Origin of the sequence: Acidovorax sp. PRC11 (assembly GCF_031844105.1) — a bacterium.
GTDB lineage: Bacteria > Pseudomonadota > Gammaproteobacteria > Burkholderiales > Burkholderiaceae_C > Paracidovorax.
Genome location: NZ_JAUZUQ010000012.1, coordinates 111,704 through 167,734, shown reverse-complemented (window position 1 = coordinate 167,734; position 56,031 = coordinate 111,704). Strand labels below are relative to the sequence as shown.

Genomic DNA, 56,031 nt, shown 5'->3' with positions numbered 1-56,031 from the left:
AAGATGTTCGACTCGAGCGCTTCGAAGAGCTGGGCATGTCTACGGCGGACCTGGCTGTGCGCCAGCTCATCACGCTGACGACCCAGCTGATCGGTTTCCCGCGGCATCTCTCCCAGCATACGGGCGGCTTCGTGCTGACGCGCGATCGGCTGTGCAGGATGGTCCCTATCGAAAACGCCTCCATGGCCGACAGGACCGTGATCGAGTGGGACAAGGATGACCTCGACGCTGCAGGCCTCCTCAAGGTCGATGTGCTCGCATTGGGCATGCTGTCGGCGATCCGGCGCGCGCTCGACATGATCGGGCTGCGTCGCGGCTATGTGTTCGGCATGCAGGACATTCCTGCCGAAGACAGCGACACCTACGACATGATCTGCAAGGCCGACACGATCGGCGTCTTCCAGATCGAGAGTCGGGCCCAGATGAGCATGCTGCCGCGGCTGCGGCCACGCTGTTTCTACGACCTCGTGATCGAGGTCGCCATCGTGCGGCCTGGGCCGATACAGGGCGGCATGGTGCATCCGTACCTCAACCGGCGACAGGGCAAGGAGCCCGTGACATATCCTAGCGAGGCGCTCAAGACCGCGTTGGGGCGGACCTTGGGCGTGCCCGTGTTCCAGGAGCAGGTCATGCAGATCTCGATCCTCGCCGCGGGTTTCAGCGCGGGCGAGGCGGACGGTCTCCGCCGGGCAATGGCGGCTTGGAAGCGCAAAGGGGGCCTGGGCAAGTACTACAGCAAGATCGTCGACGGCATGACGGCGCGCGGGTATGAGAAGGCCTTCGCCGAACAGATCTTCGAGCAGATCAAGGGGTTCTCGGAATACGGGTTCCCCGAGAGCCACGCTGCCAGCTTCGCGTTGCTCGTCTATGCGTCCTGCTGGATCAAACGGCACGAGCCTGCGGCGTTTCTCGCTGCGCTACTCAATAGCCAGCCGATGGGCTTCTACTCCGCAAGCCAACTGGTGCAAGACGCCCGCCGACACGGTGTGGAGGTGCGCCCGGTCGACGTGATGTACAGCAACGCGGAGACCTCGCTGGAGGACCTTCCAGACACCCCTGCTGTGCGACTGGGCCTGCACATGATTCGTGGCCTGCAGGCAGCCAGCGCACAGCGCATCATGGATGCGCGCGGCGACGGGCCGTTCGATAGCGCCGAGGAGCTGGCGCAGCGCGCTCGGTTGGCGCAGCCCGAGATGAAGCTGCTTGCAGCTGCCGGGGCGTTGGCCACGCTCTCGGGGCATCGCAGGCAGCAGGTGTGGGATGCCGCGGCGCTTCACGCCGCTCCTGAACTGCTGCGAGAGGCTCCTGTCGATGAAGACTACCTGGAACTACCCGCCGCACCGGAAGGCGAGGATGTCGTGTGGGACTACGCGTCCATCGGTCTCACCTTGCGTAGCCACCCAATGGCCCTGCTGCGCAGGCGTCTCGACAAATACAAGCTCAAGACCTCGGAGGAGCTGCGCCGCACACCGCATGGCCGCGTGGTGCGGACCGCCGGCATCGTGACCCTGCGGCAGCAGCCGGAGACGGCCAAAGGGACCATCTTTGTGTCGCTGGAAGACGAGCATGGCGCCACCCAGGTCATCGTCTGGCGCGGCGTGCGCGAGGCCCAGCGCCAGGTGCTGCTGGAGTCCCGTCTCTTGGCCGTCAAAGGCCGCTGGCAACACGAAGGAGAGGTGTGCAATCTGGTTGCGGATCGGCTCGCGGACTTGTCGCCGCTGCTCGGGCGATTGGCCACAGAGAGCAGGGATTTCAAGTGAGAACGTGATGCAAGGGCACTTGTTCGGAGACGATTCCATCCAGTCGTCCATCAACGGTCTGGTCTACCAGGAAGGGTTTCTAAGCACGCAGGAGGAGCGGGAGCTCATCGACGTGATTCGGTCGCTGCCGCTGCATGCGGCCAGATACAAGCAGTACCTAGCACGCCGTAGGGTGGCAAGCTTTGGCGGGTCGTACGACTTCGATGCCAACCGGCTTCTCCCTGGCGTTCCTCTGGACCTACGGCTGCATCCATTGCGCGAGAAGGTGGCCCGGTGGATCGGGCACCCGCCCGAAGATCTCGTGCATGCGCTCGTCGCCGAGTACGCACCAGGAACGCCTCTGGGTTGGCATCGGGACGTCCCGCACTTCGAAACCATCGTGGGCGTTTCGCTCGGCGGCTGCGCGACCTTGAAGTTTCACCCCTATCCCGACGAGCCGGCGGCACGGAAGGTCGTGCAGTTGGAGGTGGCGCCGCGATCCATCTACAAGATGGCGTCCGAAGCGCGGTGGGAGTGGCAGCACAGCGTTGCGCTGACGGCCCAGCTCCGGTGGTCAATCACCTTCCGTACGCGCGTCGCAAAAAGCTCCTCCAGAACTTCAGCCGCTCCTCAAGCTAGTCCTTTGTTCGTGGGAAATGAGCGGGATGCAATCAGCGAGATGAGCGATGGCAAAGTGGTCCAATCGCAACTTCAGCATCACCACACAGCGAAGTGACTTCTCTTCATTCTTGGCACTATAAATTTCGAGCATCTGTGGCCCTGGCGCTATGCCTTGGCATCGCATGCAGCCCGGCAATTGCTCGTGCGCCGCGCTACGAGAGTGCTGCGGCCATCACACCGCAACCCACCAGTTTCGCGCAGTGCCCGGAGTTCTTCGCCAATGGTCAGCCCCCTCACATCACATCGCAGCCCCAGCTCCGAGAACTGTGCTACGAAGCCTTCGCTGTGCTCCATAGCGGCGAGAGCAAAACACCTCTGTACGTGGCTCAACGCCTCACGCGTCAAATCATTGACGACGCCGATGAGAAACGAGCTAAGCGGTTCTTCTCCGACGCTCGTCTTCCTCGCGGCGAACGGGCAGAGTTGGAGGACTACAAAGGCTCTGGCTATAGCCGCGGGCACATGGCGCCTGCGGGTGACATGCCCACCCCGACCGCCATGGCGCAAAGCTTCAGTTTGGCCAACATGGTTCCCCAAAATCCGCAACAAAACGGAGGGGCCTGGAACAAGATTGAGCAGGACACAAGGCGCTACGTTCGCCGTGCTCGGGGGGACGTGTACGTCATCACCGGGCCGGTTTTCACGGCAGAGAGCCCGAGAATAGGCGCAAGCGGCGTGCGGGTGCCAACGTATCTGTTCAAGCTCGTCTATGACGCTTCAACCCAACGCGCATGGGCTCATTGGCAGCAGAACCGTGAGGGAGAGAAAGTGAGTCCGCCTATCAGCTACCAAGAACTGGTGAAGCGGACAGGCATAGAGTTTCTGCCAAGGGTCACCGTGCACGACTGACAACCAGGCCAAGCGCAGACTGGGACTACGCGCAGCTGGCGTGGCAGGGCTAGCAACGCGTCGGTACGAAGTAGTCGATCAGCTGACTTGACCGTTTATTTCCTCCAACCCTTCAAAGCAGCTTTGGCCCGGTGACGGGTTCGTTGAGAAAACTGCTTTCCAGGAAGCGTTTCCAGGGCAGCGGCTACATCAGCGTCAACTGGAGCGCCTTGCTCTATCCATCGCAGGGCTAGTTCGACCCAGTGCTCAGTAGGCCAACACAACCCGGCGAGAAGAACAGTCTTTGCGCTGACCGAGCCGGCGCAGAATTCACTGAACTGTCGTTCAAGAGAAATGACAATGCCAGGGGACATGTCGGCTGCCTGACACCCGTGCGAGCTTGATGCATCTACCCTCGCTGCTGCGGGTGCTGTACTTGCAGACTGTGCCACCATCCATCACCCATGAACTTGCTTGGTTATCGCTGCTCACGACGGGCTGCGGCTGCCGCCATCTCAGCGAGGAATGGCCCTTGCTGAGGTACTTCGATGACGGGTTTCTCAACCAAAAACTGGTCACGATCTTTGCCGGCAATCCAAGCTGGCGGCTTGCCCCTGCCGGTCCAGGTAGCACCAGTCTGTGGATGCCGATACTTAGCAGTGACCTTCTTCGCAGCGGGACGCCAAGGGAACACCTGCTGAGCGGTGAATCCGAACTCTGAAATCATGGTGTGGATCTGCGCCAAGGCTTCGGAGGCAGCATGTTTTTTCTGCCGCGCGATTTCGGCGTCTAATGCCTGCTGCTCAGCAAGCAAACTCTGCAAACTCTTCATGGGTTTCAGCGGCCGATTAAAGACTCGATCTTACTGGCTTCATCAGCGCTGCCCGGCAAGCATTGCTCTTCGTCCGGCACCGACTGGATGCCGTCCTTCACGATCACTACTGAGCAGTGCTTCGCCGCCACATTGCGTGAAAATGACCTCATGACGACCATGTCAGCAGGCCCCCTCACCCCGTACATTCCGGCCTCCACTCCTCGCAGCGCAGATGTGATCCTCTACCTAGACCTCGACGGAGTGGTCCACCATGAGAAAGTGCTTTGGCATCCCCGCAGGGGCATCTACATGAGCCCGTACCAAGCGCCAGGCCATGTGCTGTTTGAGTGGCTTCCCATTCTGGAGGAGGAACTGGCCTCACACCCCTCCGTTGCGCTGGTGCTCAGCAGCACTTGGTGCATACGCCCGGGCTATGCCAAGACGCTCCAACACCTGCCCGAGAAATTGCGCTCGCGATTCATCGGCGGCACGTATCACAAGCGCGTTCATGGGGCCGATCCATGGAACTTGGCGTCATTCCGCAGCACCCCACGAGGTATGCAGGTCCTGGCAGACGTGCAACGGAGGAAGCCGCGATGCTGGATCGCGCTGGACGATGACGTAGAAGACTGGCCCCAGCTCGCCATTGACAACTTAGTAGCCTGCGAGGGCAACACCGGACTTTCGGACCCGGAAGTCCAGCGTGAACTGCGACGGAAGCTGAGGCAGAGCGCGGCAGCATGATAGGTAGGTCGAGCCCTGAGCAATTTGGTCTGGCGGCGGCCATTGAGATCTGCTTCAGGGGCATCCATTGGCGGAGGATGACGAAGCAGGCCGCACCGAGCAGCGCGACGCCCGCTACGCCAGAAATCCGCGTCGCAATCTGCGGATCTTCATGCTCACGTAAACCCATGATTTTTATGGACTAATTGGCTAATCATGAGGTATTTTTGCGGCTAAAGCTGCGGCTATCGTGGCGCTCCTAGACTCATCGATTGTGCGCTGCACGAACTTGGTTAGGGCGGGGATGTCGTTCTCTGGAGCCATAAAAACCCGTTACAGAAGTTCATGCAACCGCGTGACCAGTTGCTCGCCAGCGACTGCTGTGAGCCCCTTCTTACCATCTACCAAAAACAGCGACCTGCAAAACGGCCTATAGAGCCACGAACGATCGTCCACAGCCAGCCAGGGCAAGTGGATAGCTTGATGGGCCCACAGCCATGCACGGCACTCCGCCTCGCGCTCGTAGCCGACCAGCGTATCGGGCACGTCCGTTAGTTCGCAGTACCTGGGCGTGGCCCCGTCAATTCTGGCTGCCACATCTGGCGAGAAGCGCTGCCGAAGCTGCTCCAGCGGGTACTGCAGCCGCCAAGTACTGGTAACTACCAGCTTGTACTCGGGGAATCGGCGCACCGCACCTTCCAGCCACGGCAAGCAACAAAAGTGCTTCGACTCATGGCAATGCTCTGGATGCAGAACTCCATCGAAATCCAAAAAGAGCACGAACATAGCGGGGGCAATCTAAGACAGCTGAGGATGACAGCAGAGTCTCACTATAGCAATGAGACCATTTAGTCGTGGTCTTTTAAGTCCTGCCGGGCGGAAATCGGGGCAATGTCCTCCCGGAAGAACGCCAACCCCCAAGCCAACTTTGGCCGTGCGCTGCAGCAATTGCGTGCCGCACGAGGCGTCACTCAAGAGGACATGCTGTTTGCAACCAGCAGACGGCACATCAGCCGGGTTGAGCAGGGGCACCAAGTGCCGGGCATTCGTGTCATTGAAAGTTTGGCCGAGAACCTGCAAGTCCACCCTCTGACGCTAATCACCGCCGCGTACTGCCCGGCCCTGGACTCAGCCTCGATCAGCGAGCTCCTTAAGATCGTGAAAGCCGAGTTTCGTACCTTGAGCTCTGGTCAGGCCGGGCACCGAGACTCAAAGGGCTCGGAGACGTTTTGAACGAGCAGCCTTAGCCCCTGCATCAGTTCTGCGCCTATGCAGCCATCCTGACGATGAAGCATGCGGTTCACGATTTCCCGATCCACCGTAACGCTGAGCAGAGTCATGACCTGATGCAAGGTGTCCATTGCCACATCCAGGCCCTCGCCTGAGCGCTTCGCTCCTGCCTTCGATAGCAAGAGCAAGCTGATCGGCAACGCAGCACTGCCAGGCCCGCGCGCCGTGTCCCAACCCTGGCCAGCCAACAAGTCGCGCAGTTGATCGGAGACCAGCAGAAGCTGCTGATCTTCCAGCGCGTCCGGTAAGACGGATTGCCATCCACGCAGGTCGATGAGGCTTGCCAATTCTGGTTCACCGAATTTTCCAAGGGTCGCTTTTTCCACACGCAGCATGATCGTTCGTTCAAGTTAACATGAGACCGATTGGTCCCATGGGAGCCGGGAGCGTGAAGATACCGCAGCAATCGGATCTGTCTAACACTTGTCCAGCTCCCGTCCACCAATGGAAAGCTTCTGGTTGCCTGGATGCGCTCGCATGGCAACCGACCCGTTGCCCTCTATGCACCTTTGAAGAATCGTTTGGATCTCACCCGTTTGGCTGAACTTGATCGGCAGTTCTGCGAGTTTGCAAGACTGCAGGGAAGCGCTGCACCTAGATGTGGCTGGGCGAAGACCATTCGTCTTGCCCTAGGCATGAGTTCTCAAGCACTAGCCAGCCGCCTAGGTATGACGGCGCAGGGCGTCCGAAAACTAGAGCAGGCAGAGGCGAGCGGAACTATTTCCCTTAACACACTCTCCAGGCTCGCCCGAGGGCTGGACTGCGACGTGCATTACATACTGGTTCCGAGGGTAAGCCTGATCGAACAGGTACTTCGGCGAACACACGCGATCACCGGCATTGTCGAGCCAGAGACGTCCAAGGTCGCTGAAATAATCAAGGATCCAGAAGCGCTACAGTCGTTGTCAAGACTACTATCTCAAGTCAACAAGAGAGGACTTTGGTAAGCCTAGCAAGCCTAGAAAATGAAGTGGGATGAAGCCGTCGGTGCGTCAATAGCAAGCAAGCTCAAGGAGCCCGCCACCATCAATGGCTGAACTGCTCACATGTCAGGCAGCGTATTCGAAGCAACCAAGATACACGGACATGCGGGACGCTCGGACGTCATCACGGTCCGTCTTGAGGTTGGAGCGTTCATGCGCACGGCGCCGGAGGCTAGCCTCGAAGCAGAAGATTGGTCTTGCAAACTCGGCAAGAAACTGTGATCGTAACCTCGTCAAGGGGATGTCCGTGCCAACCTGGAAGTGGAAGTTCCCGACGTCCGCTCCTCGCGCCTTCGTGCAAGGCCGGCAACCGTACTTGCGGCCTTCGCGCGATAACTCTGCCCTGTCCGTTCTTCTATAGTTGCCGGACGCTCAGGCTTCAGGGGATAGGTGGTCAGCGCAGCTCACTCGCCTTGATGGGGAAATGCTCAAGCAACGAGCTCTTGCAGGAAGTCGGTAAGCGCCTCTTTAGGGGCATCTTTCTCCGAGACGATCATCTCGATGCCCCAGTGTCTAAGAACCTCTTCGGCAATTGGGTTTGGACGATTCGCGAAGATGTAGGACTTCGGTCTAGCGGAAGCCAACGTCGAGCGATTCCACATCTCGGTCAGCTTGTAGAACAGCAACCGGATGTTGAGGTCGTTGAGGCTGTATCCGAGGAAGAGGACCGAATTGCCCAACACATCGTTGCGCAACTTGATGTCCAGCGGCGTGTCGAAGTTCAGCCTCTGAAAGTAACTGGTTTCGTCCAGGACGATAGATTCGTCTGCATCGAAGTCGCCATGGAACTTGATGATCTGGCGATGCTCGTCTCTGACGGAAACCAAATCGGCCACGCTGGCTATCTTGTCGTATCTGACATCGTACGCATCGTGGGCGTACTCAAGCCAACGGTCATAGTTAGTCGTATAGATCCGGGAGAAATTGCCTTCGGTTATCAGTCGATGGATGTCGGATGTCTTGATGTCGGTCGAGGACTTGTGCCACTCGCGGTCCATCCAACTGCGCAGCGCGCCCAGGCTGCCCTTCTTCCTCTTGTAGAACTCTGCGAGCGCCAGATGATTGCCGTAGGTCGAGAAGATTCGTGGGTCGTAGCCCAACTCATTGGCGATGTGCCCGATCAGCTCACTCCAACTGGGCAGGCCAAGATTCGCGGATACGCCAGCGCCTACGAACAACATCAGCTTGCCCGCACGATGCGCTTCCAGCAGTTCGGCTTTCATTTCACGTCTTTCGCAGCTATGAGGTGGTGGGCGAACTTATCCAGCGCCTTGCGACGCATGGAGATGGAGTCCTTGGCAGCACCCATCTCGGCAAACGTCTGCGTGCCCCCATCTGGCACGAACACGCAATCCCACTGGAAGTCCTTCGGGCCTGCAGGCATGCGAGGCACAGTACCTTCGATAGCGCCCTCGAACAGGTGCAACCGTCGACCGTCACAGTACCCTAGGACCGTTTTGGCCGTGACTTTTGCGTCGCCGAGCCCCTCCACGAGATTTGCGAAGCGATCGGCCTCCAGTTTGTCCCAGAAGATCTGTGTCAACCCTGCAGGAAGGCCATTGAGGCCACTCAAGTACAAGCCCGTATGCTCAACAAACAGTGGGCGACCGATGGACTCGAACGCCTTGATCAGCTTGTCCCGCACCAAGGCCTCTACGTCCTCGGTCTGCAGTTCCTCGATCTTCTTGGAGACCGCCACGATGTCCACGCCTGCGGGGGCGAGGATCCGTTGCACTTCAGCGACCTTGTTGGGGTTGCCGGATAGAAAGCGAATTTTCAATTGAACCCCTTCATGAACGAGTAGCGTTTAGCCACCTCGTACTGCCGTAGCATGTCGCCGATAGACAGCCCCTCGGCCATCGCCGCGGCTTGGTCATCGGAAAGGCCGCGCTGGTGGATTGCGGGGTTGTCAGAGCAAATCACGAACGGTACGCCGTGACGGCGAAACTCTTGAAGTGGATGCGCTTCGTTCCGTGGCACTGCGCCCGTGAGCCGATTGCTAATGGGGCAGACCTCAACACAAATCCCCTTGGCAGACAGCAAGTCCAGCAGCTCCTGATCCCTCCCGGCCGCCGTCCCATGGCCGATCCGATCTGCGTGAAACAACTCCACGGCAGACCGAACGTTCTCGGCACGCCCCGTTTCACCGGCATGGATGGTGATGCCAAGACCGAACCGGTCCTTGGCTTCGCGGAAGAGCGCGGGTAGTTCAAGGGGATAGGCTGTCTCTTCATCTCCCGCGAGATCGAGCCCAACAACGTCCTTGGGCTCGTCAAGGTCCTTGTAGGCCTGCAACAGCGTGGCCAGATTCGATGCAGCGTAGTCTCCTCGCGTGACTGTCAGAATCAAGCCCCGTCGGATACCGTGATGCCGCGCGGCTTCCCCGGTAGATTCGATCAGACGCTCCAATGCATCTGCAGGCGAGCAGCTCTGGAGACCGGTGAGGTACAGGACGCTGCTGCGGAGCTCGACGAATCGTACGCTGTTCTCCGCCAAGCTCGCAGCGACAGCGTGCGCAAGGCGACCAAGGTTCTGGCGCTTCTTGGGGAAAAGCCGTAGTACCTGCCAAGGCGTCAGGTAGTCCGCAAGAGACTGGCATGGCGCCGGCCGGACCATGTCTCTTGCGAAGTCGAACCCTGAGGGCAACACCGTCGCCTCGTCGGCCATGATCTCCCGAATTGTTGGCGCCGGAATGGCGCCGTTCAGGTGCACATGGAGTTCCCCCCGATCGTGCACGAATGCGGTCGAGTGTGCTTCGTCTGCGCCATCCGGGATGCCGGGCTCTCCCTGCATGCCTGGCAAATCAAGCTGCCGTAGATCCACTCGCCCTCCCTGAATGTAGATGTCGGGTATTTACGCCCGCTTTGAAGAATGCTGGAATGCTAGCGTTTTATCTGACCGCGGCCCTTAGAGCAGACCCGCAGCATCGACGAACACGCCACCATCGTGGAAGCCATGCGTTCAAGGCACCTTTAGCTGGATGAGAAGGCCTTGATAGTGACGTCTGGTCAAAGTCGCATGTTCAAGGCTGGTGCGGTATCCTCATGCTGCAGAGGGAGGCGGCCATCAGGACCACACTGAGTCCGCCCAGTTGAGGGTGTAAGTCAAACTTGGCATGACATGCACCCAAGAATCGATTTGGGGGACTGATGTCTTACGGCGCAGAAGAATTTTTGGCCTTGATGCACAACTGGATGAAAGATGCACGCTTCCACCACTTGGTGCGCTATGGGCAGGAACGTCATTGGCTATCCGCAACAGGTCTGCGCGAGACTAACCATAGCGACATCCTGGCGTGGCTACTTGATCCTTCTGAAGGGCATGGTTTGGGCGATTTCTTCCTTCGCCGGCTGCTTGTGGAAGCGACCACGGCTGATGACAACGCGAAGGAGGTCAATCACCTGATTGACCGTGGGTTGTGGCCGCCACTCGTTGAACTCTTCGCAGACGGATTGCACGGATTCCAGGTTGGGCGAGAGGTGCCTTGTGGTGATGTCACCATCGCAAACCGAGTAGAGAAAGGCTACTTGGATCTACTGCTTATCGATTGCAAACGGAAGCTCGCAGTGTTGATCGAGCGAAAGGCCAGTCGCTTGGCGCACGAGCAGCAGCTAAAAAAATACGAGGCTTGGCTGGAAGTTAATCTCAAAAAATACCAGGTCCTCCGTGTCGTTTCGGACACAGGATTGATAGATCAAGCAATTGCGCGCGAGCGTAGCTGGTTGGTGGTGGACGACGATTGGCTACTCGACGGCTTGCGTGCCGCCATCAAGCAGAACCGCGCGTCCGACATAGTGTGTCGCCGTTTGGCGGACTATCTAGCCACTGTGCAATGGAGCGAAGACTCTGATTGTTTTTATTCGGGCATCGAATCCGATCTCGATTTGTTTGCAGCTGAGCACAGCAAGGAGATCAAAGATCTGCGCAAGATGCACCTCCTAGACATTCCAGTTCGCCGATTGAATGTCCGAAGCCTGATGGGAACGCTAATCCCCAATTTATCTCGCAGGAAGATTCATGGGGCGAGGAAACTTGCCATCGAGCAGGCCGGCGAGCTAGCGTCGCGCTACTCCGCAGTGATCGAGGCAGTGCTCGATCGCAACCTCTATAGCACCCTAGAAGCAGATGTGGAAAAGAACCATCCAGGAGAGTTTGCTTTCTGGCATCGTCGACTCCGTTCTGGTGAGCAGGAGATGTGGATTACATCCAAGATCTACGAGGAGCGGAAACAATGGCCGCTGGTCCTGGAAGTCCAGCAGGTCGAGACAACAAATGATGAGCTGGCAGATAGACCAGAACCAATCGCAAAGACTCGCATTCGACTGAAGTTGCATAGCAACGCTTTCGAAAGTGATGACACCGAGCTTGACGCGCCCACTGCCGTTTTACAGGTCTTCAATCGCCAGAAGACTAGCCATGAAAACGTTACTCTGCGACGGGCCATGCTGAAGAAAGAAACACTTGTCGCGAAGGATCTCGCAGAGTGGCTCGAGGACCTTAAACGCGTGACAAAAGCAGCAACTGCTGGACTTACTATCATGGGCAGAGGATGAACTTTGTCGCCAGAGGCCATAAGCCCCAGCTCCTGTCCAATAGAAACTGGTAAGACACCATACTCGGTGCCATCCGTATACGGTCAGGCCAAAACGGCGGTCCATCAACGCAAGTCAAGCATTGATTGGATTAATTTGGAAATGCGGCGCCAGGGAGGCTGTTCGTGACTAACGCAAGACGTGAGTACAGTGAAGCTGAAACGGTGGCCCTGCTTTCTCAGGTGGGCGGGAGATGCCCCCTCTGTGACAAACCCTTGTTCTATAAAAAGGGAAAGCGTCAGTTTAAAGCCTATGAGCTGGCCCACATCTACCCGTTGAATCCTCGCCCCGAAGAACTCGTGGTACTGGCAAATGTGCCTAGGCTGAGTACTGACGTTAATGATCCCGACAACTTGATTCCGCTATGCGAGAGTAGTCATGCAGAGTTCGACAAACCCAGGACGGAGGCGGAATACCTGCGATTGCACAATATCAAGCGAGAAGCCTTGCGTGAAGAGCGTCAACGCTCGCTCGCATCTCAGTACCCGCTGGAGAATCAGATTAGCGATGTCGTGGCACTTCTGCACAGCGCAAGCATTGAGAGCGACTTGGGCGTTGAACTCGCGCTAACGGCAAAATCGTTGGACGAAAAGTTCGATACAACGATGCCACCGCCAACCAAGCGCAAGGTTAGAAACGCTGTCGGAGACTATTTTCGCTACATCCAAGCCGCCTTCCTGGAGCTTGAGCGTAACGATCCAGGCTGCACCGAGTTGATTTTCATCCAGGTCAAATCCTTCTATGTGATGCAAAAACGAGAAGGGCTTCCTCAGGGCCATGTATTTGCCAACTTGGTCGCCTGGATACATGCACGCACTCAAGCTCAAACCCTGGAATCTGCTGAAGCCGTAGCATCATTTTTTATTCAGAACTGCGAGGTCTTCGAATGATCACGCCAAATAAAGTAGTCCCCCTATCTGCCTCAGTCCTAGGAAATCTGCAGCATCTGCTGAAAATGGGTCCGGATGACACGACTGTGGCAGCGATTTTTAAGGAGTCAGGCGACAAATTCGAGAGCATCGATCAATTCTTGCTCGCCATGGACGTCCTTTACATTCTTGACCGCCTCTCGGTCGATTTCACGACAGGGAAGGTTTCTTATGCTGCGTGAAATCCGTTGCGAGAAGTTCCGCACTGGAATCGTCACGTTCCACCCTGGCCTTAACGCAGTACTGGGCGATGACAACGCAACCAATTCTATTGGCAAGTCCACCCTTCTGATGCTGGTGGATTTTGTGTTTGGCGGATCAACGCTGCTGGACTGGAATGACGACATCGTTAGCGAGCTAGGCCCGCATCACTATGATTTTGCGTTTGAGTTCGACGGCGAACTCCATCGATTCCGGCGTGAGACGGCAACTCCCGAGACCGTGTATGTTTGCAACGCGGTATACGAGGTCGATGATGCGATTTCGCTACAAGAGTTCACAGCTTTCTTGAAGCAGGCATACGGGCTTGAGCAGGCGGGACAGACATTCCGGTCCGCTGTCGGCCTCCACATGCGCGTGTGGGGGAAGGAAAACCTGATTCCTGATGCGCCCTTGCACGTGTCCCCGAAGCAGCGATCAAAGGACTGCATCGACAATCTCATAAAGACTTTCAACAAGTTCGAACCGATTCAAGAGCGAGATGAAGCTGCCCGCGTCGCGGATACAAACTGGAAACTTATCAAGGCGGCAGCTGCTGGTCACCTGATTCCCAAGGTAAACAAGACCGGATACACGCAAGCAAAGGTACAGATTTCAAATCTGGAGCGTGAACTCGACGAGGTGCGCCGAAATCTAGCTAGCTATGCGACTAGCCTGAGTGCAGTGATCAACAAAGAGATCTTGGAACTCAAAGAGAGAAAGGATGATTTGCTAGAACGTCGTTTGGTTGTGGCGGGACGACTCCAGCGCGTCGAACGAAATCTCGGTGGGCGTCGCTCCCTGCGCGGCAGCAACTTCCGAGACCTCCAAAGATTTTTTCCCGAGATCAATGTAGAGCGCCTAGCCGAGGTGGAGTCTTTCCACGACGGCGTCGCCCGGATTCTTACTGAGCAGCTGAAGGAGTCTAAGCAGCAGTTGTTAGATGAGCTGAGGCTTATCGATGAGAGCATTTCCAGTATTGAAGCTCAGATGGCGGCGGCGCTAGGATCGGTGGAGCAGCCAGAGTCGTTGGTAGATCACGTTTACAAGATTGCGTTGTCCTTGCAAGAGGCCAAAGCAAGCCGGGACGGGTTCGAACTCGAGCAAGCAAATGTTGAGAAAGTGCGATTAGCGAAAGAGGCGCTCACGGAAGAAAAGCAGCGGATTCTGACTGAAATCGAGACAATCGTGAACGACGGCATGCGAGAAATCGTTCGTGACGTTGCTGGTGAGCATCGGAAAAGCCCCCGGCTGTCTCTCCGCGATACGAGTTACAACTTCGAGGTGTTCGAGGATACGGGCACTGGCACAGCCTTCTTCGGCTTGGTGCTCTTCGATCTTGCCGTGTTCCGTGAGACCAACCTTCCAGCCATTGCTCACGATTCAGTGCTCTTCAAGAACATCTCCAACGACTCGGTAGGCCACCTCATTTCACTGTACGCGGAATCAGAGAAGCAATCGTTCATCGCGCTGGACGAAATCAAAAAGTACGGCGAGGGTGCCGCCGCAACTTTGGTCAAACAAAGCGTCATTCAGCTTAGCGATCAAGCCGTGCTCTATATTAAGGACTGGCGCCCGAGCCGGCCGACTATGCCGCCCCTAGACGGCGAATAGATGGCCGATGCACTTAGATCGAGCAAGCGGTTCGGCTGTCCGGGGAAGTCGGCCCGTGCAGCGTGCTCATCGCAGTCAGCAGCGCTGAGGGCATGGATTCCGTGGTGTATTCCCGCGAGATGCACAATGCATGGCGTGCCAAATAAAATGACTTTATCAGCTTAATCAGGTGACCACCTCCCCCGTACAACTGGCACGATCGCCGAAACAGATCGAACTCAGAACTCTCCACCTCGACGCTGATAAGCGATTTGTCTTGTGGTGGTACGGCGCAATTTGCCGTTCCATGCACAAAAATCATGTACCTCGAGTTGTTGTGTGGTTCCGTCAATTACACAACGATGGCACGTTGGGCAACTTTTTTTCGAGCAATGTTGCCCTGACAAGTCTGGGACAACTACGGATAGGCTCTGTATGGGAGGCCAAGCGGTCAAGGTTCCAGGTCCAATACGGCAGGCGGGAGTTCGACGTGAGCTTCCGAGAGGAAGATTGGACTCATGCATGCAGTAGCGCCCAGCATCGAAGCGAGACCGGAGCCGAGCTGATTCCTCAAAGCGCATACCCGCTTCGATTCGGCGCAGGAGACCGCAGCAAGCTTCTTAGGATGAAAAGCAACCAAGGCACGCTCTTGATACCGTGTCTTGAGTTCCTACGGTGCTATGGTCGCGATCAGGAGATCAATCGAGTCTTGACCACATACGGATGGGGCGAAGTAGTCCATCGGCTGCGGCTCGATGAACCCGTCCCTTCCATCGCTGGTTTTCGTGTAGTCGACTTGCCGTGGTTTGCGACCGATGCCGATGCCCATCTTCTGGCACACCTGAGATATGAAGCCTTCACACATCGAAAGGTGCGAGGTATCCACGCTGAAATCGAGAATGATCTAGGCCCCCCTGGTTCCAGGAATCGGTTCGCGTTCCCGGCCATTGGGCCGTGGTTCACAGGTCCCGCCAGGATCGAGGTCGAAGGGCTGGAGATCTCATCAGGGTCATTCCTGGGGCTGCGTATCACTGGATATACGGTTCCATTGAAGCCGAGCATCCACATCTTGCGCACTGAATTTCCTGCAACTGGTAACGAGGACTATTCTGGCAATCCGCACCCTGCGCGACATAGTCGGGATATCGAAGAAGACGAGATAACACCAATCGGCGACGACCTCACACCGGAACATGGCACCGAAATGCTTGTGATCGCCGATCCCTCCATTCGGCTGCTCGAAGCTGCACCGGTCACGAAGCTCACCACCGACAAATCGATAGCGCGAGGGGCTCCTGGTCCGGCTGCTATAGCAGCTGAGGTGAGTGCGCCAGGCGAGGTGGGAGGTCCAGGGAAGGGGATTGGCCTTGCGCGTTTCGTCTCCGACATTGAACTGGAGCAAAAGGGGGCACTGCGAGACCTATGGAATGGGCTGCAGCACCTTCAATCGCAACACCCTGAGATTTTGACCGTTCTGAATTGGTTCAGTTTCGAGGGCACGACGTCTCCAAGTACCACTCAAGAATTCAAGCTTCTGAGCTTGGGGTTTCCAGAGGATGTGAAGGGCGGAAAATCGCTCAGTGCACGTGCGTCGAAGTGGGTGTACATGTACCCCGACGAGCCGACAAAGCCACGTGGCGTTTTAGTCGTCGAGGTCGGCTCACCCCTGGCCAACGGCTACGTGTTCGAGGTGCAGCGACGTATCATGTCCAAGCACTCTGACAAGGGTGCCAAGGAGGAGCCGTATTGCGGACTGACTATAAAGGCCCCCGCCGGAAAGTCCCCAGCCGACTGGATTCCAGAGGTGCTTTTTCAGATCGCAGAGGCCGAGGGGATCATGAAAACGGCACTTGCAAACTTGCCCTCGCTTGATGGCCAGGACTACCGGAGGTCCTTCTCCAGCTCGGACGAAGTAGCTGGCCAGTCGACAGCAACCAATGCACTGAGTAAGTTGGGTATCACGTTTCCCAAACGCACCCGCGAAGGTACCCAATCGCAACGGGAAAAGTAGGCGTTCGCTGCCATAGCGCGGCGACTGGGCTGCAAGTAAAGCAGGTAGGACTTAATCGATTGCCTGCACACTCGTAGACGCACCTGGCGGCTTCGGGAGCCAGTACTTTTCGCCCTCGACCACCAGTTCGTAGCCGGTGTCCATTTCCTCCAGCGCCCCGCATTTCAGAAGACTCTTGGCCTGAGCGCGTGATCGCTCATGGAAGTAGGCCAGGGCCATGTGAAGCCAACGGTGTTCAAAATCTGCAGGCCGCGGCTGCTCTTTTGCAAGGGCAGCAAGCTGCTTTCCTAGAGCATCCCGCGGCTTGATGCGTCGATAGCTAGCCCCCTGCAAGGCGCTCAGCTCTACGCCGTGCTTGGACCTCAGGAACCCCAGAAAAGCAGAAAGGGCTGCCCTTTGTCCAGGCGTTACCTCTAGCAGCTTCTCCACGGCACGGTGGTCGGGCATCCGCTGCCATCCTGCGTCCGCGTGCTCCAAAAGCGACCGAGCGGGACGCAACGACAATCGCATCGACTTAGGTTTTATCTGTCCGGCACTGACCTTGGCCTGAAGGACGGAATAGAACTCATCCAACAGCCGGCGCGCCAGCGTTCCCGGCAGTACGCTCGCAACAAGTGCCTGAGATCTCCCCAGTTCTGCCGCAGCTTCTTTTTCTTCCGCGTTGATCGTCACCGCGCCGCAGTTTTGCACCCACCGCACAGGTAGCGCGAACTTTCTTAGTCCAGCAGTGCCAAACACGCGCAGCATCAACGACGCGCTCCATGGATCTTTTTTCGCATGCTTGTCCAGCACTTCGAAGAATTTCACGTGCCGGGGAAGTGCTCGAACAAGGCGCGGAAGTTGAGTCTCAGCCATCGCCCAGCTGACATAGCTCTGAAAGGCTTCGCGAACCCTGGTGCTGGACAACAGTTCGCGCAGCTGCGCACCGACCGCCTCGCATCGCCCCTTCCAGTAGCAACCTTCGCAGCGGCTACCACGCCCCGCAGGCATGGGAGAGGCACACGTTTCGCACTTTGTCATTCCCATCTCATCACACTTGGCACATACCCTCGTGCCGTCTGGTCGATCCTTGCAAACACGATGTCGCCTACAAAGCGAACAGGTTCGATGGTGGGCTGTCGCGCAGCGTTGGCAAACCAGTTTCCTGCCCCCGGCAGACCCAACGTGCTGCGGCCGTCGTGTAGCCTGATGACACAGGGCGCACGTGAGGGCTTCCCTGAAGTACGGATAGCAAGAATTGCAGACTGGCCCCTCATCAGTAACCATTCCCAGTTCACGCCCAGCCCTCGCACATCTGATGCACGGAGCGTTAGCCAAACAGCTGCGGCACTTGGGGTCATTCGCGTCCACCAGGAGGCGACTGAACATTCCACATCCCGAACAAAGCCGGCGCTTAAAGCAGCGCGCATAGCACGTAGTGCAGTACTGTCTGCCGGCTTCTACACGGTGGGCCTTTGAGATGATGCGACCGCACTCATCACAGCATCGGTCCGCTGACGCCGCTCCACTCACCACAATCTGCTCCTGCGGAGCCAACGAGCCCAAACCTCTCGTACCCGCTCTCTGGCGAGTGGGTAAGTCCGTGGTGACTTGGCGCGGCGGTTCTTCACCTTTGTCGATTGCGCAGAACGAGGTGCGCGCCGACGGCCCTGAGAACGAACTACGAGCAGTGCTTCATCGTCCAAAAGACCTGCCAGAACCCTCAAGCGAGCCTCACGCTCCATCGGCCCCTGCAACTCAAACCACAGGCCGATCTGGCGATTCCCCATCGCTGCGGCGCTTCGGGCATCAACTTGGCATAAGTCCTTTGCAAGCAGACTCCTAGCACGTCGGAACCACTCCGTCCGCGAGATTTCTTCGCCACCCCAGGCCGCCATTCCCGTTCCAAAGATGTCGCTTGCTCGCCGCTGAAAACTCAACGCTTGGACGTCCACTGGCTCACATTTAGAGCGGCGAAGATCGAAGCCACATTCCACGCAGTGAGCGAGATCGCCAGTGGCCGCCGTACTGCGATGCGGCTCGGAGATTGCATGACACCGATCACAACGGTCCACGAGTCGGACGCCATGGCGCTCGCATCCCACTACCCATGCAAATCGCCATTCCAAGCGGTAGTAAGGCTGGACATCGCCAGCCAGGCACTTTGGACAGAAAGGCAACCCCGCTCGCCTTAGGCGATTGCGGTTTCCCTGAGTAGTGATCCATGGCCACATCGGTCCATTGAGGTTAATGCTTCCATGCAATCTGTTGCCAGCCGCCAGCAGCGTGCAGGCGTGTACGGATTCAGCAGGCAAATTGAACCAGATCGCAGCAGCCTGAGCATGCTCGGGACTGACTTGCCTATCCGCATCAACTGTCCAGATACGCCAATCGGGCCAGATGGCGCCCGTAAGGACCAAGGGCTCACAGCCGCTGTGCACTGCCACTCTTGCAAGCCATGACGTCAGCAGTTCCTGCTCGAAAGGGCCAGGCCGGACGTCTGCAGACGTCATTCCGCCAGCTCCCGATGTCCCTTGGTCGGCTTGAGCCATTGATGGGCCTGCACGATGTCCATGGTGATCTGCTCCGTCCCCTTCGTGATGGCACTCATGGTGCATTCGACAAGTAGCCGGTGCAGGTCGCCAAGGTTTCCATCGCAAATGGTGTGCAATGCGGTTGCAAGCTCAGGCTCTGCTAGGTTGGATCGGCGCTTCAGGGGAAGCACGCACTCAAAGCCCGCGACGAGTGTCTGAAAATCCTTGTTTAGCTCCCATTTGGGGAGTGAGATCACGTCGAAACGGCTCGCATGTTGAGGATCGGTGTGAAGTACTCGAACTGCATCCCTGGTTCCAACACCGACCACCGGAATGCACAGCTCATTGCACAGCATCTTGATGGCATTCATCAACAGTCGCTGCTTCACCGCTGGGCCGATCAGTAGCGAGTGCAGCTCTTCGATGATCAGCACCTTGGCCTTACATCGCCTGAGCTTGTTTATCGCGTCATGGCGCAATACCGTAGCGGTAGCATTTGCCCGAACGGGGGACCAGAACTGGCTCAGAATCGAGATGTAGAGGCCCTTTTCGTCGGCACCGGGTGGTGACTCCGCAATGACTATAGGGCGCACGGCTTCAGACTCTTCGTCGACGTAACCCGTGCCGCACAGGGTTTCGAAGCGGCGGATGATGGTGCTCTTGCCATTGTTCGAGTCGCCAACCAACAGGAGGTTTGGCATGCGAGGACGCTTGGGCTTGTTCATCAAGCCGACCAGCGTGTCCATGACGAACTTCGCATGCGAGTAACCCACCCAGCGCGGCTCATCCAGAAAAGCGATGCGCTGCGCGTCCGAGAGTTCGCACACATAGCGAAACTGCTCATGCACATGAAGGTATTGCGTTGGCGCTGGAGGCGAAGTGGAAGCTGTCATGCGATGTCATCCGTCGCAGAAACCGAAGTTGCAAGACCTGATGGCGGTGTCAGCTTCGCTAGCGGTGGTCTAGGCGGGGCATCTTTGGCGGGTGCGCGCCTTTGGGAAGCGAGCGGATCGGCAGGGTTCACCGCCCTCGCATGGTCAGCTCTGCGCTGGGCTTCACGCCGGGCCAGCTTAGTCTTCTGTGCACTTTCCTGGACCATAGCGCGCCGCTTGCCAATCGACTGGAACACGATCTTCTGGTCCGAGGGATCAAAACCCGCCTTTTGGATCTCCTCCTTAGCCTTCGTGTATTCCCAAATGCTGCACGCGGGAGCATCTAGGTCAGCCATCGGGATTTTGGAGTACTGCTTGGTATCGGGGTCGTAAAACCATAGGCAGCTGATGTCTCGGGGATCACGCCTGAAGAGGTGCATACGCGCCCTGCCGGTTTCAGGATCCTTGGCGCCAATCCACAGCCGCAGAACGTCCGCGTAGTACCGTACGTTGTCCACGCTCACCCCGTCCGCCTGGATCGTCCGCTCGAAGATCGGCAGAAAATCCAGATACACCGTCATGCGATCCGCAGGCCTGGCAGGCATGCCGCGAGGTGGCTGTCCCGCACCACCAAAAATCCCGATCTCCCACTTACGCAAGGGAGGCATGCCCAACGCCGAGTGCTTCCGCCGGTGGTACTCGTTGCAGATCAACATGAGGATCTGCTTCTCGAGTTCCGACTTAGTCATCACCGCCAAGCCTTCGGAGTCGTATTCGCCCTTGTGGGCCACCGAAGAGAACGTCGATCCAGGAAGGTCGTGCAGTTCTTTGAGCAGGGTACCCTGGAGCCGCTCGATATGGCCTCCATAGTGCGGCGAGCCCTTCGGCCTGACGGCTAAGTCGATTCCGTAGAGCGCGCATGACTTCTTAAAACTGCTCGACTTGAAGTCGGAACCGTTGTCGCTTTTCACCACCTTGGGTCTTCCCCAGACCGGCCACTGAGCCTCGATGCCATGAAGCATCAGCCACTCCTCTTTGGGCAAGATGGCATGGGCCAGGCACATCCCTGATGACGTCATTGAGGGAGCATCGAAGGACATGTAGTAGCCCAGTGTCATCCGGCTGAATTCGTCGATCGCCACCGTCAGCCATGGCCTTCCGATGGGAAGCCTGTGAACATCATCAACGACCATGACGTCCAGCGGGGTGTGATCGATCTGGACGTGAGACAGTGGGTATTTACCGTCCGGCGACACGCCAGCCGTTGGCGAAAACTTGTTCTTTGCTTTCTCCTTTTCACCGCGCCGCCGCATCCGCTCGTACTCCGGAATCCGTTCAATGCGGGCTCTGACAGCTGTTCCGCTCGGCAGCTCCATTCCGCGCTCGTAAGCAATACGCTGCACCTCGCGGACAGTCTTCTGCGCCGTGGGCCGCTCAGGCGTCAGATGGAAGCTCTCGATTACTTCCTTGATCAACGCTTCCGCGGCTGCCGAGATGCGCCCGTTGCCGGTCTTCCATCCCCGCTGGAGCGGAATGAGCCCAGACACTGCATCAAGCGATCGATAGCGCTGCAGCCACCGATACAACGTGGCGGGACTGATCCCAAGCTCTCTGGCCCTCCGCTCGACGCTCTCCCTGGATTGGGCTCCGGGCTCAAGAAGCGGCTTGACTGCTGCATATCGGCTTTGGGCTATGCGCCAGTCATCTGCATCGATCGCGTCGATGTCCACATCGGGTATTGCCTCTGGAGCCGATTCCAGTGACTGGAGCTCTCCGATTCGCAATACCCGGATTCGCCCCGTCTCCACGCTCGTCGCGGTGACTGTGTCGAAGTCCAGCACATCGTCGACTCGAAACACACCGTCGGGATGCTGGACGAGGGCTCCGCCCTGGACATCAATGCGTCGGCGCGAAGGCGTAACTATCGCTTCCGACTCTGCCTCGGCATTCCAACTAGCGGCCATGGGGCACCCACACTTCCGTCAGGTCACTCAACTCCCTGCCAACATCACAGTCCAAGCGTCGGCGCGCGACCAAATGCCAGATGTGCGCAATGCCCCGCGCGCGGTAAAGCCCAGGAAAGTGCTTGGCCAACAGGTAGTCCACCTTGACCGCACTATGGGCCTTCACATCCTCAACGATGGCGTCGCTGTCCTCGCGATCAACGTCAAGATCACGGTACTCTTTCAGAAACGCGATGTTGGCCAGCGCGGGCGTCCGTATGCGGTCCTCATCCATGATCGTGAAACGCCACCCATGCTCAGCCGCGTAGCGGCGCGCAGCCTTCCACTTCGGGGACCACTCACGCCAGTGCTTCTGCCAGTCTGCCTTGGACTTCACCTCCACCAGCAATGGAGGAGGCTCCCATCCCAGCGCAATATCGGAGACCGCATAGGTCACCAAGTAGTCCGGCGTGTACTCAGCGCGACGGCCCGAGTGCGTCACAAATGGAACACGGCACGGCTGGGACAGCACGTGGGACACCACGAGTGAAAACTCCTGGCGAAGAACGAAGTCACGCTCCAGCGGTGACTCATAGGGAATTGGCTCCGACTCACGCCAGCTGACATGTCCCGTGACGTGTCTAGAGTTGATCGGAATGTCTCGAACGGGCCTCTTAGGTCGAGAAGTTGTCCGAACGTCTCGCCTATTTAAAAAATTCACAGCCATCATCTCAGCTATTAAATAAATTTTGTCGCACTAATTGCCAACATGGTGGCGGCAAGTCATTGAATCACATAGGCGTCGTCTCAGCAATGAGAAAACCCGACAGGCGGCTCCCCGCCCCGCCCCGGAGAGATCTCGCTCGCCCACCACGGCGTGCTGTTCCTGGACGAATTCCCCGAATACGCGCGCAGCGCGCTGGAGGCACTGCGCGAGCCGCTGGAGACCGGACGCATCACGATCGCCCGGGCCGCGCGGCGCGCGGATTTCCCCGCGCGCTTCCAGCTGGTCGCGGCCATGAACCCCTGCCCCTGCGGCTACCTCGGCTCCCGCCAGCGCGCCTGCCGCTGCACGCCCGACCAGGTCACCCGCTACCAGGCCAAGCTGAGCGGCCCGCTGCTGGACCGCATCGATCTGCACGTGGAAGTGCCCGCGCTGCCCGCGGACCAATTGCTGGCCGCCGCGCCGGGCGAATCATCCGCCACCGTGCGGGGCCGCGTCGCCGCCGCCCGCGAGCGCGCCCTCGCCCGCCAGGGCAAGCCCAACCAGGCGCTGCAGGGCCGCGAGATCGACGTGCAGGCCGGCCTGCAGGAGGACGCCGCCCGCTTCCTGCAGACCGCCGCCGCGCGCCTGGGCTGGTCGGCGCGCAGCACGCACCGCACGCTCAAGGTGGCCCGCACGATTGCCGACCTGGCCGGCGAGGAGCACATCGGGCCCGCGCAGGTGGCCGAGGCGGTGCAGTACCGGCGGGTGCTGCGGCAGGCGGCGTAGGGATGGAGCGAGCGACAGGCATGTGCGTGGGACCTCACGCATATCGTCCGTGGCATGTCCTACAACCTACGCGCGCGCCGCAGCGCCACCTACACCTGCTGCCCGCGTACCTGTCCACACCGACCGGGCGCCAGCGTGTTCGACGAGCAGTTGAGCAAGCCTGTAGACCTCGGCGCTCCTGTTCGCCTGCTCGCGCAGTGGCTGCCCTCACACAACGCTGGTACGGAAAGTGATGGACCACCGGAGTTCGGCCGTCGGTACGACGCTGTGCTGCCAGCCCCACCGCGCTTCGGACGCCATCTTATAGACGGATCGCGGCTGCACCTCCAGCGGCACCACCTTCCGTGCCGCCGGCTTGTCGGGATAAGGGCGGAACTTCAGGGTCGCGCGGCCGCCGAGCGAAACGCCCACGATGGTTTCGAAGCCCGGGACGTCGCGATGCCAGCCCAGGGGCGTTCCTGGTACGTACTCGGCGACAAGCGCATGCCCGAGATCTTCAGGCGGGCGTCCCAGCCACCGGGCCTCCGGTCGGGCGCAGAAAGTGTCGCATCCAGCAAACGCGACCTATGCGCGGAGCGGCAAAAGCCCAGCGGCCCTCCTACACTCGCCACAAAAAACGGATCGACGAGAGGGACCACAGTGGAAGGCACGGCTGCGCTCCCTCTCCGCCGCCTGCGCTGGCATCAAGGCCGAGCGCTGGTCAGTGACTGAAATCCACGGGTTTTCGTACCCATGCGTCCACCATTGCGGCGACGCCGTTGGCTATCTGGGCCCTGAATCCATCGCCTTGCAGTCACCAGCTCACCAGGTCGGCTGGAAGTCTTCCCATGCGGCTGAAAAATCAACTATTCGCACTCACGCTCTCCGTCCTCATTCCCGCGCTCTTGGCGGCCGCATTGGCCGTGTGGTACGTCTATCGAGGAGAGGAACTGGCGCAGGAGGCGCGGCTGATGGCCAGCGCCCGTGTATTTTCCCACATGGTGGACAGCGAACTGAAGTCGCGGCAGCGGATCCTCCAGACCATTGCGCATTCGCCGGCCCTGGCTGAAGGCGATCTGGAATCCTTCTACGCCTTTGCGAAAAACAACGCGCCGACACGAGACACCACCATCATCCTGTTCGACAAAACAGGCCGGCAGCTCATCAATACCCGTGCTCCTTTCGGAGCGAGCCTTCCAGCGCAACGCGCATCGACGATGCAGGCACTGATGGAACGCCATGGAGTCATGAGCCCATTGGTCTCGGACGTGTTTTTTGCCCCGTTGGGCAAGCGGTTCGATTTCAGCATCCAGGTGCCCTACATGGAACGGGCGGAGCCGCGCTATTTCGTGGCCATGGGCCTGAACGCTGCATCACTCCAGCAACTCCTTTTGCAGCAGAATCTCCCGCCGACGTGGCTGAGCGTGATCGTCGACCGCAACGGCGTGCTCGTGGCAAGGTCGCGGGACCCGGAGAAGTTCGTAGGCCAGCCTGCAGACAGGGACCTCCAGCAAAAATTCGCAGCGCAGATCAGCGGCGTCACCCCATCGACCACTCTGGACGGCGTCCCCGTCAAAACGTTTTTCTATCGCATTCCCGCGTCGGACTGGACGGCGGTGCTCAGCATCCCGGAAAGCGAGATTCGCCAGAGCGCAGTCCACCTGGCCATTGGCTTCGCCCTCTCCTCCTTGGCGATACTGGGTTTGGCATGGGTATTCGCCAGGCAGATCGGTTGGGGCGTCGTTCGCCGAATGCAGAAGCTGGAACTCGCTGCCGAATCCCTGGGCAGAGGCGAAAAGGTGAGCTATACCCCGCAAGGTCTGGTGGAGGTCGACGAGGTAGGAAGGCGCATCGCGCATGCGAGCGACCAGCTCGGAACGGCGCAACGGGACCTGGAGCTCCGTGTCGCCCACGCGGTGGAAGAAACCGAACGCGCGCAGCGGGCTCTGCTGCAGGGCCAGAAAATGGAGGCGCTGGGACGGCTCACCGGCGGCATTGCCCACGAGTTCAACAACCTGCTCCAGACGCTGGCCACATCGTTGCAGCTGGCAAAAAGGGCCAAGGACCCCGATCGGGTGCTGAGTTTGCTGGAGACCTGCAGCAAGGCGTTGAAAAGAGCGAAAACGCTCACGGGGCAGCTCAGTTCATTCGGTCGCACCCAGGACTCACGGCTCGAAACCGTGCAGTTGCCCAAGCACCTTCACGACTTCCGGCAACTGGTGGACAACGTGCTGCCCGCGAGCGTGTCCCTCGGGGTTTCCATTGCCGAAGAGGCGTGGCCGGTCACCATCGATCCCACCCAGTTCGAACTCGCGTTCCTGAACCTGGTGATCAACGCCAAGGATGCGATGCCGGGCGGGGGAAGCATCTCCGTCACGGTCACCAATGAAAGTGCCGTCCAGCCCGCGGCGCACCTGCCACCTGGAGATTACCTTCGCGTGCGGTTCGTCGATTCAGGCGTAGGCATGACTGCCGAGGTAGCGTCGAGAGCGCTGGACCCGTTCTTCACGACCAAGGAAGTGGGGAAAGGCTCGGGTCTGGGGCTGCCCCAGGCGTTCGGCTTTGCCCGTCAAGCTGGCGGCATCCTCTTGCTGGACAGCGAAGTGGGACGGGGTACCTGTGTGGATATCTACCTGCCCAGAGCGCTGGAGGCCGCTGTGGAACCGGCAGCACTGCCCAGCCCACCATTGGAGATGGACCGCAAAGAGAGCGCGACGCTGCTTTTCGTGGAAGACGATCCTTTGGTCAGGGAGAGCGTGGCACCGGCGCTCGAACACGCGGGGTACTTCGTCATCATGGCAGACAACGCGGATGCCGCGCTGGCCTGCATCGACGCCGGGACGAAGATCGATATCGTTTTCTCGGATGTCGTCATGCCGGGCGAGCTCAATGGGATCGACCTGGCGAAAGCCATACGAAGCCGCTTTCCCCACATCCATGTCGTTTTGGCCACGGGTTACTCGGAAACCCGCGTGACCATTCCAGAAGTTCAAGTGCTTTCCAAACCCTACGATATCGCGGATGTTCTGCGGTTGCTCAAGAAGGCACGCCATTAGGCGGAGAACCGGCTGGGCCGCTTCCGCCAGAGAGCGCAGGTACTGACGCCGAAATGCAGCACCGGACAGCGCCGACCTCGTGAACCCTTTCGGGCCTGGGCCGCCTCTAGGTCACAGTTCAAACCACTGAAAAGGCCGCTGATGTTCTACCTGCAACGCAACCTGCCCCTCTGGGAGCGCGCCCTGCGCCCCGCACTCGGGCTGCTGATCGTCCTTGCCGCGGTCGGTCTCGGGGCCACCGGCGCCGTGGCCTGGGCCGCTGCCGCGGTCGCCGCCACGCTGGTGCTGACAGGCTTCGCCGGATACTGTCCGGCCTGCGCCCTGGTCGGCCGCAGGCCGATGAAAAGGGGTCGGTGATGCGAGCGGATACCGCCCTCGTGGACGCGGCCCGCCTCGGTGACGGCGGCGCGATCCTGCGCCTCCTGTCGGTGTGCCAGCCGGATCTGAAACGGTTCGCGCGGCGCACCTGCTCCACCGCGCAGGACGCGGAAGACGCCGTGCAGGTCGCGCTGTGGCAGCTGTACCGAAAAATCGGCGCGCTGCGTACCGCTGCGACGCTGGCGACCTGGCTGTTCCGCATCGTCGAGAGAGAGTGCTTCCGCCTGTTCCGCAGGAACGGGCCGGCGGAGTCGCTGGACGAGGCCGGGGAGGACGGCTTCCAGGCCGCAGCGCCCGGCATTCCCCAGGATCTCCGGATGGATCTGGCACGTGCCATCGAACGCCTGGGCCCCGCCTACCGCGAGGTGCTCATCCTGCGCGACGTGCACGAGCTGACGGCACCGGAAGTCGCGGCGCAGTTGGGCCTGAGCGTCGAGGCCGTGAAAAGCCGCCTGCACCGCGCCCGCGGCATGGTGCGCGAGCAGTTGCTCCAAAGCGGCTACTGGTTGAAGGACGGAGCCCCGGAGCCGGCCGCCATCGCCCGCCACCACCCTGTCCAGGATCCGTCATGAGCCATTACCAGAGCCCGCAGGACCTCCAGAACGCTCCTGCCCTCGCGCGCCTGGCGCCCACCGAAGCAAGCGCCTTTCTGGCCTACGACCATGCGGTGAAACGGACCGATGGCGCCATTCCCCCGAAAACACGCGAGTGGATCGCGCTCGCAGTCGCACTCACCACCCAATGCGGCTATTGCCTGGACGTGCACACGCGCGCAGCGAAACGTCTCGGCACGACCCGCCAGGAACTGGCCGAAATCGCATTGATCGCGGGCGCCGTTCGCGCGGGAGCGACCGTGGGCCACGGCTTGCTGGCGCTGCGGCTGTTCGACGAGGCACCGCCGCAGACGATCGGCCGCTAGCCAGACTCAGCCCGCGGCTGTACGACCCGCGCGAAGAAATCCTCGGAACTCATGGGCTTCGCGAACAGATACCCCTGCAGCACGTCGCACGACTGCTGGACGAGATAGGCGGCCTGCGCTTCCGTTTCGACGCCCTCGGCCGTCACCTCCAGGTCCAGTTCGTGCGCGAGCGCGATGATCGCGTTCACGATCGCGCGGCTGTGGTCCTGCTCCGGCAGTTCCTTCACGAAGCTCCGGTCGATCTTCAGCCGGCGCATCGGCAACTGCCGCAGGTACGCGAGCGAGGAATAGCCGGTGCCGAAGTCGTCGATCGCCAGGTGGACGCCGATCTGGCTCAGCCGCCTCAGCGTGTGGGCACCTGCGTCCACGTTCTCCATGAGCACCGTCTCGGTGAGTTCGAGTTCCAGCAACTGCGGAGGAAAGTCCTCCTCGCGCAGGATGTCCATCACCTGTTCCAGGAAATGCGGTTCGGCCAGTTGCCGGGCAGAGAGGTTCACCGCCACGCGCATGGGCCCGGCCGCCTGCCAGCGCACCGCGTTCCTGCACGCGGTGCGCAGCGCCCAGTAGCCCAGGGGCGCGATGAGGCCGCTTTCTTCCGCCACGGAGACGGCCTCCAGCGGGGGGATGCTGCCCAGTTCGGGGTGCGTCCACCGCAGCAGCGCCTCCGCGCCGACGGGAGTCCGCGTCCGTGCATCGAGCAGCGGCTGGTAGTGCAGCGCCAACCCGCTGCCCGTCTCCAGTTCGGCGCGCAGCGCCTGCCCGATCGCCCTTCGCCGCGCGGCGACCAGGTTCATGGACGCATCGAAGCGCACGCTGCGGTTCTTGCCGAGCTCCTTCGCGCGGTACATGGCCGTGTCGGCACAGCCCATGAGCGCGTCCATCTCGCGGGCGTCTTCGGGGAACGTGGCGATGCCGACGCTGCAGGTCAGCGCCACCGGCTGGCCCAGCTCGGAGTACGGCGACTTGAACATCTCCACGATGCGGCGGCCGTAATGGTCGAGGGCGGCGTCATCGATCTCCCACCGCAGGATCAGTGCGAATTCGTCGCCGCCGAGCCGCGACACGATGTCCGCGCTGCGGACCACGGATTGCAGGCGGCGGGCGACTTCGTGCAGCAGCCCGTCGCCGGCGGCATGGCCGAAGGTGTCGTTGAGGGCCTTGAAGTTGTCCAGGTCGATGTAGACCAGGGCGACGCGCTCGCCGCGCTCGCGGGCCTGCGCGATCTGCAGCGCGAGCTGCTCGTTGAACGCGTGCCGGTTGCCCACGCCGGTGACGGCGTCGGTATGCGCCAGCAGATGCAGGCGGCTTTCCGCGGCCCGCACGACCGCCCGGCTGCGCAGCACCATCGCGGCAGCGGCACCCATCACGCACAGCGCGATGAACAGGGCGCCCGCGAACCGGATGGCCAGCCGCCGGTTCGCGGTGCCGGTGGACTTCTGGATGTAGAGCGTTCCCCAGGCCGTGTCGGACACCGTGATGGGCCGCTGGATATCGAGCCGGCTCCAGCCGTGGCGCTCGGCGGCATCGGCCATGCCGGAGGCCGGCAGTGACGCGGGCAGGCCGGCATCCTCGCCGTACTTCGCGAACAGCACGCCGTCGCTGTCGTAGATGCCTGCCCCGACGACCATGGGCGAGTAGCGCAGCGCAGCCAGCGTCTCGTTGGCCGCGCGCGCATCCCGGAACATGACGGCCGCCGAGACGTTGTCCGCCACGATGGCGGCTTCGACCGCACTGTCCTGCAGCAGCGTCCGGCGGCTGCTCCAGTAGTCGAACGCGGTCAATGCGAGCACCACCGTGAGCACCGCCAGGCCGGCCGTCAGGATGCCCGTCACGGCCAGCCGGGACGACGGCATGCGGGGAGCCCGCGGCGCGGACTGGCCGCGGCCCTGCGCCTCGAACGGCCCCGCGCTCATCGCGCCCCCCTTGCCAGCCGCAGCAGCCTGGAGCTGATCACCACGCCGGCCCGGGCCGCGGCGTCCGGGTGGATGGAGAACACCACCCGCCCGTCCTCCCGGCCCAGGACGAAGACGGCCTCCGCCCGCGCCGCATCGGTGTCGTCGACCACCGTCAGCACGCCGTGCCCCGGCGGCAGTGAACGCAGGGCGCCGAACACCGGCTCCGCATCGGCGGCGTCCAGCACGATGACCCGGCATCTGCCGAGGCTGGGCAAGTCCAGGAGGAGGACCCGCAGCGTGCTTCCCTGCACCGGCTTGCCCTCCAGCGCTCCGATCTGGCGCTTGAGGGGGCTGAAGGGCGACACACAGAGCGTCAGCTCCGGAGGGGATGCGGTGCTGCCCTTCGGCCACTCCACGAACTGCAGGAAGTTGTAGACGAACGCCGCCTTCAGCTCCGGCTCACCCACCTGCCCATGGGCCTGGACCGAGCCCAGGACCCATAGCAGAGCCAGCCCGCATTTGGTCAGGCAGCGCAAGGGGAAGCCGCACATGGTCAAAACGCGTAGGTCAGCTTGATGCGGTAGGTCCGGCCGTCCTGCGGGATGGTGTCGTCACGTACCTCGTAGGAGGCCGGGTCGGAGTATCGGCGGTTGAGCAGGTTGTAGACGCCCAGCGACACGTCGGTGCCGGCCAGGCGGGTCGAGTAGGTGAGGTTCGCCAGGACGTGCGGTGGCAGCCGGTCATTGAGCCGTGTGGTGCGCGCTCCCACGCCGATCAGTTCGACCGCGTAGCGGCCCGGGTCCCATCCGGCGGCCGGGGCGGCCACGAGCCGGTCGGACCATTGTGCCTTGAGCAGATGGCGCGGTGAATTGACCAGCGTCTCTCCCGACGCTCCACGGGCCTTCTGCCACCCGTACACCAGCCGGAGCCGCGAATCGCCGCGCCCGCGCCGCTCGTATTCGACCTCGGCCCCGTGGACCTTGACGCCGCGGGCGTTGTCGAGGGTCAGGCGTTCCGGCGTGGGCGCATCGGCCAGCGCGATCAGGTCGCGCACCTGGGACAGGAACGCGTTGACCACGACGCGCTGGCCACCGTCCGCGGCATGCTCCAGCGCGATTTCGGTGGTGCGGACCCGCTCGGACCGGATCTTCTGGGTGTCCACCAGGCCTCCCGGCGTATCCACCCGGTAGTCGCGTTCATAGGCATTCGGAGGGCGGAAGGCCGTGCCGTGCAGCAGCTTGAGCGCCGTCGTGGGCTGCAGCCAGTAGACCAGGCCGAGCCGGGGGTGGAGATTGCCTTCGCTGCCCGATTGCTTTCCCCACCGCAGGCCGGCATGCGCCGTGAGATCCGGGGCCAGTGCGAACTCGTCCTGTACGTACAGGCCGATGACGTCGTCGTGCCGCCGGGTGTCCAGATACGTCACGGCGGGCGACAGGTCCAGGTTCTGCTGGCTCACCTCGATGTCCCGCCGGTAGTCCACGCCCCAGGACAGCTTGTGCCGGGCGAATGCGGTGCTGATCCACTGCAGTTCGGTTCCCATCCACTGGCCGCGGCTGATGTCCCGGTTGACGGTGAGCGGCGGGTAGTCGTAGACGTAGTCGCCCACGTACTCGTAGCGCCCGACGTGCGCCCTGCCGACGAACGACAGGTCGGACCGGATCGGGTAGGCATATTCGGCGCCCAGGCGGGTGCTGGTGTCGTTCACCCGCGATCTCGGGTCGTTGAAGACCTGGGAGAACGCGCCGGTGGGCATCCCCTTCTCCCGCTCGCCGTGCGCCAAGTAGACCGAGAGCCCACCGCTGCGCATGCTCGCGAACAGCTGGGTGCTGCGATCGAAATCCAGCCCGTGGGCGACGCCGAAGTTCTGCGAGGGCGTATCGAACGCGGGGAAATAATGGTCCGCCCCCCGGGACGTGGACCGCGTGGCGGAGATCAGCCAGCTCGATCCCTCGTCCGTCACGGTGCCCGCGGAGAACCGGAGTTTGCGGCCGCCGTGGCTGGCCGCCTCGGCGCTCACCTGGGGGCCGCGGAGGTGCGCACCGTCCCGCGTGATCACGTTGATCACGCCGAAAAATGCGTTCGGGCCGTACACGGCCGACCCCGCGCCGGAGACGAACTCGACCCGCTCCACCAGGTCGATGTCGATGGGAAAGTCGGTGCCGATGCTCGCCTGGTCGTACAGGCTGTCGTTGAACCGGATGCCGTTGACGAGCAGCAGCACCCGCGTGTTGTAGTCGCCCGGGGTGGAGAATCCCCGCGTGCCCAGGTAGTGGTAGGAGCGGTCGTAAGACACGTAGAGCCCGCGCATGCCCGCCAGCACGTCGGCCAGGGTGCGGTAGCCGAACAGGCGGATGTCCTCGGCCGTCACCACGCTGACCACCGCAGGCGCCTCGAGCGCCGACTGGGCGTACCGGCTGGCCGTCGTGACCTGCAACTGCATGAGCTGCTCCAGCGGCAGGTCCGATACCTCCGCATGCAGCGGCCCCTGCGCGAGGCACAGACAGGCCATGGCAGCGCCGAGGCGCCAGCCCTTCGTGGACGGCAAACGGTTTTTCATAAGGGCGACCCTGCCCCGATTCTGCTGTCCAGTCCCTGTTTCGGAGACAGCACTACTGCACGATTCCCTCCAATTGTTTCAAATTGTGTTCTTTAACCAACTCATGCGTAGCCATTCGAGGCATCCGTCAGCGTGCGCGGACCTCGCGCCGGATCGCCGTGCCGGTCGCCCAAGCACCGTATGCGCGGCCGCCTCACCGGCCCCCGGGCCGCGCAGGCGCAGCCATGGCGGCAGCCGGCATCCGGGCGCACACCATGCGCACCTGCCGCGCGATCACCTCGGCCACCTGCGCGCGGCGTTCGGGGCCCAGCCGGCTGGAGATGGCCGCCACGCTGATGGCGGCCACGGGGTTGTCGGGCGGAAACGCGATGCCGACCGCCGCCGTGCCGGGGGTCGCAGCGCTGTCCAGGAACGCGTAGCCCTGGGCCCGGGTGTCCGCGACGGCCCGCTGCACGAAGCCGGGCTCGAAGGTGCCGAAACGGGCATAGAGCGCATCGTTGGCTTCGACGATCTGCGCTACCTCGGCCTCGGGCAGGGCACTCAGGATCGCCAGCCCGCCGGCCCCGACCCCCATGGGCCGGCGGATGCCCACGTCCAGCGTGAGCGCCTTGATCGGGTAGTCGCCCAGCACGCGGCTGGTGCAGATGGATTCGACGCCGCGGCGCTCGCTGAGGTAGACCGTGTCCTGCGTCTCGTCGGCGATGGCCTGCAGGGCCTGCGCGCACAGATCGGCCAGCTGGAAGCGCGGCTGCGCCAGCAGGCCCAGTTCGTGCAGCAGCGGCCCCAGGTGGTATTTGCGCGTCATGGCGTCGCGCACCACCATACCCTCCAGCTCCAGCCGCTGCAGCATGCGGAAGCAGGTGGACATGGGCAGGCCGCTCACGCTCACCACGTCGGCGATGCGCATGCCGCGCCGCCCGCGCGAGGCCACCACGCGCAGCATGCCCACCACCCGCTCGATGCTCTGGGTGCCGGTGCGGACGGCACCGCCGGCTTCCGTTGCGCCGTCCTCAGGGCGGGAGGCGCCAGGTTCTGATTGAGTTTCCACAGTGTGGCAGTAATTGGGGTTGCACCTGAAGAGGCGGGGTTCACACTCCAATGTAATGGGATGCATGACGACAGATCAATGCCCACCACATCGTGGAAGTTGAACGGAGACCTGCATGCCCCAGACGATGACTGAAAAGATCCTGGCACGCGCCGCGGGCCTGGCCCGGGTGGTGCCCGGCCAGGAGATCACGGCCCGGCCGGACTTCGTGATCAGCTACGACTTCCCCGGCTACACCGACGTGTTCTTCAAGGAAACGCGCGAGGATTTCGGCGTGGAGAAGGTCTCCAGCCCCGAGCGCTTCGTGCTCTTCATCGACCACATGGTGCCGGCCACGGCGCCCAAGGAGGAGGAGCTGCACCAGATCACCCGCGCCTGGGGCAAGGAGCAGGGTGTGCCGGTGCATGAGCGCGAGGGCATCGGTCACCAGGTCGCGGCCGAGCTGGGGTATGCCGTGCCGGGGGCCTTCGCCGTGCATTTCGATGGCCACGTGAGCCAGCTGGGCGCCTTCGGTACGTTCGCCTTCGGTGCGCGCAAGGGCGTCGTCGAGGCGTTCGCCACCGAGACCCTCACCATGACCGTGCCGGCCACCATCCAGGTGCGGCTCACGGGCACGCTGCGGCCCGGCGTGATGGCGCGCGACGTGTTCCACCACATGGTGCGCGTGATGGGCCCGGCCTCCTGCCGCTTCAAGGTGGTGGAGCTGTGCGGCCCGGTGATCGACGCCCTGGACATCGAGGGCCGGCAGGTGATCTGCGGCCAGGCGATGTTCCTCGGGGCGACCACGATGCTGATCGCGCCGGACGCCAAGACCCTCGCGCATGCGCAGGGCCGCTCGAAGATCGCGCTGGAGCCGGTCTACCCGGATGCCGATGCCGTGTACGAGCGCGTCGTGGCCATCGATGTCTCCGGTCTGGAACCGATCGTGGTGGTGCCGCCCAGCCCCGCCAACACGCGCGATCTCGCCGATTTCACGGGGTTGGAGGTGCATACCGGCTACCTGGGCTCCTGCGCCAGCGGGCGGCTGGAAGACCTGCGCATCGCCGCCCAGGTGCTGCGCGGGCGGCGCATCCAGCCGGGTTTCCAGCTGCATGTGGTGCCGACCTCCCGGGCCATCATGGCGGCGGCCGCGCGCGAGGGCCTGATCGAGACGCTGGTGGAAGCCGGCGCCTTCATCAGCTCGCCCAGCTGCGACTACTGCTTCGGCCGCATCGCCACCATGAGCGCGGGCCAGCGCGCCGTCTCCACGGGTACGCTGAACACGCCGGGCCGCATGGGCAGCGTGGACTCCGAGATCTACATCTGCAACGCCGCCGTGGTGGCCGCCTCGGCCCTGGAAGGCTGCATCGCGGACCCGCGGCCCTACCTGGCCGAAGCAGCAAAGGCAGCGACGACCGAGGGAGCCACGGCATGAGCCTGCAGAACCTGCGCGGCCGCGTGGCCTGGGTCTTCGAAGAAGACGACTACGACATCGATCTGATCGTCGGTGTGCGCAACATCAAGATCACCGACGTAGCCGAGCTGGCCGCGCTGGCCATGGCCGACTACACGCCGGGCTTCGCTGCCACCGTGGGCCGGGGCGACCTGCTGGTGGGTGGCGAGAACTTCGGCTACGGCCATCCGCACTACCCGGCCATGCGCGCCATGCGGCACCTGGGGATCGCCGCGGTGATCGCCGAATCCTTCTCGCCGGGCTTCTTCCGCGGCGAGACGAGCATGGGCTTTCCGCTCGTGACCTGCCCGGGCATCCGCGCCGCCGCGGCCCGGGGGGACGAACTGGCGGTGGACTGGGCCACGAGCGAGGTGAAGAACCTGCGCACGGGCCAGGTGCTGGCGCTGCAGCCCTTCGCCCCTTCCGAGCGCGGCATGCTCGATGCCGGTGGCCTGATTCCGTACCTCAAGCAACGCATGGCCAGGAGCGGGGATGCGGCGCCGTCGCACCCGGCCTGATCCCGTTCCTTTCTCCCGGAGATCCGAAATGCACTTTTCCCGCAATGCGCTGCGACAGCGCATCGACGATGGCGACACCCTCTGGTTCGGCGGCGCGCAGGACGCGCTCTCGGCCCTGCTGGTGGAGCAGTCCGACTTCGACGGCATCTTCAGCACCGGTTTCGGCATCTCCGCCGCGCTGCTGGGCCAGCCCGACATGGAGCTCTACACGCTGAGCGAGAACGTGGCCACCGTGAACCGCATGGCCCACGTGGTGCGCAAGCCCATCTTCGTGGACGCGGACACGGGCTACGGCAGCGTGCTCAACATGGGCCGCACGGTGCGCGAGTTCGAAAAGGCCGGCGCCGCCGCGCTGCAGATCGAAGACCAGGTCAGTCCCAAGCGCTGCCCGGCGGCCACCACCACGTCCACCCTGGTGCCGGTGGCGGACGCGCTGGCGCGGATCCACGCCGCGCTCGACGCCCGGCAGGACCCGGACCTGCTGATCGTGGCCCGCACCGACGCCGTGGACCCGGCCGAGGCGCTCGACCGCGCCGCACGCTACGCCGAAGCCGGGGCCGATCTCATCCAGCCGATCTCGCGCACCTTCGGCCGCTACGAGCAACTGGTGCAGCTGCGCGAGACCTGCGGGCGGCGCCTGTCGCTGCAATTGATGGCCGGCACCTGGATGACGGCCCTCACCCGCGAACAGATCGAGAGCGTGGCGGCCTTCGCCTCCTACCCCATCGCCAGCCTGCTGACCACCGTGCATGCGGTGCAGGCCAACCTGGCCGAACTGGCGCGCCGCCGCTCGGGAGACTTCGCGGACCTGCCCTTTGCGCAGACGGGCATGGCGGATTTCAAGGCGCTGATCGGCTGGCACGCGCTGGAGGAGCGCCAGGCGCGGTACGAAACCGGCCGGGCGCGTTGAGCGCCTTTCTTCCCTTCACAAAAAAACAGGAGACAAGCACCGTGCGTTCCATCCACTTCATCGGCCGCATCGCCCTGGCCGGGGCCCTGTCGCTGGGCCTGGCCCAGGCCGCGCTGGCCCAGGCCGGCTATCCGAACAAGCCGATCCGCCTGGTCGTGCCCTATCCGGCCGGAGGCGCCACCGACGTGGCGGCACGCACCCTGCAGCCGCGCCTGCAGGAAGAACTGGGGCAGCCCATCATCGTGGAGAACCGGCCCGGCGCCGGCGGCAACATCGCCATGAGCAACGTGGTGCTCAGTGCCCCGGACGGCTATTCGCTGGCCATGACGCTGACGGGCATGCTGTCGATCAATCCCGAGATCTACAAGAAGCCGGGCTTCGCGGCCGCGGATTTCGTGCCCGTCGCGCGCGTCTCGCTCGCCCCGCTGATCCTGGTGGTGCCGGAGAAGTCGCCTTACCGGAACGTCAAGGAACTGCTGGAGGCGGGCCGGAAGGCGGGCAAGGGCGGGCTGGCCTATGGCTCGGCCGGCGCGGGCGGTCTGTCGCACCTGGCCTCCGAAGCGGTCAACCGCCATGCCGACGGCAATTTCACGCATGTGCCCTACAAGGGCGGTGCGCCCCTGGTGCAGTCGCTGATGGCGGGCGAAGTGGCCTGGGGCCTGCTGGGCACGGGCGATGTCCGCAGCTTCATCCAGTCGGGCAAGCTCCGGGCCATCGGCCAGCTGCGCCAGGGCCGCTCGGAACTGTGGCCCGACGTGCCCACCCTGACCGAGCAGGGCGTGCCCGGCGGCGTGGACTTCGACGTCTGGTTCGGCATCGTGGCCCCGGCCAAAACGCCCGCCCCCATCGTCCGACTGCTGGGCGAGAAGATCGCGAAGATCACGGCGGAGCCCGCCTTCCGCCAGCGCCTGCTGGACCTGGGCGGCGTGGCCCCGGCGACGGACAACACGCCGGAGGCGTTCGCCAGCGTCCTGCAGCGCGAACTGGCCGTGCTGCCCAAGGCCGCGAAGGAAGCGGGCCTGCAACTGGACTGAAGCCTCTGGCGCCGCGGAGCCGGCCTGAGTGGCGGGCAGCGGCCGTTCAAGCGTCGCGCCCGCCCCCGCCCGCCGCGCCGGGCGCCAGCCCGTGGCGCTGCAGCTTGTCGTACACCGTCTTGCGCGGCATCCTGAGCAGCTCCGCGGCGCGGGCCACGTTGCCCTGCGTGAGGTCCAGCGTGTCGCGCAGCAGCTTGCGCTCGAACGCGTCCACGCGCGCGGCGAGCGAGGGGGCGGAGTCGGCCCCGCCGTCCAGGGGTTGCACGGGCAGGCCCAGGCAGAGGCGCTCGGCGGCATTGCGCAGCTCGCGCACGTTGCCGGGCCAGTCGTGCGCAAGCCAGCTGGCGAGATCGCGGTCGCCCCAGGCCGGCTCCGGGCGGCCGTGGCGCGCGGCGGCCTGCGCGAGGAAGTGGGCCATGAGCAGCGGGATGTCCTGCGGGCGCTCGCGCAGCGGCGGCAGCGCGATGGCGGCGACGTGCAGGCGGTAGTACAGATCGGCGCGGAACTGCCCGCGGTCGGCGAGCTGCTTCAGATCGGCCTTGGCCGCGGCCACGAAGCGCGCGGTGATCGGCACGGTCTGGTTGCTGCCCAGCCGCTCGATCTCGCGCTCCTGCAGCACGCGCAGCAGCCGCAATTGCAGCGCCTGCGGCATCGATTCGATCTCGTCGAGCAGCAGCGTGCCGCCGTTGGCGTACTCGATCCTGCCGATGCGCCGGCGCGTGGCGCCCGTGAAGGCACCGGGCTCGTGCCCGAAGAGTTCGCTCTCGATGATGGTCTCGGGCAGGGCGCCGCAGTTGATGGCCACGAACGGGCCCGTGCGGCCGCTGGCGGCGTGCAGGGCGCGCGCCACCACCTCCTTGCCCGCGCCGGTCTCGCCGTGCAGCAGCACGTCCACGTCCAGCGGCGCGAGCGCGGCCACCAGCCGGCGCACCTCCGCCATGCCGGGCGACTGGCCCACCAGCCCCGCGAGCGCGTCGGTGCCGCCGCGCGCGCGCAGCCGCTGCAGCTCGTCCGACAGGGCCCGGCGCTCCAGCGCGCGGCGCACGGTGAGCAGCAGGCGCTCGGACGAGAAGGGTTTTTCGATGAAGTCGTATGCGCCGTCGCGCATCGCCTCCACCGCCATCGCGACGTCGCCGTGCCCCGTGACCAGCACCACCGGCAGGGCGGCATCCCGCTGCCGCAGCAGGCGCAGCAGCTCCATGCCGTCGATGCCGGGCATGCGGATGTCGGTGACCACCGCGGCGGGCGGGTCCTGCGCATAGGCGTCCAATGCGGCCTGCGCGTGCGGGAAGGCGCGCACGGGAATCTGGGCGAGCTCGATCGCCTGGCCGTAGGCACGCCGCACCATGGCGTCGTCCTCGATCAGGTAGACGGGGCGGGCCCCGCCGGCGGGGCCGGCCGGAAGGGAGGTGTCGGTCATCGGCAGGAAAATCCTCGGTAAGCGGAAGGCATGTCAGGCGGCGTCGGCGCGCGCGAGCGGCAGGGTGACGGTGAACTCCGCGCCGCCCCCCTGCGGCAGGTCGCCCGCCGCCAGGGTGCCGCCCAGGCCTTCCACGATGATGCGCGAAACCGCGAGGCCCAGCCCCAGGCCCTCGCCCGCCTTGGTCGTGAAGAAGGGCTCGAACAGCCGGTCGCGCGCTTCGGGCGCGAGGCCGCCGCCGGTGTCGGCAACGCGCAGATGCACCCGCCCGTCCACGGCCGCCGCCGCGAAGCGCACCACGCGCACGGGCTGGCCCTGCACGGCATCCAGCCCGTTGCGCAGCAGGTTCACCAGCACCTGCTCCAGCCGCGTGGCATCCGCCTGCACGCACAGGTCCGCGGGAAAGCCGTCCACGTCGATGCGCGCCTGCACGGCCGTGCAGCGCTGCGCCAGCAGCATGAGCGCGTGGTCGAGCGCGTCGCGCACGCTGCAGGGCCGCGGGACGGGCGTTTCCTTGCGCGCGAAGCTCTTGAGCTGCCGCACGATCCGGCCCATGCGCGCCGCGAGTTCGCCGATCAGGCGCAGGTTCTCGGCCACGTCCTCGCGGCGGCCCTGGCGGTCGAGCGCGATGGCGTTGTCCGAGAGCGTCTGCAGCGCGGCCAGCGGCTGGTTGAGCTCATGGCCCATGCCGGCCGACATCTGGCCGAGCACCGCCAGCTTGCCGGCCTGCACGGCCGCGTCGCGCGTGCCGCGCAGGATCTGCTCGGCGTGCTGCAGGTCGCGCACCCGGTCCTGCAGGGCGGCGTTGGCGGCCGTCAGGTCGGCGGTGCGCTGCGCGATCTGCGTCTCCAGCGTGTCGCGCGCGGCCTGCAGGCGCTCGGCGCTCGCGCGGCGGTCGGCCTGGCCCTGGCGGTCCAGCCGCAGGTAGAGCGCCAGGCCGAGCAGCAGCGCGGCGCAGAGCGCGCCCGCCAGGCCCGCCACCAGGGCTTCCTGCCGCGCCGGGGTCTGGTCCGCCAGCAGCAGCATCTGCCAGCCAAGCGGGCCGACGCCGCGCGCGGCCACGGTGAAGTCGCGCTCCTGGCCCGCATGCCGCAGGCGCACCGCCGTGCCGCCGACCGGCCAGGCGCCCAGGCCATGGTCGAGGGGCCGCAGCGCATGGCTGCCGTACTGCTGCGCACCCTGCAGCCGCACGAGCGCGTCGCCGCCGAGCGGCGCCAGCGTGCGGTAGCGCCATTCCGCCTCCGTGCTGAGGAACACCACGCCGTCGCGGTCGGCCAGCAGCACCGTGTCGCCACCGGCGGCCAGCGCCGCCTCGAAGGGATCGAGCGAAATCTTCACCGCGACGACACCGCGTGCCGGAGCCTCGGCGGGCAGCGGCGCGGCGATGAAATAGCCGGGCTTGCCGGTGGTGGCGCCGACGCCGTAGAAGCGCCCGGTGAGCCCCTGCATCGCGGCCTCGAAGTACGGCCGGAACCGGTAGTTCTGCCCTACGAAGCTGCTGGGCCGGTTCCAGTTGCTGGCCGCGATCGTCAGGCCGCGGGTGTCCATGAGGTAGGCGGCCTCCACGTCCGCCAGGCCCGCGGCACGCCCCAGGAAGGCATTGGCGGCCTGGAGGTTGGCGGCACCGGGGTGGCGCAGCGCACGGGCCGTTCCGTCGTCCAGCGCCAGCAGCGCAGGCAGGGCCTCGTTGCGGTGCAGCAGCGACTCCAGGCTCTGCGCGGCGAAGTCGAGCCGCTGTGCGGCGGCACGCTGCTGGCCGGCGAGCTGCGACCCGAGCGATCCGCGGTACGCCAGTGCCCCGGCGCACACGCACACCAGCACGGCGAGGCCGGGAATCAGGAGGGAACGGTCGGGCTTCACGAGAGAACGGAGCGGGTCGGGCACGCATTGTGGTGGGCCAGGGAAAGCCCCATGCAAGGGCTAGCCCCGTTGACAGATCGCCTTGTGCGGAAATCCGCACAAACCTTCCCGCTGCGTGCGGGTTTCCGCCGCTGCACCGGGTGCCAGGCCGCTCGTGGAAAGAGGCTGCCGCAGCGCGGTTTCCAGCGCCGGCGCGCCCTGCGGGCCCATCCGCCACGGCGGCGGAGGCGGTGGCATGCAAGCTGCAAGGGAATCGGGGCGAACGCCGCAGCCCGGCAAGAATTCACAGCCCCTACAGGAGACAACGCATGACACGTACCGCATCCCTCACGCGCCGCACGGCCCTGGCCGCCACCGCCCTGCTGATCGGCGCAGGCCCCGCCCTCGCCCAGGACTACCCCTCCAAGCCCGTGCGCCTGATCGTGCCGTTCGCCCCCGGCGGCACGACCGACATCGTGGCGCGCGTGGTGTCGCAGTCGCTGGGCACGACGCTCGGCCAGCCGGTGGTGGTGGACAACAAGGCCGGCGCCGGCGGCGTGGTCGGCGCGACGGAGATCGCCCGGGCGGCACCGGACGGCTACACGCTCGGCGTGGCGACGGTGTCGTCGGTCGCGTCCGCGCCCGCCATCAACCCTGCAGTGAAGTACAACCCGCTCACCGACTTCACGTCGATCGTCAACATGGCCGCCACCCCGAACGTGCTGGCCGTGCACCCGAGCTTCCCGGCGAAGGACTTCAAGGCGTTCATGGCCGAGGTGAAGGCCAATCCGGGCAAGTATTCGTTCGCCACCTCGGGCACGGGCGGCATCGGCCACCTGCAGATGGAGCTGTTCAAGTCGCTGTCCGGCCTGGGGCTGGAGCACATCGGCTACAAGGGCGCGGGCCCGGCCCTCAACGACGCGGTGGCCGGCCAGGTGCCGATGATCTTCGACAACCTGCCTTCCGCGCTGCCGTTCATCAAGGAAAAGCGGCTCATCGCCATCGCGGTGGCGGCGCCCCAGCGCCTGCCCTCGATGCCCGACGTGCCCACCTTCAAGGAAGTCGGCTTCGAGCCCGTGAACCGGATGGCGTTCTACGGCATCCACGGCCCGAAGAACCTGCCGCGCGAGGTGGTGGACAAGATCTCGCAGGCCGTGAAGAAGACGCTCGAAGACCCGGCCGTGCGCCAGCGCATCGAAGACACGGGCTCGCTCGTCGTGGGCAACACGCCGGAGGAATTCACGGCGCAGACCAAGGCCGAGTACGAGCTCTACAAGGGCGTGGTGGCCAAGCAGAAGCTGAAGCTGAACTGACGCGGCAGGGGCCGCCCGGCGGCCCGCGCGCGCGGCTGCGCGTACCTCGGGAACGTGCGGATGGCAGACCGCCGGCCAGGCGGCACCATCGGGGCGATTTCCCTTCGCCCCGTTCGTTCCCGACCTCGCCGGCCTCCGCCGCGCCCCACTCCATGACCCCTTCCGCACGCCGGCCCTCCGGCTTCGCCTTCGCCGCCCTGCTTCTTCTCGCCGCATCGCTGGCGTCGCCCCCTGCATCGGCGCAACTGCTCGTCGGGCAGACGGCGGGCTTCACCGGCCCCGTCTCGGCCGGCGTGCAGGACGTGACCCGCGGCGCGAAGCTCTACCTCGACGCGGTGAACGCCGAGGGCGGCGTGGGCGGCGAGAAGGTCGAACTCGTATCGCTGGACGACCGCTTCGATCCGAAGGTGTCGGCCGAGAACGCCCGCACGCTCATCGAACAGAAGGGCGTCATCGCCCTCTTCCTCACGCGCGGCACGCCCCACACCGAAGCGGTGCTGCCGCTGCTCGACCGCCACGCGGTGCCGCTCGTCGGCCCCTCCACGGGCGCGATGGTGCTGCACACGCCCGTGCGCCGCCACGTGTTCAACGTGCGCGCCTCCTACCAGCGCGAGGCGGAGAAGGCCATGGGCCACCTGGCCGGCATCGGCATGCAGCGCATCGCCCTGCTCACGGTGGACGACAGCTTCGGCAACGACGCGCTGCAGGGCGCCCTGCGCGGCCTGGGGCGGGCCCGGCTGGAACCCGCGATGCAGGCCACGTTCGACCGCAACCGACCCGATTTCAGCAGCCTCGCTCCCGAGGTCGCCCGCGCCAACGCCCAGGGCGTGCTGATCGTCGGTACCGCGCAGGCCGTGGCGGAAGGCATTGCGGCGATCCGCGCGGCCGGCTCCAAGGCGCAGTTGGTGACCCTGTCGAACAACGCCACGCCCGGCTTCGTCGCCGGCCTGGGGGCCAACGCCGCGGGCACCATCGTCACCCAGGTGTTCCCGAACGAACGCTCCGTGGCGGTACCGATGGTGAAGGAGGCGCAGGCGCTCGCGAAGAAGGGCACGCCGGACGGCGAACTCAGCGCCGCCATGCTCGAAGGCTACGCCTCCGCCAAGGTGCTGGTGGAAGGGCTGCGGCGCGCCGGCCCCAAGCCCACGCGGGCCACGCTGCAGGCAGCACTCGAGGGCATGCGCAAATTCGACCTCGGCGGCCTGGAAGTGGGCTACAGCCCCACGGACCACTCGGGGCTCGACTTCGCGGACCTCTCCATCGTCGGCGCGGACGGCCGATTCCGCCGCTGATACGGTCGGGCTGCGCGGGCCGGGCGCCCGTTTTTTTTCTCCTGTCGCGTTCAAGGCACGGCCCCCGCTGCCGATAACCTGCCACGCCTGCGTGCGCAAGCGGCCCACGGGCCCGTGCGCGCGGCTGCATCGCCCCTCCCTGCTGCGCCCCTGCGGCCCCGGCGGCCCCTCCCGCATCGACCTCCAGGAAACCCCATGCGAAATCTCCCCATCGGCGCACGCCTCGGCGCCGGCTTTGCCATGGTGCTCGGCCTCATGGCCCTGATGACCGTCTTCGGCCTCTGGCGGCTGCAGAGCGTCGCCCAGGCCACGCACGACATGACCCAGCTGCCGCTCGCCAACGAGCGCATGATCAGCGACTGGTACCGCTACGTGGACAGCGCCGCGCGCCGCACCACGGCCATCGTCAAGAGCACCGACCCGTCGCTGGCGGGCTTCTTCGCCGAGGACTCGGCCATGACCACGCGCGAGGCCGCGAAGCTCGTCGAGAAGATCGAACCGATGCTCGACAGTCCCGCCGAGAAGGCCGTCTGGGCGGACATCAGCCGGGCCCGCGCTGCCTACCTCGCGTCGCGCGACCAGGCCGTGAAAGCCAAGGCCGCGGGCCAGGCCGAAGAGGCCGAACGCCTGCTCACCCAGGTCTACCTGCCGGCCACGAAGGAGTACGTGGCTTTGATCCAGAAGCTGCTGGACCTGCAGCGCGCCGACATCGACGCCACCGCGGCGCACATCCAGGACATCCATGCGCAGAGCCGCCTGCTGCTCGCCGTGCTGGGCCTGCTCGCGCTCGCGCTGGGCGCGGCCTGCGCGGTGTGGCTCACGCGCGGCATCGTGCGGCCGCTGTCGGAAGCCGTGCGCGTGGCGCGCGCCGTGGCGGCGAGCGACCTCACCAGCCACGTCACCGTCACGTCCACGGACGAGACGGGCCAGCTGCTGCAGGCCCTGAAGGACATGAACGAAAGCCTCGCGCAGGTGGTGGGCCGCGTGCGCTCGGGCACGGACAGCATCGCCACCGCATCGAGCGAGATCGACGCGGGCAACCAGGATCTGTCGTCGCGCACGGAAGAGCAGGCCAGCTCCCTGCAGCAGACCGCGGCCGCCATGGAAGAGCTGACCAGCACCGTGCGCCAGAACGCCGACAACGCCCGCCAGGCCAGCCAGCTCGCCTCCTCCGCGGCCGGCACCGCCACCCGCGGCGGCCAGGTGGTGGCGGGCGTGGTGGACACGATGGGCGCCATCCACGAGAGCAGCCGCAAGATCGCCGACATCATCGGCGTGATCGACGGCATCGCCTTCCAGACGAACATCCTCGCGCTCAACGCGGCGGTGGAAGCCGCGCGCGCCGGCGAGCAGGGCCGCGGCTTCGCCGTGGTGGCCGGCGAAGTGCGCGCCCTGGCCGGCCGCAGCGCCGCCGCGGCGAAGGACATCAAGGCGCTGATCGGCGACTCGGTCTCGCGCGTGGCCGAGGGCTCCAGCCAGGTGGCGGAGGCCGGCCGCACCATGGACGAGATCGTGCAGAGCGTGCAGCGCGTGAACGACCTCGTCGCCGAGATCAGCGCCGCGAGCGGGGAACAGAGCCGGGGCATCGACCAGGTGCACCAGGCCGTCTCGCAGATGGACCAGGTGACCCAGCAGAACGCGGCGCTGGTGGAAGAGGCAGCGGCCGCCACCGGCTCGCTGAAGGCGCAGACGGGGCAGCTCTCGCAGGCGGTGAGCGTGTTCCGGATTCCGGCGGGCATGCAGGGCGCCACCGCGTCACCGGCGGCACCCGTGGCCACCGTGGCCCGGCCGGTGCGCCCGGCTGCGGCCGCAGCTCCCTCCCGTGCCGCGCCCGCCGCGATGCCCAAGGTGGCAGCGCCCCGCCCTGCAGCACCAGTCCGCGCCCCGGCCGCTGCGCCCGCACTGCCGCGCACCGCGGCACCCGCGCCGGCACCGGCCGCACGCGGAGGCGACGACGACTGGGAAACCTTCTGATCGGGTTCAGACGAACATGCCGCCCGACGCCTCGATGCGCTGCGCGTTCACCCAGCCCGTGCCCGGCTGCAACAGCGCCGCGACCACGCCGCCGATGTCGTCCGGCAGGCCCACGCGGCCCAGCGCCGTCTGGCCGGCGATGAAGCCGTTGAGCTGCGCGTCGTCACGTACCGCGCCGCCGCCGAAATCCGTCTCGATCGCGCCGGGCGCCACCACGTTCACGGCGATGCCGCGCGCGCCCAGCTCCTTGGCCAGGTAGCGGGTCAGCACCTCCACCCCGCCCTTCATCGCCGCATACGCGGCATAGCCCGGCAGCGCGAACCGCGCGAGGCCCGACGACACGTTCAGGATGCGCCCGCCGTCGTTCATCAGCGGCAGCAGCTTCTGCGTGAGGAAGAACGTGCCCTTGAGGTGGATGTCCACCATCTGGTCGAACTGCTCCTCGGTCGTCTCCATGAAACTGGCATAGGCGCCGGAGCCCGCGTTGTTCACCAGGAAGTCGAAATGCTCGCGCTGCCAGTGTCGGGCGAGCACGTCGCGCACCTGGCCTGCGAAATCCGCGAACGTGGCACTGGCGCCCACGTCCAGCGGCAGCGCCACCGCGCGGCGGCCCAGCGCCTCGATCTCGGCGACGACGGCCTGGGCCTCGGCCGCCTGGCTGCGGTAGGTGAGGATCACGTCGGTGCCGGAACGCGCCACGTGCAGCGCGGCGCTGCGGCCCAGGCCCCGGCTGCCGCCGGTGATGAGGGCGATGGTGGGAGCGGCGGAGGACGAAGAAAGAGTGGATGCGATGGAGGTCATGGCGAAGTCCTTTCAGTGCATGCGTGAGGAAGAAAGCGATGGAATGGAGTCTATTGATCGACACCATTGCCATAAATAACGCAGAATCGATCACATCGTTCACCCCAAAAGAACAATGAGCCCCTTCGACCGCATGCACACCTTCGTCCGCGTGGCCGAGCTCGCCAGCTTCACGCAGGCGGCCGAAGCCCTCGGCATCCCCAAGGCCAGCGCCTCCACCGCCGTGCAGCAGCTGGAAACCCAGCTCGGCACGCGCCTGCTGCACCGCACCACCCGCCGCGTGCAGCTCACGCAGGACGGGCAGGCCTACTACGAGCGCTGCAAGGACCTGCTGGCCGACGTGGACGAACTGCAGTCCATGTTCCAGCACGCCGACGGCGGCGACGGCGCGGGGGGAAGCGGCCTGCGCGGGCGCGTGCGCATCGACATGTCCACCGGCATGGCGCGCAACGTCGTCGTGCCGCACCTGCCCGAACTGCTGGCCCGCCATCCCGGCCTGGAAGTGGAGCTGAGCAGCACCGAGCGCCGCGTGGACGTGGTGCGCGAAGGCTTCGACTGCGTGCTGCGCACCGGCGCCGTGGTGGACGCCAGCCTCATCGCGCGCCCGCTGGGCCCGGCGCGGCTGGTCAACTGCGCGAGCCCCGCCTACCTGCGCGCGCACGGCACGCCCCGCACGCTGGACGATCTGGCGCACCACCGGCTGGTGCATTTCGTGAACACCCTCGGCGCCCGCTCCGGCGGCTTCGAAGCCATGGTGGACGGCACGCTGGTGGCCACACCCATGCAGGGCGCCCTCACCGTGAACAACGCCGAGGCCTACATCGCCGGTTGCCTGGCAGGGCTGGGGCTCATCCAGGTGCCGCGCCTGGGCGTGGTGGACCTGCTGGCGCAGGGGGAACTGGTGGAGGTGCTGCCGCAGCATGCCGCGCCGCCGATGCCGCTCACGCTGATGTACGCCAACCGGCGGAACCTGCCGCGGCGGGTGCGGGCGGTGATGGACTGGCTGGCGGAGGTGGTGGGGGAGCACCTGGGGCAGGACGCGATGGCGCCGAATTAAGAGCAGCGCCACGGTGAGGCCGGGGCATCCATCAGCCCCGATTTCTCGCCACGGGGTGCCTCCGGGCCGCTGTCTGGCAGGTTTCCAAGTGACGATAGACGGGATTCGCGCACATGTCCTGGGGCCTGAACCCACCCACCCGCCGCGTTTGTCCGACAATGCAGGGGTTTGCCCACCCGGCAGGGGGCAGCCAGGGCGCCTTCGCGGTCCGCCCGCTCGAGCCACCGGCCCTGCCTTCGAAGGCCACGCGCCGCTTCCTTGTCGTTTTCACTTTCCGCCATCCATCCATGAGCGCATTCAACGAAGAGCGAGTCCTCTCCGTCCACCACTGGACCGACCGCCTGTTCTCCTTCACGACCACCCGCGACACGTCGCTGCGGTTCTCCAACGGCCACTTCACCATGATCGGCCTCAAGGTGGACGGCAAGCCGCTGCTGCGCGCCTACAGCATCGCGAGCGCCAACTACGAGGAGCACCTGGAGTTCCTGTCGATCAAGGTGCCGGACGGCCCGCTCACCTCGCGCCTGCAGAACATCCAGGTGGGCGACAGCATCGTCGTCGGCCGCAAGCCCACGGGCACGCTGCTCATCGACTACCTGCTGCCGGCCAAGCGCCTGTACCTCATCTCCACCGGCACCGGCCTCGCGCCGTTCCTGTCGGTGATCCGCGATCCGGACACCTACGAGAAGTTCGAGGAAGTGGTGCTGGTGCACGGCGTGCGCCAGGTGAACGAGCTGGCCTACCACGACTTCATCACGCAGGAGCTGCCGCAGCACGAGTTCCTGGGCGAGATGGTGGCCAAGCAGCTCAAGTACTACCCCACCGTCACGCGCGAGCCGTTCCGCAACCAGGGCCGCATCAACGACCTGATCGAGAACGGCAAGCTGTTCACCGACCTGGGCGTGCCCCCGCTCGATCCGCTGGTGGACCGGGTCATGCTCTGCGGCAGCCCGGAAATGCTGGCCTCGCTCAAGGCCATCCTGGAAAAGCGCGATTTCGAAGAGGGCAACACCACCAAGCCCGGCGACTTCGTGATCGAGCGCGCCTTCGTCGAGAAGTAAAAGACCCGAAGCCACCCAAATGCGAACGGGCGGCCTCGAAGGCCGCCCGCCAGGGTCAGGGGGTGGAGGGAATCAGGCGCTGCGGCCTGCGCCCCCTGCAGGCTCAGTAGCCGTTGTCCACCACGCGCACCGACTGCGGGGCCTGGGCGTAACCGCCGCCGTACCCGCTGCCGTAGCTGCCGTTGTCCACGCGGAAGCCGCGGCCGTCCACGCGCACCGAGGTGCCTTCGGCCACCGGCTGCGAGCGCGTGAAGGTGCGCACCGAGCCGTCGTCCATGCGCACTCGGATCTGGTAGGCCGTGGTGGTGCGGGTGCGCTGTTCCACCGTGTGGCCCAGGTAGCCGCCGCCCACGGCGCCGAGCACCGTGGCGGCCGTGCGGCCGGAGCCCTTGCCCACCTGGTTGCCCAGCACGCCGCCGAGCACGCCGCCGGCCACCGCGCCGATGCCGGTCGCGGGCGCGGCCTGCTGCACGGCCTGCACGGACTCGACCCGGCCGCAGCTCGCGCACACCGGCGCCGCGGCACGCTGCATCGCGACCTGCTGGCCCTGCGAGGGCGGGTAATAGGAGGACGACGGGGCAGAGCCCTGCGCGTAGTTCTGCGAGCCCTGTGCCGGCGCCCGGTGCACCACGGCCGGAGCCGGCGTGCGCGGTGCGGGAGCGGCAGCAGGCGCCTGGGCGAGTTGCTGCGGTGCGAACGATGCCGCGCCCGGGTTGGCGGCGAGCGCCTGCGGCGTGCCCGGAGCGGCGGTGGCGGCCGCGGCCACGTCGGGCGCGCGGTCCTTGTTCTGGACGACCAGGGTGGCGCCCAGGGCGAGCACGCTGACGCCCAGCGCGCCGATCGCGGCCCAGAGCCACTTCACCGAGCCGCCGGCAGCGGCCGGGCCCGTATCGGAGTTGGAGCGGACAACGAGAGTCATGGTGTTCCCTTTCATGGGTGTTGTGCCCGCAGAGTACACGCGGCCCCCCTTCACATAACGCCGGGCTCTGTAAACACCGTAAGCAGCTGTAGAGCTCGCGGAAAGCGTCCGACACGGGGCTGCGGCGCCCGCTTTCAACGCGCCCCCCGGGGCGCGCGTACAGTGCGGTGCCATGGGCACGAAGGCGGCCGGCGCCGCACAGATCCGCATCGGGGTGTCGGGCTGGCGCTATGCGCCGTGGCGGGGTGTTTTCTACCCGAAAGGGCTGGCACAAGCCCGTGAGCTGGCCTTCGCCGCCCGGCAGTTCCCGGTGCTGGAACTCAACGGTTCGTTCTATTCACTGCAGCGGCCGCACAGCTGGGCCGCATGGGCGCAGGCCACGCCGCCGGGCTTCGTCTTCACCGTGAAGGCACCGCGCTTCATCACGCACATGCTGCGGCTGCGCGACTGCCGGGCGGCGATCGCCAACTTCTTCGCCTCCGGGCTGTTCGCGCTGGGGCCGAAGCTCGGGCCCATCCTCTGGCAACTGCCGCCCACCCTGCCCTTCGACGCAGGCACGCTGGAGGAATTTCTGGGCCTGCTGCCGCACGACACCACACGGGCCGCCGCCCTGGCGCGCGAGCGCGAGCCGCGCATGCGGGGCCGTGAACGCCTGGAGCCACCCGCGCCGGCCTGCCGCATCCGCCATGCGCTCGAAGTGCGGCACGCAAGCTTCGCCACGCCCGAGTGCATCGCCCTGCTGCGCCGCCATGGCGTCGCGCTGGTGGTGGCCGACACGGCGGGGCGCTGGCCGGAACTCGGCGACGTGACGGCCGATTTCGTCTACCTGCGGCTGCACGGCGCCCGGCAGCTCTACGCCAGCGGCTACAGCGAGTCGCAGATCGACGCCTGGGCCGATCGCATCCGTGCCTGGCACCGCGGCGGCGCGCCGCGCGGCATGGCACTGGCGGGCCCGGCAGCGCAGGCGCCCGCCGCACCGCAGGGCGGGCGCGATGTGTTCTGCTTCTTCGACAACACCGAGAAGCTGCACGCCCCCGAGAACGCCCTGCACCTGGCGCGTGCGCTGCGGCTCGACCCGGCGACGCTGCGACCCGCCGTGCGTTGACTTCGCGCCGGAGTCACGTCACCGGGCACGCATGCCGCCGCCCAACCCCGCCGCCACGGTCCCGTGCGGTTCAGTGCGCGGGTGCGGGCGTGGATGTGGGTGTGGCAGCGGGCGCCGGGGCGATCTTCTCCCCCGGCTCCGGCGGCACGTCTTCGGCATGCCCGGCGTCCACCCGCTGTCCCACGTTCTCCGCCCGCGCCTCCTGCAGCGCGCGTGCGCAGCTCGCGGAAAACAGCAGTACGGCCGACGAGAAATAGATCCACATGAGCAGCACCACCAGCGAGCCGGCGGCGCCATAGGCCGACACCACGGCAGCGGTGGAGAGATAGAACGCCAGCAGCTGCTTGCCCACGGTGAACAGGATCGCCCCCACGACGGCGCCGAACACCAGGCAGCCCATCGGGGGCTTCGGCCCCGTGCCGATGCGCATCAGCCCCACGAACAGCAGCACGGCGATGCCGAAGGCCACGATTTCGTTCACCAGCAGCAGCAACGGGCCGGACACCACCGGCAGGCGCGCGCTGGCCCAGGTGGCCACCACGTGGATCGCGGTGGAGACGACCAGCGACACCAGCAGCAGGAACCCGATGGCGAGCACATAGGTGAGGCCCCGCAGCCGCAGCGACGCCATGCGCCACCACGCCTTCTTCTCCTGCACGGGAGGATGGCCGGCGGTCCAGAGGCGCTCGAGCGCCGACTGCAGCTCGACGAACACCCCGGTCGCGCCCGACAGCAGCAGCACGAAGCCGACGATCGACGCGAGCCGTCCCTCGGAAGGCTCGCGCGCGCTCGACAGGGCAAGCTTCACGACCTCGGCGCCGCGCGCGCCCATCACCGACTGCACCTGGGCGACGAGGCTGGACTCGAGGTAGGACTTGTCGATCCACCAGCCGAGCACCCCCACCAGCAGCAGCAGCAGCGGCGCGAGGCTCAGCATGCCGTAGAACGACATGGCGGCGCTCATCCGCAGGCCGTCGGCATCCAGCCAGAGGTTGACGGCCCGCACGAGCGGCATGACGGGCTTCACCAGGCACTTGGCGCGCTCCACCCATGGCGTGAAAAACGAAGACGGCATGCCTGCATTGCACCGCAAAGATGAGCCGGCGGGTGTCGGCGCACTTCGCCAGTGCCGGCGTTGCAGGCCATGCCGGGGTTCCACGCCGCGGACGGGGTTTACCGCGCAGGCCATTGCAGAGATGGGCTCATGAGAGGCATCATGGAAGCACCTGTTTCTGCCCAACCGCGCGAGCGGTACGCCCGGCCGGGGCAGGCACCCCGCACAAGCTCGATCGAAGCCTGGGAAAAGAACACGTATGAAGAGGGATTTCCTGCCATCCGCATCGTCGGGCCGTTTCCTGGCCCTGCTGGTGCTCATCCTGATCGCGGCCCAGCTGGTGGCTTTCGTTTTCCTGCATTTCTCCAACCGGAGGATCGCCATGGAAAGCGTGGACGCGGCCCTGGAGGCCGGCACCCAGACCTTCGAATACACGGCCGTCACGCGGCGCCAGTACCGGTACGCCACGTCCGAGCTGATCGCGAAGGACTACGGCCTGCAGAACACCGTCTTCAACGAAACCAACCGCGCCACCGTCGAATCGGCCCTCTACAACCAGCTGGCACGGTCCGGCGCCGAGCTGATCGTGCTGACCGACCTGGGCGGCAGGCTGCTGGCGCGGGCCTCGGTGACGGGATTCCTGAACGACCGCGACGAGGTGCTGGACCGGCGGCTGGAGGAGATCGTCGCCGGCATCAAGCCCCCCGGCCGCAACATGCGCGTGCTGGCCGGGGACGACGGCAAGCCCGTGCTGCACAACTGGGTCAAGGTGTCGATGCGCGCGCCCCTGCCGGTGGCGCACATCTACCTCGCCTACCGGATCACCACGGCAGGCACCGAGGAATTCACGCGCATGACGCAGCTCGAGATGGCCTTCGTCACGCATGCGCAAGGTTCCGGCCACGACGTGCACGCGAGTTCGCTGCCCGCATCCTTCCCGCTGAACACCGCCCATCTGAACGAGCGCAACCGGCAGCCGTTCACCGTCGAGGCCGGCGGCGTCGACTACCGTGCCAAAGTGATCGTGATGGACGATTCCGGCCCCTTGCCCGTCTGGGCCCTGGTGGCCAAGCCGTTCGCCCCGGTGCTCGCGCCCTTCCTGCGGCTGGAGGCGCTGTTCGCCGTCAGCGTGCTGTTCAGTGCCGGCGTCTCGGCCCTGGCGGTCAGGATGGTCGCCCGCCGCGTGGTCACGCCGCTGGAGGACGTCGCGCAGAAGGACGCACTCACCGGTCTCGCCAATCGCCGCACCTTCGAGGCCCGGCTGCAGCGCGCCGAGCAGGAGCTGAGGAAGTCGGGCGCCGGCTTCTCCGTCATGCTGATGGACCTCGACAAGTTCAAGTTCGTCAACGACACCTACGGCCACGACGCGGGCGACGTGGTGCTGAAGGAAGCCGCCGCGCGCATCCAGAAGATCATCCGCTCGTCCGACACGCTGGCCCGCCTGGGCGGCGACGAGTTCGCCATCGTCGTGCGCACCGACGACCCGCAGACGCTCAGCGACATCGCCGCCGCCATCATGGAAGTGGTGCGCCAGCCCATTCCCCTGAAGCCCGGCCTGGCCGCCGAAATCGGCACCAGCATCGGCATCGCGTTTGCCCCCGCCCACTCCCGCATCGGCGCCGAGGTGGTGCATTGCGCCGACCTGGCGATGTACGCGGCCAAGCGCAACGGGGGTGGATTCTCCATCGCGGAGCCCGTGGCGCCTGCCGCCGGGGCGCACGAAGAGGCGCGGGCGGACACGGACGGGCCCCCGCGGGTCCGGTGACTCCGCACCTGCGGGGCCCGGGGCCGCCCTTCCCCGTCAGCCGCCCTGCCCCATCGCCGGGTCGGACACCGCATCCCGGCCGTTCTCGACGCGGCCTGCGAAGCGCCGCGCGAAGGCCGGCGCGGCGCCGCAGCGCACGGTGAAGTCGTACCAGTGGCCGCTGTCGCCCAGCGCCCAGGCCAGTTCCTCCACCGCGCCCGGCGCGACGCTGCGCGTCCAGGGGCCGTCCGTGCGGTAGGCACCCGCCTCGGCCGTGAAGGACAGCGCCGCGGTGCCGCGGTTGTAGAGCTTCACGCGCACCTGGGGCGGGTCGCACAGCTCGTAGCAGACCTGCACCTCGGGCATGCCGGCCGCCGCCTGCTGGGCCAGGTCGCCCGTGAATTGGCGGTGGTAGCCGTTGGGGCCGAGCACCCAGAGGTCATACGCGCCGCCGTCGGCCGCCACGTTCCAGACGCCGTCGAGTGTCTTGCCGGGCTCCACCACGTAGCGCCGCGGGATCGCGGTGAGGTGCTTCTTGTCGTAGACATGGAACACCGCCGCGGCGCTGCCGGCCTTGGCCGTGTTGGCGAACAGCAGCGTGACCGTGCCGGCACCGGCGTTGGCCTGGGCCGTCGTGTGCAGCTCATAGGGCAGCGCGCGCGAGGGCCGCACGCCCGGCGCCTGGGCCGGCAGGGCCGCATCGACCGACGCGGCGGGCTGGGGCAGCTTGCCGGCCTGCACCTGCGCCGCCACGCGCGCGTCCACCGCCGTCTTGTTGGTGCGGCCGTCCAGCGTGGGCAGCTTCTCGGTGTTCGGATTGACGAAGTTGAAGCAGCTCGTGAGGTCGCCGCACACGGCGCGGCGGTAGGGGCTGATCTGCGGCTCGGCCACGCCGAAGCGCTTTTCCAGGAACATGAGCGTGGAGGTGTGGTCGAACACCTGCGAATTCACCCAGCCGCCGCGGCTCCAGGGCGAGACGATCCACATCGGCACGCGCGGGCCGGGGCCGTAGGGCCTGCCGTCCGGCGCTGGCTGGCTCGGCGTGGCCGGCTGGAAGTCGTGGTACTCCGCCGCCACGTCGGCGTCGGCCAGCGTGCAGGCGCCCGCGAGGCTGCCGTCCGGGTTGCGCGACGGGGCCGAGGGCGACGGCAGGTGGTCGAAGAAACCGTCGTTCTCGTCGTAGTTGATGAGCAGCACCGTCTTGCTCCACACCTCGGGATTGGCAGTGAGCGCGTCCAGCACTTCCTGCACGTACCAGCCGCCCTGCGCGGGGCTCGACGGGCCGGGGTGCTCGCTGTAGACCGAAGGCGCGATGATCCACGACACCGCCGGCAATTTGCCCTGGCGGATGTCCTCGCGGAAGGTCTCCAGGAAGCCCTGCGGCATGGTGTTGCCGAAGCCCTTGGCGAGCGGGCTCAGGGCATCGTCGATGGCCGGGTCGTAGACGGGGCCCGCCAGGCCCTGCGGCTGCGTGATGTCGGTCTTGGCCACGTAGAGCGGCTTGCGGTCCGCGGGCATCTTCTCGATCTCGGCGCGCCAGTGACGGAAGCCCATCATCTCGTTGCAGCCGAAGTTGTCGATCAGGCTCTGGTAGACCTTCCATTGCACGCCGGCCTTCTCCAGGCGGTCGGCATAGGTCGTCCACGTCCAGCCCTCGGTGGAGGCGCCGACGTCGTTGCCCGCGTTGAACTGGTTGTTCAGGCCCGCCACGCGCACCTTGGAACCATCCACCGGGCTGATGCCGTTCGGGCCGTTCGTGCCCGTCCAGTAGAACAGCCGGTTGGCGATGGTGCCGGTGTGCATGCCGCAGTGGTAGTGGTCGCACAGCGTGAAGGCCTCGGCCAGCGCGCGCTGGAACGGCACCTCGGCTGTCTCGTAGTAGCCCATCGAGAGCGGCAATTTGGCGTCCGGCCATTTGTACATGCGCCCATGGTCCCAGGCCGCCTGCGAATCCACCCAGGTGTGCGGCGTGCTGCCGGCGCGCTGCGCGTTGCCCTTCGATTCGTCCAGGCGGTAGGGCACGTAGGTGCTCGCGGGCGTGGTCTTGCTGTAGGTCTGGTAGAAGACGTTGCGGCCGTTGGGCGTGGGGATCGGGAACCGGTCGCCGAAGCCGCGTACGCCCTTGAACGTGCCGAAATAGCTGTCGAACGAGCGGTTCTCCATCATCAGCATCACCACGTGCTGCACGTCCTGGATCGTGCCCGTGGCGTTGTGCGCCTCGATGGCGAGCGCGCGCCGGATCGCCGGCGGGAACGCCGTGAGCGTGGCCGCGGCCGCGCCCGTGCCGAGCAGGCTGGAGAGGAAATGGCGCTTGGAGGAATCGACGGTCATCTGGAGGAATCTTTGTGGGTGGTGGGTTGCCGTGTGCCGTGGGACGACGCGGGCACGCGGACGAATGCGCGTGCGGGCAAGTCGGCAGTTACGTGGGGAATGCACGCTGGCGCCCGGGCCGCGCGGCACGCGCGCCTGGGGCTGCGCCGGCTCAGGGCTTGGGCGCGCAGTGCGTGTCGGGCGCCGTGCAGGTAGACAGGCCCGAAGAAGAACCGGAGCCGCCACAGCCGGCCAGCAGCAGTCCGAGCGCGAGGGTGCAGGCGGCCAGCAAGGGGCGGCCGAGGGAGAACGGCAGGGGATGCCGTGGATGCGGAGTCATGGAGTGGGGGAAAGAAGAACGACGAGGGTTCGCATTCTTCTCGCCGCCTGTGGCACCTGAGTGACGTGCGGGTAACAGAAAAGTAACGCGCGGTGGTTACGGATGAGTCGCGCGGTCAATGGGGCACCCACCAATGAGAAGGCTGCCTTGCGGTGGCCTTTTCGCCCCAAGCCAGGCCCACTGAATGACATGGCGAGGGGATGGTGCGCCGGGCTTCGGGCTCAGAGATTCGGCGCCAGCAACCGCTCCAGCACCTTCTCGTCCATTCCGCGCCGCTCGGCCATGTCGTGCAGCTGGTCCTCGCCGATCTTGCCGACGTTGAAGTAGGTGCTCTCGGGGTGGCCGATGTAGAAGCCGCTCACGCTGGCGGCGGGCGTCATGGCCAGGCTTTCCGTCAGGCCCATGCCGATCTCCTCGCACTGCAGCACGCGGAACAGCTCCTGCTTGGCGCTGTGGTCGGGGCAGGCGGGGTAGCCGGGCGCGGGGCGGATGCCATGGTACTTCTCGGCGATCATGTCGTCGTTGCTCAGGGCTTCGCCGGCCGCATAGCCCCAGAGGTCGGTGCGCACGCGCTGGTGCAGGCATTCGGCGAACGCTTCGGCGAGGCGGTCGGCCAGGCTCTTGAGCATGATGGCGGAGTAGTCGTCCAGCGCGTCGATGAAGGCCTGTTCCTTCTTCTCCACGCCGAGGCCGGCCGTCACGGCGAAGAGGCCGGCGTAGTCGGCCACGCCGCTCTCCTTGGGCGCCACGAAGTCGGCCAGGCACCGGCTGGGGCGCATCACGCCGTCGATCATCTGCTTTTCGGTCTGCTGGCGCAGGCCATACCAGGTCATGGCGACTTCGGTGCGCGATTCGTCGGTGTAGAACTCGATGTC

Annotated in this window: 51 protein-coding genes and 1 pseudogene (2 of these 52 only partly in view); 27 read left to right on the top strand and 25 right to left on the bottom strand. The window is 65.0% G+C overall.

Annotated features, from left to right (window positions below; genetic code table 11):
• The 3 genes from Q9R47_RS15365 to Q9R47_RS15355 all read left to right on the top strand — a co-directional run.
• On the top strand, positions 1-1,760 hold the 3' portion of the coding sequence (locus tag Q9R47_RS15365; RefSeq protein ID WP_311234068.1) for an error-prone DNA polymerase. The gene continues 1,363 nt to the left of window position 1, outside the view; only the last 1,760 of its 3,123 coding nucleotides appear in the window; its start codon lies beyond the left edge, outside the window; it ends in the stop codon at positions 1,758-1,760.
• A gap of 7 nt (positions 1,761-1,767) precedes the next feature.
• Positions 1,768-2,475 (top strand): alpha-ketoglutarate-dependent dioxygenase AlkB, encoded by a 708-nt coding sequence (locus Q9R47_RS15360; RefSeq protein WP_311234067.1) that lies wholly within the window; start codon positions 1,768-1,770, stop codon positions 2,473-2,475.
• An 80-nt stretch (positions 2,476-2,555) separates the two neighbouring features.
• Positions 2,556-3,269: a DNA/RNA non-specific endonuclease gene (locus Q9R47_RS15355; RefSeq protein WP_404977155.1), complete on the top strand. Its 714-nt coding sequence runs from the start codon at positions 2,556-2,558 to the stop codon at positions 3,267-3,269.
• A 457-nt stretch (positions 3,270-3,726) separates the two neighbouring features.
• Here the strand turns inward: Q9R47_RS15355 and Q9R47_RS15350 are convergent, their stop codons facing one another.
• Together Q9R47_RS15350 and Q9R47_RS15345 are read right to left on the bottom strand one after the other, a co-directional pair.
• Positions 3,727-4,080 carry an H-NS histone family protein gene (locus Q9R47_RS15350; protein ID WP_311234066.1) on the bottom strand — a complete coding sequence of 118 codons (354 nt, stop codon included), beginning with the start codon at positions 4,078-4,080 and terminating at the stop codon, positions 3,727-3,729.
• A 5-nt stretch (positions 4,081-4,085) separates the two neighbouring features.
• The gene (locus Q9R47_RS15345) at positions 4,086-4,232 is read right to left on the bottom strand and encodes a hypothetical protein (RefSeq protein WP_311234065.1); all 147 of its coding nucleotides are present in this window, start codon (positions 4,230-4,232) and stop codon (positions 4,086-4,088) included.
• On the opposite strand from Q9R47_RS15345, the gene Q9R47_RS15340 reads away from it, so the two are divergent.
• Positions 4,231-4,806, top strand: a complete 576-nt coding sequence (locus Q9R47_RS15340; RefSeq protein ID WP_311234064.1) for an HAD domain-containing protein — start codon at positions 4,231-4,233, stop codon at positions 4,804-4,806. The genes Q9R47_RS15345 and Q9R47_RS15340 overlap by 2 nt on opposite strands.
• A gap of 312 nt (positions 4,807-5,118) precedes the next feature.
• On the opposite strand, the gene Q9R47_RS15335 is transcribed toward Q9R47_RS15340, so the two are convergent.
• The gene (locus tag Q9R47_RS15335) at positions 5,119-5,571 is read right to left on the bottom strand and encodes an HAD domain-containing protein (RefSeq protein WP_311234063.1); all 453 of its coding nucleotides are present in this window, start codon (positions 5,569-5,571) and stop codon (positions 5,119-5,121) included.
• A gap of 105 nt (positions 5,572-5,676) precedes the next feature.
• On the opposite strand from Q9R47_RS15335, the gene Q9R47_RS15330 reads away from it, so the two are divergent.
• On the top strand, positions 5,677-6,018 hold the full coding sequence (locus Q9R47_RS15330) for a helix-turn-helix transcriptional regulator (RefSeq protein WP_311234062.1): 342 nt from the start codon (positions 5,677-5,679) through the stop codon (positions 6,016-6,018).
• Here Q9R47_RS15330 and Q9R47_RS15325 read toward each other — a convergent pair.
• Positions 5,976-6,410: a hypothetical protein gene (locus Q9R47_RS15325; protein WP_311234061.1), complete on the bottom strand. Its 435-nt coding sequence runs from the start codon at positions 6,408-6,410 to the stop codon at positions 5,976-5,978. The two genes, Q9R47_RS15330 and Q9R47_RS15325, sit on opposite strands and share 43 nt — an antisense overlap.
• A gap of 132 nt (positions 6,411-6,542) precedes the next feature.
• On the opposite strand from Q9R47_RS15325, the gene Q9R47_RS15320 reads away from it, so the two are divergent.
• On the top strand, positions 6,543-7,022 hold the full coding sequence (locus Q9R47_RS15320) for a helix-turn-helix domain-containing protein (protein WP_311234060.1): 480 nt from the start codon (positions 6,543-6,545) through the stop codon (positions 7,020-7,022).
• Between the two features lie 464 nt (positions 7,023-7,486).
• Here the strand turns inward: Q9R47_RS15320 and Q9R47_RS15315 are convergent, their stop codons facing one another.
• The 3 genes from Q9R47_RS15315 to Q9R47_RS15305 are packed head-to-tail and all read right to left on the bottom strand — an operon-like array spanning position 7,487 to position 9,851.
• Complete coding sequence (locus tag Q9R47_RS15315; protein ID WP_311234059.1) at positions 7,487-8,281, bottom strand: SIR2 family protein; 795 nt, start codon at positions 8,279-8,281, stop codon at positions 7,487-7,489.
• Positions 8,278-8,838 carry a non-canonical purine NTP pyrophosphatase gene (locus Q9R47_RS15310; RefSeq protein ID WP_311234058.1) on the bottom strand — a complete coding sequence of 187 codons (561 nt, stop codon included), beginning with the start codon at positions 8,836-8,838 and terminating at the stop codon, positions 8,278-8,280. The genes Q9R47_RS15315 and Q9R47_RS15310 overlap by 4 nt, the downstream gene beginning before the upstream one ends.
• Complete coding sequence (locus Q9R47_RS15305) at positions 8,835-9,851, bottom strand: adenosine deaminase (RefSeq protein WP_311234057.1); 1,017 nt, start codon at positions 9,849-9,851, stop codon at positions 8,835-8,837. Before Q9R47_RS15305 ends, Q9R47_RS15310 begins: the two co-directional genes overlap by 4 nt.
• A gap of 356 nt (positions 9,852-10,207) precedes the next feature.
• Between Q9R47_RS15305 and Q9R47_RS15300 the strand changes: the two genes are divergently transcribed.
• The 5 genes from Q9R47_RS15300 (at position 10,208) to Q9R47_RS15280 (ending at position 16,381) form a co-directional block, all read left to right on the top strand.
• The gene (locus tag Q9R47_RS15300; RefSeq protein WP_311234056.1) at positions 10,208-11,611 is read left to right on the top strand and encodes a PD-(D/E)XK nuclease family protein; all 1,404 of its coding nucleotides are present in this window, start codon (positions 10,208-10,210) and stop codon (positions 11,609-11,611) included.
• A 164-nt stretch (positions 11,612-11,775) separates the two neighbouring features.
• Entirely contained in the window at positions 11,776-12,540 is a 765-nt protein-coding gene (locus Q9R47_RS15295) for an ABC-three component system protein (RefSeq protein ID WP_311234055.1), read from the top strand.
• Positions 12,537-12,761 carry an ABC-three component system middle component 7 gene (locus Q9R47_RS15290; protein ID WP_311234054.1) on the top strand — a complete coding sequence of 75 codons (225 nt, stop codon included), beginning with the start codon at positions 12,537-12,539 and terminating at the stop codon, positions 12,759-12,761. Before Q9R47_RS15295 ends, Q9R47_RS15290 begins: the two co-directional genes overlap by 4 nt.
• Complete coding sequence (locus Q9R47_RS15285) at positions 12,751-14,391, top strand: DUF2326 domain-containing protein (RefSeq protein ID WP_311234053.1); 1,641 nt, start codon at positions 12,751-12,753, stop codon at positions 14,389-14,391. Before Q9R47_RS15290 ends, Q9R47_RS15285 begins: the two co-directional genes overlap by 11 nt.
• 604 nt (positions 14,392-14,995) lie before the next feature.
• Complete coding sequence (locus Q9R47_RS15280) at positions 14,996-16,381, top strand: hypothetical protein (protein ID WP_311234052.1); 1,386 nt, start codon at positions 14,996-14,998, stop codon at positions 16,379-16,381.
• A 51-nt stretch (positions 16,382-16,432) separates the two neighbouring features.
• Here the strand turns inward: Q9R47_RS15280 and Q9R47_RS15275 are convergent, their stop codons facing one another.
• The 5 genes from Q9R47_RS15275 to Q9R47_RS15260 all read right to left on the bottom strand — a co-directional run bounded on the left by Q9R47_RS15275 (position 16,433) and on the right by Q9R47_RS15260 (position 22,250).
• Entirely contained in the window at positions 16,433-17,188 is a 756-nt protein-coding gene (locus Q9R47_RS15275) for a hypothetical protein (protein ID WP_311234051.1), read from the bottom strand.
• 701 nt (positions 17,189-17,889) lie between these two features.
• The gene (locus Q9R47_RS24315) at positions 17,890-18,873 is read right to left on the bottom strand and encodes a TniQ family protein (protein WP_404977153.1); all 984 of its coding nucleotides are present in this window, start codon (positions 18,871-18,873) and stop codon (positions 17,890-17,892) included.
• Positions 18,870-19,787: a TniB family NTP-binding protein gene (locus Q9R47_RS15270; protein WP_311234050.1), complete on the bottom strand. Its 918-nt coding sequence runs from the start codon at positions 19,785-19,787 to the stop codon at positions 18,870-18,872. The genes Q9R47_RS24315 and Q9R47_RS15270 overlap by 4 nt, the downstream gene beginning before the upstream one ends.
• Positions 19,784-21,607: a Mu transposase C-terminal domain-containing protein gene (locus Q9R47_RS15265; protein ID WP_311234049.1), complete on the bottom strand. Its 1,824-nt coding sequence runs from the start codon at positions 21,605-21,607 to the stop codon at positions 19,784-19,786. Before Q9R47_RS15265 ends, Q9R47_RS15270 begins: the two co-directional genes overlap by 4 nt.
• Positions 21,608-21,719: 112 nt before the next feature.
• A complete protein-coding gene (locus Q9R47_RS15260) occupies positions 21,720-22,250 on the bottom strand; it encodes a TnsA endonuclease N-terminal domain-containing protein (RefSeq protein WP_311234048.1) in 531 nt (176 codons plus the stop codon).
• A 288-nt stretch (positions 22,251-22,538) separates the two neighbouring features.
• On the opposite strand from Q9R47_RS15260, the pseudogene Q9R47_RS15255 reads away from it, so the two are divergent.
• A pseudogene (locus tag Q9R47_RS15255) lies at positions 22,539-23,201 on the top strand (ATP-binding protein); the annotation flags it as partial.
• 207 nt (positions 23,202-23,408) lie between these two features.
• Here Q9R47_RS15255 and Q9R47_RS15250 read toward each other — a convergent pair.
• The gene (locus Q9R47_RS15250; protein ID WP_311234074.1) at positions 23,409-23,714 is read right to left on the bottom strand and encodes an alpha-ketoglutarate-dependent dioxygenase AlkB; all 306 of its coding nucleotides are present in this window, start codon (positions 23,712-23,714) and stop codon (positions 23,409-23,411) included.
• Between the two features lie 314 nt (positions 23,715-24,028).
• Here Q9R47_RS15250 and Q9R47_RS15245 point away from each other — a divergent pair, with 314 nt between their 5' ends.
• The 4 genes from Q9R47_RS15245 (at position 24,029) to Q9R47_RS15230 (ending at position 27,533) form a co-directional block, all read left to right on the top strand.
• Positions 24,029-26,236: a response regulator gene (locus Q9R47_RS15245; protein WP_311234047.1), complete on the top strand. Its 2,208-nt coding sequence runs from the start codon at positions 24,029-24,031 to the stop codon at positions 26,234-26,236.
• 141 nt (positions 26,237-26,377) lie between these two features.
• The gene (locus Q9R47_RS15240; protein ID WP_159968084.1) at positions 26,378-26,593 is read left to right on the top strand and encodes a YgaP-like transmembrane domain; all 216 of its coding nucleotides are present in this window, start codon (positions 26,378-26,380) and stop codon (positions 26,591-26,593) included.
• Positions 26,594-26,613: 20 nt separating this feature from the next.
• Complete coding sequence (locus Q9R47_RS15235; RefSeq protein ID WP_311234046.1) at positions 26,614-27,186, top strand: sigma-70 family RNA polymerase sigma factor; 573 nt, start codon at positions 26,614-26,616, stop codon at positions 27,184-27,186.
• Positions 27,183-27,533, top strand: coding sequence for a carboxymuconolactone decarboxylase family protein (locus tag Q9R47_RS15230; RefSeq protein ID WP_311234045.1), 351 nt, complete (start codon positions 27,183-27,185; stop codon positions 27,531-27,533). The genes Q9R47_RS15235 and Q9R47_RS15230 overlap by 4 nt, the downstream gene beginning before the upstream one ends.
• On the opposite strand, the gene Q9R47_RS15225 is transcribed toward Q9R47_RS15230, so the two are convergent.
• From Q9R47_RS15225 to Q9R47_RS15210, 4 genes are all read right to left on the bottom strand, one after another.
• Complete coding sequence (locus Q9R47_RS15225) at positions 27,530-29,446, bottom strand: EAL domain-containing protein (RefSeq protein ID WP_311234044.1); 1,917 nt, start codon at positions 29,444-29,446, stop codon at positions 27,530-27,532. The genes Q9R47_RS15230 and Q9R47_RS15225 overlap by 4 nt on opposite strands.
• Entirely contained in the window at positions 29,443-29,979 is a 537-nt protein-coding gene (locus Q9R47_RS15220; RefSeq protein WP_311234043.1) for a YfiR family protein, read from the bottom strand. The genes Q9R47_RS15225 and Q9R47_RS15220 overlap by 4 nt, the downstream gene beginning before the upstream one ends.
• Before the next feature lie 2 nt (positions 29,980-29,981).
• Positions 29,982-31,985, bottom strand: coding sequence for a TonB-dependent receptor domain-containing protein (locus tag Q9R47_RS15215; protein ID WP_311234042.1), 2,004 nt, complete (start codon positions 31,983-31,985; stop codon positions 29,982-29,984).
• Between the two features lie 193 nt (positions 31,986-32,178).
• Positions 32,179-33,033, bottom strand: coding sequence for an IclR family transcriptional regulator (locus Q9R47_RS15210; RefSeq protein WP_311234041.1), 855 nt, complete (start codon positions 33,031-33,033; stop codon positions 32,179-32,181).
• 127 nt (positions 33,034-33,160) lie between these two features.
• Between Q9R47_RS15210 and Q9R47_RS15205 the strand changes: the two genes are divergently transcribed.
• The 4 genes from Q9R47_RS15205 to Q9R47_RS15190 are packed head-to-tail and all read left to right on the top strand — an operon-like array spanning position 33,161 to position 36,927.
• Complete coding sequence (locus tag Q9R47_RS15205) at positions 33,161-34,447, top strand: aconitase family protein (RefSeq protein WP_311234040.1); 1,287 nt, start codon at positions 33,161-33,163, stop codon at positions 34,445-34,447.
• Positions 34,444-34,983 (top strand): 3-isopropylmalate dehydratase, encoded by a 540-nt coding sequence (locus tag Q9R47_RS15200; RefSeq protein ID WP_311234039.1) that lies wholly within the window; start codon positions 34,444-34,446, stop codon positions 34,981-34,983. Before Q9R47_RS15205 ends, Q9R47_RS15200 begins: the two co-directional genes overlap by 4 nt.
• Before the next feature lie 28 nt (positions 34,984-35,011).
• Positions 35,012-35,893, top strand: a complete 882-nt coding sequence (locus tag Q9R47_RS15195) for an isocitrate lyase/PEP mutase family protein (RefSeq protein WP_311234038.1) — start codon at positions 35,012-35,014, stop codon at positions 35,891-35,893.
• A 41-nt stretch (positions 35,894-35,934) separates the two neighbouring features.
• Positions 35,935-36,927, top strand: a complete 993-nt coding sequence (locus Q9R47_RS15190; protein ID WP_311234037.1) for a tripartite tricarboxylate transporter substrate binding protein — start codon at positions 35,935-35,937, stop codon at positions 36,925-36,927.
• Positions 36,928-36,973: 46 nt separating this feature from the next.
• Here the strand turns inward: Q9R47_RS15190 and Q9R47_RS15185 are convergent, their stop codons facing one another.
• Both Q9R47_RS15185 and Q9R47_RS15180 read right to left on the bottom strand, forming a co-directional pair.
• Positions 36,974-38,347 carry a sigma-54 dependent transcriptional regulator gene (locus Q9R47_RS15185; RefSeq protein WP_311234036.1) on the bottom strand — a complete coding sequence of 458 codons (1,374 nt, stop codon included), beginning with the start codon at positions 38,345-38,347 and terminating at the stop codon, positions 36,974-36,976.
• Positions 38,348-38,380: 33 nt separating this feature from the next.
• Positions 38,381-40,207: an ATP-binding protein gene (locus Q9R47_RS15180; protein ID WP_311234035.1), complete on the bottom strand. Its 1,827-nt coding sequence runs from the start codon at positions 40,205-40,207 to the stop codon at positions 38,381-38,383.
• A gap of 308 nt (positions 40,208-40,515) precedes the next feature.
• Here Q9R47_RS15180 and Q9R47_RS15175 point away from each other — a divergent pair, with 308 nt between their 5' ends.
• The 3 genes from Q9R47_RS15175 to Q9R47_RS15165 all read left to right on the top strand — a co-directional run bounded on the left by Q9R47_RS15175 (position 40,516) and on the right by Q9R47_RS15165 (position 44,765).
• Positions 40,516-41,499, top strand: a complete 984-nt coding sequence (locus Q9R47_RS15175) for a tripartite tricarboxylate transporter substrate binding protein BugE (protein ID WP_311234034.1) — start codon at positions 40,516-40,518, stop codon at positions 41,497-41,499.
• 152 nt (positions 41,500-41,651) lie between these two features.
• Positions 41,652-42,791, top strand: a complete 1,140-nt coding sequence (locus Q9R47_RS15170) for an ABC transporter substrate-binding protein (protein ID WP_311234033.1) — start codon at positions 41,652-41,654, stop codon at positions 42,789-42,791.
• Positions 42,792-42,986: 195 nt separating this feature from the next.
• On the top strand, positions 42,987-44,765 hold the full coding sequence (locus Q9R47_RS15165) for a methyl-accepting chemotaxis protein (protein WP_311234032.1): 1,779 nt from the start codon (positions 42,987-42,989) through the stop codon (positions 44,763-44,765).
• 6 nt (positions 44,766-44,771) lie between these two features.
• Here Q9R47_RS15165 and Q9R47_RS15160 read toward each other — a convergent pair whose 3' ends face one another.
• Entirely contained in the window at positions 44,772-45,566 is a 795-nt protein-coding gene (locus tag Q9R47_RS15160; RefSeq protein WP_311234031.1) for an SDR family oxidoreductase, read from the bottom strand.
• 115 nt (positions 45,567-45,681) lie between these two features.
• Here Q9R47_RS15160 and Q9R47_RS15155 point away from each other — a divergent pair, with 115 nt between their 5' ends.
• Complete coding sequence (locus tag Q9R47_RS15155) at positions 45,682-46,623, top strand: LysR family transcriptional regulator (protein WP_311234030.1); 942 nt, start codon at positions 45,682-45,684, stop codon at positions 46,621-46,623.
• 287 nt (positions 46,624-46,910) lie between these two features.
• Positions 46,911-47,684, top strand: coding sequence for a ferredoxin--NADP reductase (locus tag Q9R47_RS15150; RefSeq protein WP_311234029.1), 774 nt, complete (start codon positions 46,911-46,913; stop codon positions 47,682-47,684).
• Positions 47,685-47,787: 103 nt separating this feature from the next.
• Here the strand turns inward: Q9R47_RS15150 and Q9R47_RS15145 are convergent, their stop codons facing one another.
• Complete coding sequence (locus Q9R47_RS15145) at positions 47,788-48,603, bottom strand: glycine zipper 2TM domain-containing protein (RefSeq protein WP_311234028.1); 816 nt, start codon at positions 48,601-48,603, stop codon at positions 47,788-47,790.
• 172 nt (positions 48,604-48,775) lie between these two features.
• Between Q9R47_RS15145 and Q9R47_RS15140 the strand changes: the two genes are divergently transcribed.
• Positions 48,776-49,708, top strand: a complete 933-nt coding sequence (locus Q9R47_RS15140) for a DUF72 domain-containing protein (protein WP_311234027.1) — start codon at positions 48,776-48,778, stop codon at positions 49,706-49,708.
• A gap of 70 nt (positions 49,709-49,778) precedes the next feature.
• Here the strand turns inward: Q9R47_RS15140 and Q9R47_RS15135 are convergent, their stop codons facing one another.
• A complete protein-coding gene (locus Q9R47_RS15135; RefSeq protein WP_311234026.1) occupies positions 49,779-50,783 on the bottom strand; it encodes a YihY/virulence factor BrkB family protein in 1,005 nt (334 codons plus the stop codon).
• Positions 50,784-51,021: 238 nt separating this feature from the next.
• On the opposite strand from Q9R47_RS15135, the gene Q9R47_RS15130 reads away from it, so the two are divergent.
• Positions 51,022-52,527 (top strand): diguanylate cyclase, encoded by a 1,506-nt coding sequence (locus tag Q9R47_RS15130; RefSeq protein ID WP_311234025.1) that lies wholly within the window; start codon positions 51,022-51,024, stop codon positions 52,525-52,527.
• Positions 52,528-52,563: 36 nt separating this feature from the next.
• On the opposite strand, the gene Q9R47_RS15125 is transcribed toward Q9R47_RS15130, so the two are convergent.
• The 3 genes from Q9R47_RS15125 to metH all read right to left on the bottom strand — a co-directional run.
• Positions 52,564-54,837, bottom strand: coding sequence for a phosphocholine-specific phospholipase C (locus tag Q9R47_RS15125; protein ID WP_311234024.1), 2,274 nt, complete (start codon positions 54,835-54,837; stop codon positions 52,564-52,566).
• Between the two features lie 151 nt (positions 54,838-54,988).
• On the bottom strand, positions 54,989-55,156 hold the full coding sequence (locus tag Q9R47_RS15120; protein ID WP_311234023.1) for a hypothetical protein: 168 nt from the start codon (positions 55,154-55,156) through the stop codon (positions 54,989-54,991).
• A gap of 221 nt (positions 55,157-55,377) precedes the next feature.
• A protein-coding gene (gene metH, locus Q9R47_RS15115; RefSeq protein WP_311234022.1) for a methionine synthase crosses the window boundary here: on the bottom strand, positions 55,378-56,031 show its end. Its footprint extends 2,127 nt past the window's final position; only the last 654 of its 2,781 coding nucleotides appear in the window; its start codon lies beyond the right edge, outside the window — the gene reads right to left on this strand; the stop codon is at positions 55,378-55,380.

Bases quoted from the DNA above. Each gene is read 5' to 3' on its own strand.
- Q9R47_RS15360 (WP_311234067.1), top strand. From the start codon at position 1,768: ATGCAAGGGCACTTGTTCGGAGACGATTCCATCCAGTCGTCCATCAAC.
- Q9R47_RS15350 (WP_311234066.1), bottom strand. From the start codon at position 4,080: ATGAAGAGTTTGCAGAGTTTGCTTGCTGAGCAGCAGGCATTAGACGCC.
- Q9R47_RS15340 (WP_311234064.1), top strand. From the start codon at position 4,231: ATGACGACCATGTCAGCAGGCCCCCTCACCCCGTACATTCCGGCCTCC.
- Q9R47_RS15345 (WP_311234065.1), bottom strand. From the start codon at position 4,232: ATGAGGTCATTTTCACGCAATGTGGCGGCGAAGCACTGCTCAGTAGTG.
- Q9R47_RS15335 (WP_311234063.1), bottom strand. From the start codon at position 5,571: ATGTTCGTGCTCTTTTTGGATTTCGATGGAGTTCTGCATCCAGAGCAT.
- Q9R47_RS15330 (WP_311234062.1), top strand. From the start codon at position 5,677: ATGTCCTCCCGGAAGAACGCCAACCCCCAAGCCAACTTTGGCCGTGCG.
- Q9R47_RS15325 (WP_311234061.1), bottom strand. From the start codon at position 6,410: ATGCTGCGTGTGGAAAAAGCGACCCTTGGAAAATTCGGTGAACCAGAA.
- Q9R47_RS15320 (WP_311234060.1), top strand. From the start codon at position 6,543: ATGCGCTCGCATGGCAACCGACCCGTTGCCCTCTATGCACCTTTGAAG.
- Q9R47_RS15315 (WP_311234059.1), bottom strand. From the start codon at position 8,281: ATGAAAGCCGAACTGCTGGAAGCGCATCGTGCGGGCAAGCTGATGTTG.
- Q9R47_RS15305 (WP_311234057.1), bottom strand. From the start codon at position 9,851: ATGCAGGGAGAGCCCGGCATCCCGGATGGCGCAGACGAAGCACACTCG.
- Q9R47_RS15300 (WP_311234056.1), top strand. From the start codon at position 10,208: ATGTCTTACGGCGCAGAAGAATTTTTGGCCTTGATGCACAACTGGATG.
- Q9R47_RS15290 (WP_311234054.1), top strand. From the start codon at position 12,537: ATGATCACGCCAAATAAAGTAGTCCCCCTATCTGCCTCAGTCCTAGGA.
- Q9R47_RS15285 (WP_311234053.1), top strand. From the start codon at position 12,751: ATGCTGCGTGAAATCCGTTGCGAGAAGTTCCGCACTGGAATCGTCACG.
- Q9R47_RS15280 (WP_311234052.1), top strand. From the start codon at position 14,996: ATGAAAAGCAACCAAGGCACGCTCTTGATACCGTGTCTTGAGTTCCTA.
- Q9R47_RS24315 (WP_404977153.1), bottom strand. From the start codon at position 18,873: ATGACGTCTGCAGACGTCCGGCCTGGCCCTTTCGAGCAGGAACTGCTG.
- Q9R47_RS15270 (WP_311234050.1), bottom strand. From the start codon at position 19,787: ATGACAGCTTCCACTTCGCCTCCAGCGCCAACGCAATACCTTCATGTG.
- Q9R47_RS15245 (WP_311234047.1), top strand. From the start codon at position 24,029: ATGCGGCTGAAAAATCAACTATTCGCACTCACGCTCTCCGTCCTCATT.
- Q9R47_RS15240 (WP_159968084.1), top strand. From the start codon at position 26,378: ATGTTCTACCTGCAACGCAACCTGCCCCTCTGGGAGCGCGCCCTGCGC.
- Q9R47_RS15230 (WP_311234045.1), top strand. From the start codon at position 27,183: ATGAGCCATTACCAGAGCCCGCAGGACCTCCAGAACGCTCCTGCCCTC.
- Q9R47_RS15225 (WP_311234044.1), bottom strand. From the start codon at position 29,446: ATGAGCGCGGGGCCGTTCGAGGCGCAGGGCCGCGGCCAGTCCGCGCCG.
- Q9R47_RS15220 (WP_311234043.1), bottom strand. From the start codon at position 29,979: ATGTGCGGCTTCCCCTTGCGCTGCCTGACCAAATGCGGGCTGGCTCTG.
- Q9R47_RS15215 (WP_311234042.1), bottom strand. From the start codon at position 31,985: ATGAAAAACCGTTTGCCGTCCACGAAGGGCTGGCGCCTCGGCGCTGCC.
- Q9R47_RS15205 (WP_311234040.1), top strand. From the start codon at position 33,161: ATGACTGAAAAGATCCTGGCACGCGCCGCGGGCCTGGCCCGGGTGGTG.
- Q9R47_RS15200 (WP_311234039.1), top strand. From the start codon at position 34,444: ATGAGCCTGCAGAACCTGCGCGGCCGCGTGGCCTGGGTCTTCGAAGAA.
- Q9R47_RS15195 (WP_311234038.1), top strand. From the start codon at position 35,012: ATGCACTTTTCCCGCAATGCGCTGCGACAGCGCATCGACGATGGCGAC.
- Q9R47_RS15185 (WP_311234036.1), bottom strand. From the start codon at position 38,347: ATGACCGACACCTCCCTTCCGGCCGGCCCCGCCGGCGGGGCCCGCCCC.
- Q9R47_RS15175 (WP_311234034.1), top strand. From the start codon at position 40,516: ATGACACGTACCGCATCCCTCACGCGCCGCACGGCCCTGGCCGCCACC.
- Q9R47_RS15170 (WP_311234033.1), top strand. From the start codon at position 41,652: ATGACCCCTTCCGCACGCCGGCCCTCCGGCTTCGCCTTCGCCGCCCTG.
- Q9R47_RS15165 (WP_311234032.1), top strand. From the start codon at position 42,987: ATGCGAAATCTCCCCATCGGCGCACGCCTCGGCGCCGGCTTTGCCATG.
- Q9R47_RS15160 (WP_311234031.1), bottom strand. From the start codon at position 45,566: ATGACCTCCATCGCATCCACTCTTTCTTCGTCCTCCGCCGCTCCCACC.
- Q9R47_RS15155 (WP_311234030.1), top strand. From the start codon at position 45,682: ATGAGCCCCTTCGACCGCATGCACACCTTCGTCCGCGTGGCCGAGCTC.
- Q9R47_RS15150 (WP_311234029.1), top strand. From the start codon at position 46,911: ATGAGCGCATTCAACGAAGAGCGAGTCCTCTCCGTCCACCACTGGACC.
- Q9R47_RS15145 (WP_311234028.1), bottom strand. From the start codon at position 48,603: ATGACTCTCGTTGTCCGCTCCAACTCCGATACGGGCCCGGCCGCTGCC.
- Q9R47_RS15140 (WP_311234027.1), top strand. From the start codon at position 48,776: ATGGGCACGAAGGCGGCCGGCGCCGCACAGATCCGCATCGGGGTGTCG.
- Q9R47_RS15135 (WP_311234026.1), bottom strand. From the start codon at position 50,783: ATGCCGTCTTCGTTTTTCACGCCATGGGTGGAGCGCGCCAAGTGCCTG.
- Q9R47_RS15130 (WP_311234025.1), top strand. From the start codon at position 51,022: ATGAAGAGGGATTTCCTGCCATCCGCATCGTCGGGCCGTTTCCTGGCC.
- Q9R47_RS15125 (WP_311234024.1), bottom strand. From the start codon at position 54,837: ATGACCGTCGATTCCTCCAAGCGCCATTTCCTCTCCAGCCTGCTCGGC.
- Q9R47_RS15120 (WP_311234023.1), bottom strand. From the start codon at position 55,156: ATGACTCCGCATCCACGGCATCCCCTGCCGTTCTCCCTCGGCCGCCCC.